The organism is Variovorax sp. Varisp46 (genome assembly GCF_059491885.1).
On record NZ_CP168515.1, the window covers coordinates 676006 to 732052 of the forward strand.

The 56047-nt window shown below is 66.9% G+C and carries 53 protein-coding genes and 3 pseudogenes (1 of these 56 cut by a window edge); 36 read left to right on the forward strand and 20 right to left on the reverse strand.

Going from position 1 to position 56047, the window contains the following annotated elements; genetic code table 11:
• Positions 1 to 189: 189 nt before the first annotated feature.
• The 6 genes and pseudogenes from ACEN9N_RS03090 to ACEN9N_RS03115 all read left to right on the forward strand — a co-directional run.
• Positions 190 to 270 (forward strand): annotated as a pseudogene (locus ACEN9N_RS03090) (ESPR domain-containing protein); the annotation flags it as partial.
• 768 nt (positions 271 to 1038) lie between these two features.
• Positions 1039 to 6807: pseudogene (locus tag ACEN9N_RS03095) on the forward strand (ESPR-type extended signal peptide-containing protein); the annotation flags it as partial.
• Between the two features lie 603 nt (positions 6808 to 7410).
• A complete protein-coding gene (locus ACEN9N_RS03100; protein ID WP_495656443.1) occupies positions 7411 to 8604 on the forward strand; it encodes a YadA-like family protein in 1194 nt (397 codons plus the stop codon).
• Between the two features lie 83 nt (positions 8605 to 8687).
• Positions 8688 to 9839, forward strand: a complete 1152-nt coding sequence (locus ACEN9N_RS03105; RefSeq protein ID WP_495655334.1) for a DUF2827 family protein — start codon at positions 8688 to 8690, stop codon at positions 9837 to 9839.
• The gene (locus tag ACEN9N_RS03110; protein ID WP_495655335.1) at positions 9836 to 10984 is read left to right on the forward strand and encodes a DUF2827 domain-containing protein; all 1149 of its coding nucleotides are present in this window, start codon (positions 9836 to 9838) and stop codon (positions 10982 to 10984) included. The genes ACEN9N_RS03105 and ACEN9N_RS03110 overlap by 4 nt, the downstream gene beginning before the upstream one ends.
• 8 nt (positions 10985 to 10992) lie before the next feature.
• Positions 10993 to 11607, forward strand: a complete 615-nt coding sequence (locus ACEN9N_RS03115) for a hypothetical protein (protein WP_007831373.1) — start codon at positions 10993 to 10995, stop codon at positions 11605 to 11607.
• Between the two features lie 15 nt (positions 11608 to 11622).
• On the opposite strand, the gene ACEN9N_RS03120 is transcribed toward ACEN9N_RS03115, so the two are convergent.
• Positions 11623 to 12468 (reverse strand): helix-turn-helix domain-containing protein, encoded by an 846-nt coding sequence (locus ACEN9N_RS03120; RefSeq protein ID WP_495655336.1) that lies wholly within the window; start codon positions 12466 to 12468, stop codon positions 11623 to 11625.
• A 133-nt stretch (positions 12469 to 12601) separates the two neighbouring features.
• On the opposite strand from ACEN9N_RS03120, the gene ACEN9N_RS03125 reads away from it, so the two are divergent.
• The 7 genes and pseudogenes from ACEN9N_RS03125 to ACEN9N_RS03155 all read left to right on the forward strand — a co-directional run bounded on the left by ACEN9N_RS03125 (position 12602) and on the right by ACEN9N_RS03155 (position 20505).
• Complete coding sequence (locus ACEN9N_RS03125) at positions 12602 to 13036, forward strand: hypothetical protein (protein ID WP_007831369.1); 435 nt, start codon at positions 12602 to 12604, stop codon at positions 13034 to 13036.
• 153 nt (positions 13037 to 13189) lie between these two features.
• A complete protein-coding gene (locus ACEN9N_RS03130; RefSeq protein WP_495655337.1) occupies positions 13190 to 16054 on the forward strand; it encodes an aconitate hydratase in 2865 nt (954 codons plus the stop codon).
• A 36-nt stretch (positions 16055 to 16090) separates the two neighbouring features.
• Positions 16091 to 16552 carry a metallophosphoesterase family protein gene (locus ACEN9N_RS03135; RefSeq protein ID WP_495655338.1) on the forward strand — a complete coding sequence of 154 codons (462 nt, stop codon included), beginning with the start codon at positions 16091 to 16093 and terminating at the stop codon, positions 16550 to 16552.
• A gap of 151 nt (positions 16553 to 16703) precedes the next feature.
• Positions 16704 to 17006, forward strand: a complete 303-nt coding sequence (locus ACEN9N_RS03140; RefSeq protein WP_007831365.1) for a FeoA family protein — start codon at positions 16704 to 16706, stop codon at positions 17004 to 17006.
• A complete protein-coding gene (gene feoB / locus ACEN9N_RS03145; RefSeq protein ID WP_495655339.1) occupies positions 16999 to 18894 on the forward strand; it encodes a ferrous iron transporter B in 1896 nt (631 codons plus the stop codon). The genes ACEN9N_RS03140 and feoB overlap by 8 nt, the downstream gene beginning before the upstream one ends.
• Before the next feature lie 133 nt (positions 18895 to 19027).
• Positions 19028 to 19318, forward strand: a complete 291-nt coding sequence (locus ACEN9N_RS03150; RefSeq protein WP_413313512.1) for a DUF6587 family protein — start codon at positions 19028 to 19030, stop codon at positions 19316 to 19318.
• A gap of 4 nt (positions 19319 to 19322) precedes the next feature.
• Positions 19323 to 20505: pseudogene (locus tag ACEN9N_RS03155) on the forward strand (FAD-dependent monooxygenase).
• A gap of 57 nt (positions 20506 to 20562) precedes the next feature.
• Here ACEN9N_RS03155 and ACEN9N_RS03160 read toward each other — a convergent pair.
• The 8 genes from ACEN9N_RS03160 to ACEN9N_RS03195 all read right to left on the reverse strand — a co-directional run bounded on the left by ACEN9N_RS03160 (position 20563) and on the right by ACEN9N_RS03195 (position 27878).
• Positions 20563 to 21801, reverse strand: coding sequence for an SMI1/KNR4 family protein (locus tag ACEN9N_RS03160; protein WP_413313508.1), 1239 nt, complete (start codon positions 21799 to 21801; stop codon positions 20563 to 20565).
• Positions 21802 to 21900: 99 nt separating this feature from the next.
• On the reverse strand, positions 21901 to 22737 hold the full coding sequence (kynA, locus tag ACEN9N_RS03165) for a tryptophan 2,3-dioxygenase (protein ID WP_007831360.1): 837 nt from the start codon (positions 22735 to 22737) through the stop codon (positions 21901 to 21903).
• Between the two features lie 16 nt (positions 22738 to 22753).
• Entirely contained in the window at positions 22754 to 23239 is a 486-nt protein-coding gene (locus ACEN9N_RS03170; protein WP_413313507.1) for a hypothetical protein, read from the reverse strand.
• 13 nt (positions 23240 to 23252) lie between these two features.
• Entirely contained in the window at positions 23253 to 24530 is a 1278-nt protein-coding gene (gene kynU / locus ACEN9N_RS03175; RefSeq protein WP_495655340.1) for a kynureninase, read from the reverse strand.
• Between the two features lie 10 nt (positions 24531 to 24540).
• A complete protein-coding gene (gene kynB, locus ACEN9N_RS03180) occupies positions 24541 to 25194 on the reverse strand; it encodes an arylformamidase (protein ID WP_413313503.1) in 654 nt (217 codons plus the stop codon).
• Between the two features lie 74 nt (positions 25195 to 25268).
• On the reverse strand, positions 25269 to 25583 hold the full coding sequence (locus ACEN9N_RS03185; RefSeq protein WP_413313502.1) for a YkgJ family cysteine cluster protein: 315 nt from the start codon (positions 25581 to 25583) through the stop codon (positions 25269 to 25271).
• Between the two features lie 124 nt (positions 25584 to 25707).
• Positions 25708 to 26673: an ornithine carbamoyltransferase gene (argF, locus tag ACEN9N_RS03190; protein ID WP_007831352.1), complete on the reverse strand. Its 966-nt coding sequence runs from the start codon at positions 26671 to 26673 to the stop codon at positions 25708 to 25710.
• A complete protein-coding gene (locus tag ACEN9N_RS03195) occupies positions 26670 to 27878 on the reverse strand; it encodes an aspartate aminotransferase family protein (protein WP_007831350.1) in 1209 nt (402 codons plus the stop codon). The genes argF and ACEN9N_RS03195 overlap by 4 nt, the downstream gene beginning before the upstream one ends.
• Positions 27879 to 28039: 161 nt before the next feature.
• On the opposite strand from ACEN9N_RS03195, the gene ACEN9N_RS03200 reads away from it, so the two are divergent.
• Positions 28040 to 28363, forward strand: a complete 324-nt coding sequence (locus tag ACEN9N_RS03200) for a DUF3579 domain-containing protein (protein WP_007831348.1) — start codon at positions 28040 to 28042, stop codon at positions 28361 to 28363.
• A 147-nt stretch (positions 28364 to 28510) separates the two neighbouring features.
• Here the strand turns inward: ACEN9N_RS03200 and rpsT are convergent, their stop codons facing one another.
• Positions 28511 to 28825, reverse strand: a complete 315-nt coding sequence (gene rpsT, locus ACEN9N_RS03205; RefSeq protein ID WP_007831346.1) for a 30S ribosomal protein S20 — start codon at positions 28823 to 28825, stop codon at positions 28511 to 28513.
• A 119-nt stretch (positions 28826 to 28944) separates the two neighbouring features.
• Between rpsT and murJ the strand changes: the two genes are divergently transcribed.
• The 7 genes from murJ (at position 28945) to ACEN9N_RS03240 (ending at position 35851) form a co-directional block, all read left to right on the forward strand.
• Positions 28945 to 30498, forward strand: coding sequence for a murein biosynthesis integral membrane protein MurJ (gene murJ / locus ACEN9N_RS03210; protein WP_495655341.1), 1554 nt, complete (start codon positions 28945 to 28947; stop codon positions 30496 to 30498).
• A 74-nt stretch (positions 30499 to 30572) separates the two neighbouring features.
• A complete protein-coding gene (locus ACEN9N_RS03215) occupies positions 30573 to 31424 on the forward strand; it encodes a SirB1 family protein (RefSeq protein WP_007831342.1) in 852 nt (283 codons plus the stop codon).
• A gap of 1 nt (position 31425) precedes the next feature.
• Positions 31426 to 31854 (forward strand): bleomycin resistance protein, encoded by a 429-nt coding sequence (locus ACEN9N_RS03220; protein ID WP_495655342.1) that lies wholly within the window; start codon positions 31426 to 31428, stop codon positions 31852 to 31854.
• Positions 31855 to 31996: 142 nt separating this feature from the next.
• Positions 31997 to 32428 (forward strand): YciI family protein, encoded by a 432-nt coding sequence (locus ACEN9N_RS03225; protein WP_413313495.1) that lies wholly within the window; start codon positions 31997 to 31999, stop codon positions 32426 to 32428.
• Positions 32429 to 32475: 47 nt separating this feature from the next.
• Positions 32476 to 32901 carry a YciI family protein gene (locus ACEN9N_RS03230; RefSeq protein ID WP_495655343.1) on the forward strand — a complete coding sequence of 142 codons (426 nt, stop codon included), beginning with the start codon at positions 32476 to 32478 and terminating at the stop codon, positions 32899 to 32901.
• Positions 32898 to 34196, forward strand: coding sequence for an RNA polymerase sigma factor (locus tag ACEN9N_RS03235; RefSeq protein ID WP_495655344.1), 1299 nt, complete (start codon positions 32898 to 32900; stop codon positions 34194 to 34196). Before ACEN9N_RS03230 ends, ACEN9N_RS03235 begins: the two co-directional genes overlap by 4 nt.
• Positions 34197 to 34243: 47 nt before the next feature.
• Positions 34244 to 35851, forward strand: a complete 1608-nt coding sequence (locus ACEN9N_RS03240; protein WP_495655345.1) for a M14 family metallopeptidase — start codon at positions 34244 to 34246, stop codon at positions 35849 to 35851.
• Positions 35852 to 35879: 28 nt separating this feature from the next.
• On the opposite strand, the gene ACEN9N_RS03245 is transcribed toward ACEN9N_RS03240, so the two are convergent.
• From ACEN9N_RS03245 to purM, 5 genes are all read right to left on the reverse strand, one after another.
• Positions 35880 to 36881 (reverse strand): GlxA family transcriptional regulator, encoded by a 1002-nt coding sequence (locus ACEN9N_RS03245; RefSeq protein ID WP_007831333.1) that lies wholly within the window; start codon positions 36879 to 36881, stop codon positions 35880 to 35882.
• Entirely contained in the window at positions 36845 to 37465 is a 621-nt protein-coding gene (locus tag ACEN9N_RS03250; protein WP_413313487.1) for a DJ-1/PfpI family protein, read from the reverse strand. The genes ACEN9N_RS03245 and ACEN9N_RS03250 overlap by 37 nt, the downstream gene beginning before the upstream one ends.
• Positions 37462 to 38034, reverse strand: a complete 573-nt coding sequence (locus tag ACEN9N_RS03255; RefSeq protein ID WP_495655346.1) for a cysteine hydrolase family protein — start codon at positions 38032 to 38034, stop codon at positions 37462 to 37464. Before ACEN9N_RS03255 ends, ACEN9N_RS03250 begins: the two co-directional genes overlap by 4 nt.
• 119 nt (positions 38035 to 38153) lie before the next feature.
• Complete coding sequence (locus ACEN9N_RS03260) at positions 38154 to 39236, reverse strand: AI-2E family transporter (RefSeq protein WP_007831328.1); 1083 nt, start codon at positions 39234 to 39236, stop codon at positions 38154 to 38156.
• Between the two features lie 50 nt (positions 39237 to 39286).
• Entirely contained in the window at positions 39287 to 40327 is a 1041-nt protein-coding gene (purM, locus tag ACEN9N_RS03265; RefSeq protein ID WP_007831326.1) for a phosphoribosylformylglycinamidine cyclo-ligase, read from the reverse strand.
• A gap of 140 nt (positions 40328 to 40467) precedes the next feature.
• Here purM and hda point away from each other — a divergent pair, with 140 nt between their 5' ends.
• The 5 genes from hda to ACEN9N_RS03290 all read left to right on the forward strand — a co-directional run bounded on the left by hda (position 40468) and on the right by ACEN9N_RS03290 (position 45183).
• The gene (gene hda / locus ACEN9N_RS03270) at positions 40468 to 41154 is read left to right on the forward strand and encodes a DnaA regulatory inactivator Hda (RefSeq protein ID WP_495655347.1); all 687 of its coding nucleotides are present in this window, start codon (positions 40468 to 40470) and stop codon (positions 41152 to 41154) included.
• 26 nt (positions 41155 to 41180) lie between these two features.
• Positions 41181 to 42779: a polynucleotide adenylyltransferase PcnB gene (gene pcnB, locus ACEN9N_RS03275; RefSeq protein WP_413313482.1), complete on the forward strand. Its 1599-nt coding sequence runs from the start codon at positions 41181 to 41183 to the stop codon at positions 42777 to 42779.
• Positions 42776 to 43387, forward strand: a complete 612-nt coding sequence (gene folK / locus ACEN9N_RS03280; RefSeq protein ID WP_007831320.1) for a 2-amino-4-hydroxy-6-hydroxymethyldihydropteridine diphosphokinase — start codon at positions 42776 to 42778, stop codon at positions 43385 to 43387. Before pcnB ends, folK begins: the two co-directional genes overlap by 4 nt.
• Before the next feature lie 126 nt (positions 43388 to 43513).
• Positions 43514 to 44158: a DUF47 domain-containing protein gene (locus ACEN9N_RS03285; RefSeq protein ID WP_007831315.1), complete on the forward strand. Its 645-nt coding sequence runs from the start codon at positions 43514 to 43516 to the stop codon at positions 44156 to 44158.
• 14 nt (positions 44159 to 44172) lie between these two features.
• Entirely contained in the window at positions 44173 to 45183 is a 1011-nt protein-coding gene (locus ACEN9N_RS03290; RefSeq protein ID WP_007831314.1) for an inorganic phosphate transporter, read from the forward strand.
• A gap of 3 nt (positions 45184 to 45186) precedes the next feature.
• Here the strand turns inward: ACEN9N_RS03290 and ACEN9N_RS03295 are convergent, their stop codons facing one another.
• Together ACEN9N_RS03295 and ACEN9N_RS03300 are read right to left on the reverse strand one after the other, a co-directional pair.
• The gene (locus ACEN9N_RS03295) at positions 45187 to 45633 is read right to left on the reverse strand and encodes a TM2 domain-containing protein (protein WP_007831313.1); all 447 of its coding nucleotides are present in this window, start codon (positions 45631 to 45633) and stop codon (positions 45187 to 45189) included.
• A 7-nt stretch (positions 45634 to 45640) separates the two neighbouring features.
• Positions 45641 to 46165 carry a GNAT family N-acetyltransferase gene (locus ACEN9N_RS03300; protein WP_007831312.1) on the reverse strand — a complete coding sequence of 175 codons (525 nt, stop codon included), beginning with the start codon at positions 46163 to 46165 and terminating at the stop codon, positions 45641 to 45643.
• Between the two features lie 180 nt (positions 46166 to 46345).
• On the opposite strand from ACEN9N_RS03300, the gene rpsP reads away from it, so the two are divergent.
• The 8 genes from rpsP (at position 46346) to ACEN9N_RS03340 (ending at position 52486) form a co-directional block, all read left to right on the forward strand.
• Positions 46346 to 46609: a 30S ribosomal protein S16 gene (gene rpsP, locus ACEN9N_RS03305; protein WP_007831311.1), complete on the forward strand. Its 264-nt coding sequence runs from the start codon at positions 46346 to 46348 to the stop codon at positions 46607 to 46609.
• Between the two features lie 16 nt (positions 46610 to 46625).
• Positions 46626 to 47180, forward strand: a complete 555-nt coding sequence (gene rimM / locus ACEN9N_RS03310; RefSeq protein WP_413313478.1) for a ribosome maturation factor RimM — start codon at positions 46626 to 46628, stop codon at positions 47178 to 47180.
• A gap of 16 nt (positions 47181 to 47196) precedes the next feature.
• On the forward strand, positions 47197 to 47943 hold the full coding sequence (gene trmD / locus ACEN9N_RS03315) for a tRNA (guanosine(37)-N1)-methyltransferase TrmD (protein ID WP_413313476.1): 747 nt from the start codon (positions 47197 to 47199) through the stop codon (positions 47941 to 47943).
• Between the two features lie 110 nt (positions 47944 to 48053).
• Positions 48054 to 48431 (forward strand): 50S ribosomal protein L19, encoded by a 378-nt coding sequence (gene rplS / locus ACEN9N_RS03320; protein WP_007831302.1) that lies wholly within the window; start codon positions 48054 to 48056, stop codon positions 48429 to 48431.
• 124 nt (positions 48432 to 48555) lie between these two features.
• Positions 48556 to 49296 carry a CoA pyrophosphatase gene (locus tag ACEN9N_RS03325; protein ID WP_007831299.1) on the forward strand — a complete coding sequence of 247 codons (741 nt, stop codon included), beginning with the start codon at positions 48556 to 48558 and terminating at the stop codon, positions 49294 to 49296.
• A gap of 41 nt (positions 49297 to 49337) precedes the next feature.
• On the forward strand, positions 49338 to 50339 hold the full coding sequence (locus tag ACEN9N_RS03330) for a CobD/CbiB family protein (protein WP_495655348.1): 1002 nt from the start codon (positions 49338 to 49340) through the stop codon (positions 50337 to 50339).
• Positions 50340 to 50355: 16 nt separating this feature from the next.
• Positions 50356 to 51447, forward strand: a complete 1092-nt coding sequence (gene hisC, locus ACEN9N_RS03335) for a histidinol-phosphate transaminase (protein WP_413313473.1) — start codon at positions 50356 to 50358, stop codon at positions 51445 to 51447.
• A 13-nt stretch (positions 51448 to 51460) separates the two neighbouring features.
• Entirely contained in the window at positions 51461 to 52486 is a 1026-nt protein-coding gene (locus ACEN9N_RS03340; protein WP_413313471.1) for a hypothetical protein, read from the forward strand.
• 12 nt (positions 52487 to 52498) lie between these two features.
• Here the strand turns inward: ACEN9N_RS03340 and rsgA are convergent, their stop codons facing one another.
• The 3 genes from rsgA to ACEN9N_RS03355 are packed head-to-tail and all read right to left on the reverse strand — an operon-like array spanning position 52499 to position 55098.
• Positions 52499 to 53449, reverse strand: coding sequence for a ribosome small subunit-dependent GTPase A (gene rsgA, locus ACEN9N_RS03345; protein ID WP_413313469.1), 951 nt, complete (start codon positions 53447 to 53449; stop codon positions 52499 to 52501).
• A gap of 12 nt (positions 53450 to 53461) precedes the next feature.
• Entirely contained in the window at positions 53462 to 53812 is a 351-nt protein-coding gene (locus ACEN9N_RS03350) for a 4a-hydroxytetrahydrobiopterin dehydratase (RefSeq protein ID WP_007831287.1), read from the reverse strand.
• A gap of 26 nt (positions 53813 to 53838) precedes the next feature.
• Entirely contained in the window at positions 53839 to 55098 is a 1260-nt protein-coding gene (locus ACEN9N_RS03355) for a M48 family metallopeptidase (RefSeq protein ID WP_413313467.1), read from the reverse strand.
• 60 nt (positions 55099 to 55158) lie between these two features.
• Between ACEN9N_RS03355 and orn the strand changes: the two genes are divergently transcribed.
• The gene (gene orn / locus ACEN9N_RS03360; protein WP_042673080.1) at positions 55159 to 55755 is read left to right on the forward strand and encodes an oligoribonuclease; all 597 of its coding nucleotides are present in this window, start codon (positions 55159 to 55161) and stop codon (positions 55753 to 55755) included.
• 253 nt (positions 55756 to 56008) lie between these two features.
• Positions 56009 to 56047, forward strand: partial view of a DEAD/DEAH box helicase gene (locus ACEN9N_RS03365; RefSeq protein WP_495655349.1) — the beginning only. 1875 nt of this gene lie beyond the right edge of the window; the window shows 39 of its 1914 coding nt (coding positions 1-39); it begins with the start codon at positions 56009 to 56011; its stop codon lies beyond the right edge, outside the window.

The window sequence follows — 56047 nt, forward strand, 5'->3', positions numbered from 1 at the left end:
CTAAATCATCAGGATTGGTTTTCCTGGTCCCGGCAATTACTCCTAAATGTAAACAAGTCCGTACATTCCAGCATTCCTGCAATCAAGGCGCCTGCGTGTGCCTTCAGCGATGGAACCTGGCGCAGGGCGCATCGCACTGTTGGTCGATCTCAACCTGCCCGTTTCTCACCGCGAGCCGAATCAAAGCAAATGAACAAGTCCTACAGAAGCATCTGGAACGAAGCACTTGGTGCATGGGTGGCTACGTCCGAAATCACTTCGGCACGGGGTAAACGGAGTAGCGGGACGACAAGATCCATGCCCGTATTGGCCGCGGTCGCTGCCGCATTTGGATTGATGCAGGGGTGGCCGACTGCATCGCTAGCCAATGTTGTCAGAACGAACGAAACGTGCGCCACCTTTTCGAGCGGTGTGGTCGGTCGAATCAATCCCGGCACGACAACTAACGGGCCCGCAGGCGGCGGTTCGCCGGCGCAAGATGGCTCGGGCACGTACTCGGTCGTCGAGGGCTGTAATGCCGTTGGTGGGGGATTTGTTGGCGTTACTGTGTTGGGCGCCTTTGCAACGGCGGGCGGCGACGGTGCTGCGGCGTTCGGTCTTCTCAGCAACGCGAATAAGTGGAGCACTGCCTTTGGCCTGGAGTCCAGCGCAACGGGCATCTCGAGTATCGCGATGGGCTTCGGGAGCAACGCTTCAGCTATCAATGCTGTTGCGATAGGAGGCTCAGGGGGAAATGGGACTACACCGCTGAGCGTTGCCAATTCCACGACCGCCTCGGGCGCTGGAGCTGTTGCCATCGGCAGCAATGCGACCAAGGGAGCGCAGGCAGGTGCATCCGATGCCATCGCCATTGGCGGCGAGTCATCCGTGGTTGCTGCTGCAACATCCGGCATTGCCATCGGCCGCGGCGCCGTCGCGAGCACCGCGCGCAGCGTCGCGCTGGGCGATGGCAGCACGACGGCTGCAGCGACGGCCGTTCCCAGTGCAACCGTCGGAAGCGTCACCTATGGGGGCTTCGCAGGCGCTGCACCGATCGGAGTGGTCAGCGTCGGCGCTGTGGGTTCGGAGCGCCAAGTCACCAATGTGGCCGCGGGCCGCGTGACATCCAGCTCGACGGATGCGATCAACGGCAGCCAGCTGTTTTCCGGATTGAGCACGACCGATAGCAGCATCAGCAGCTTGTCGACGTCGACGTCGACGGGTCTGAGCACAGCGACCAGTGGCATCAGCAGTCTGTCGACCGGCCTGAGCACGACGAACAGCAAGGTCGCCAGCTTGTCCACATCGACCTCCACGGGGTTGAGCACTGCGACGAGCGGTATCACCAGCCTGTCCTCGGGCCTGAGCACCACCAATAGCAATGTGGCGAGCTTGTCGACTTCGACCTCCACAGGCCTGAGCACGGCAACGAGCGGAATCACCAGCCTGTCTTCTGGGTTGAGCACCACCAACAGCAATGTGGCTAGCCTGTCGACCTCGACCTCCACGGGGCTGAGCACCGCAACCGGCGGCATCACAAGTCTGTCGAGTGGCTTGAGCACGACGAACAGCAATGTGGCCAGCCTGTCGACTTCCACTTCGACGGGCCTGAGCACCACCAATAGCAATGTGGCGAGCTTGTCGACTTCGACCTCCACAGGCCTGAGCACGGCAACGAGCGGAATCACCAGCCTGTCTTCTGGGTTGAGCACCACCAACAGCAATGTGGCCAGCCTGTCGACCTCGACGTCGACCGGCCTGAGCACGGCTACGAGCAGCATCGGCAGCTTGTCCACGTCGACTTCGACGGGTTTGAGCACTGCGACGAGCGGCATCACCAGCCTGTCTTCTGGTCTGAGCACCACCAACAGCAATGTGACGAGCTTGTCGACCTCGACCTCCACAGGCCTGAGCACCGCAACCAGCGGCATCACGAGCCTGTCAAGCGGCCTGAGCACGACGAACAGCAATGTCTCCAGCTTGTCGACTTCGACTTCGACGGGTCTTAGCACTGCTACGAGCGGTATCACCAGCCTGTCGAGCGGCCTGAGTACGACCAACAGTGCTGTCGCCAGCCTGTCGACTTCGACCTCCACGGGGCTGAGCACAGCCACCAGCAGCATCAGCAGCCTGTCGACCTCGACCTCCACCGGCTTGAGCACATCGACGAGCGGCATCGGCAGCCTTTCGACGGGCCTCAGCACAACCAACAGCAATGTGAGCAGTCTGTCGACTTCGACTTCGACGGGTCTGAGCACTGCGACCAGCGGTATCGGTAGCTTGTCTACCAGCCTCAGCACAACGGACAGCAACCTGGCCAGCCTGTCTACGTCGACCTCGACGGGCCTGAGCACTGCAACAAGCGGCATCAGCAGCCTGTCGACGGGGCTCAGCACGACGAACAGCAACGTTGCCAGCTTGTCGACTTCAACGTCCACCGGGCTGAGCACCGCGACCAGCGGTATCAGCAGCCTCTCCACCGGCCTGAGCACGACGAACAGCAGTGTGGGTAGCTTGTCGACCTCGACGTCGACGGGCCTGAGCACAGCTACCAGCGGTATCACCAGCCTGTCGAGCGGCCTGAGCACGACCAATAGCAACGTCGCCAGCCTGTCGACCTCGACCTCCACGGGGCTGAGCACCGCGACCAGCGGCATCACAAGTCTGTCGAGTGGCTTGAGCACGACGAACAGCAATGTGGCTAGCCTGTCGACCTCGACGTCGACCGGTCTGAGCACGGCTACGAGCAGCATCGGCAGCTTGTCCACGTCGACTTCGACGGGTTTGAGCACTGCGACCAGCGGCATCACCAGCCTGTCGACGGGCCTCAGCACGACCAACAGCAGCCTCAGCAGCCTCTCAACTTCGACATCCTCGGGCCTGAGCACCTCCTTCAGCGGCATTGGAAGCTTGTCGACGGGGCTGAGCACGACGAACAGCAACCTGAGTACGCTGAGTTCGTCGGTCAGCACGATCTACAACACCGGTACGAAGTATTTCCATACCAACAGTACGGGTGCAGACAGTCAGGCTCTCGGTGCCGACAGCGTGGCCATCGGCCAGAACGCGATATCGAATGGCAACGCCAGCGTGGCGCTGGGCTTGAATGCGCAGACCAACGTGGCCAACAGCGTAGCGCTGGGCGCTGGCTCAGTGGCCAACGTGGGGGCGCTGACCAACTACACCGCCTTCGGCCTAGCCGCGCCGCAAACCTCGTCGGGCGAGGTAAACGTGGGCAATCGCCAGATCACGGGGGTGGCCCCGGGCAGTGCTCCGCAGGATGCCGTCAATGTCAGCCAACTTTCCACGACCGCGGGTTCGTTGTCGACCGGCCTGAGCACGACCAACAGTGCCGTCGCCAGCCTGTCGACCTCGACCTCCACGGGGCTGAGTACGGCCACCAGCGGCATCTCCAGCCTGTCGACCGCTTTGAGCACGGCGGGCAGCGGTCTCGACAGTCTGTCGACCGGCCTGAGCACGACCAACAGTACTGTTGCCAGCTTGTCGACCTCGACGTCAACCGGCCTGAGCACTGCGACGAGCAGTATCGGCAGTCTGTCGACTTCGACTTCCACGGGGCTGAGCACGGCCACCAGCGGTATTTCTAGCCTGTCGAGCGGCTTGAGCACCACCAACAGCAACGTGGCCAGCTTGTCGACTTCGACCTCGACGGGCCTGAGTACTGCGACAAGCGGCATCAGCAGCCTGTCGACGGGTCTCAGCACGACAAACAGCAACGTGGTTAGCCTGTCCACGTCGACCTCGACCGGTTTGAGCACGGCGACCAGCGGTATCGCCAGCCTGTCGACCTCGACGTCTACCGGGCTGAGTACGGCTACCAGCAGCATCGACAGCTTGTCCACGTCGACTTCGACCGGCTTGAGTACCGCGACGAGCGGCATCAGCAGCCTTTCGACGGGCCTCAGCACAACCAACAGCAATGTGAGCAGCCTGTCGACTTCGACCTCGACGGGCCTGAGCACGGCCACCAGCGGCATCACCAGCCTGTCCACCGGCCTGAGCACGACGAACAGCAACGTCGCCAGCCTGTCGACCTCGACCTCCACCGGCTTGAGCACAGCGACGAGCGGCATCAGCAGCCTGTCGACGGGCCTCAGCACGACCAACAGCAACGTCGCCAGCTTGTCGACCTCGACCTCCACGGGTCTGAGCACTGCTACGAGCAGCATCGACAGCCTGTCCACCTCGACCTCCACCGGCTTGAGCACGGCGACCAGCGGCATCAGCAGCCTGTCGAGCGGCCTGAGTACGACCAACAGCAATGTGAGCAGCCTGTCGACCTCGACCTCCACCGGTCTGAGCACCGCAACGAGCGGCATCAGCAGCCTGTCCACCGGCCTGAGCACGACAAACAGCAACGTAACCAGCCTGTCGACGTCGACCTCGACTGGCCTCAGCACGACCAACAGCAACGTGAGCAGCCTGTCGACTTCGACCTCGACGGGTCTGAGCACGGCGACTAGCGGTATCACCAGTCTGTCGAGCGGCCTCAGCACGACGAACAGCAATGTCGCCAGCCTGTCGACCTCGACCTCCACCGGCTTGAGCACAGCGACGAGCGGCATCAACAGCCTTTCGACGGGCCTCAGCACAACCAACAGCAATGTGAGCAGCCTGTCGACTTCGACCTCCACGGGTCTGAGCACGGCCACGAGCAGCATCGACAGCCTGTCCACCTCGACCTCGACTGGCCTGAGCACCGCAACGAGCGGCATCAGCAGCCTGTCCACCGGCCTGAGCACGACCAACAGCAACGTCGCCAGCTTGTCGACCTCGACTTCGACGGGCCTGAGCACTGCAACAAGCGGTATCACCAGTCTGTCGAGCGGCCTGAGCACGACGAACAGCAACGTGGCCAGCTTGTCGACCTCGACTTCGACGGGCCTGAGCACTGCAACAAGCGGCATCAGCAGCCTGTCCACTGGCTTGAGCACTACGAACAGCAGCGTGGCCAGCTTGTCGACGTCGACGTCGACCGGTCTGAGCACCGCCACAAGCAGCATCGACAGCTTGTCCACGTCGACTTCGACGGGCCTGAGCACCGCGACCAGTGGCATCAGCAGCCTGTCCACCGGCCTGAGCACTGCGACAAGCGGTATCACCAGCCTGTCGAGCGGCCTGAGCACGACCAACAGTAACGTGGCCAGCCTGTCGACGTCGACGTCGACCGGTCTGAGCACCGCTACGAGCAGCATCGACAGCCTGTCCACCTCGACCTCGACTGGACTGAGCACCGCGACCAGTGGCATCAGCAGCCTGTCCACCGGCCTGAGCACGACGAACAGCAGCGTGGCCAGCCTGTCGACCTCGACCTCGACGGGTCTCAGTACGGCGACCAGCGGTATCACCAGTCTGTCGAGCGGCTTGAGCACGACCAACAGCAACGTCGCCAGCCTGTCGACCTCGACCTCCACCGGTCTGAGCACAGCGACGAGCAGCATCGACAGCTTGTCCACGTCGACCTCGACGGGTCTGAGCACCGCGACCAGCGGCATCAGCAGCCTTTCGACGGGCCTCAGCACGACCAATAGCAATGTGAGCAGCCTGTCGACCTCCACATCGACAGGGCTGAGTACTGCGACGAGCGGTATCACCAGTCTGTCCTCGGGGCTGAGCACGACGAACAGCAATGTTGCTAGCCTGTCGACTTCAACCTCGACTGGCCTGAGCACCGCAACGAGCAGCATCAGCAGCCTGTCTTCTGGACTGAGCACTACCAACAGCAATGTGGCGAGCCTGTCGACCTCGACTTCGACGGGCCTGAGCACGGCAACCAGCGGCATCAGCAGCCTGTCCACTGGCTTGAGCACGACAAACAGCAACGTCGCCAGCCTGTCGACCTCGACCTCTACGGGTCTGAGTACGGCCACCAGCGGCATCAGCAGCCTGTCCACTGGCCTGAGCACGACGAACAGCAACGTCGCCAGCCTGTCGACCTCGACCTCCACCGGTCTGAGCACGGCCACGAGCAGCATCGACAGTCTGTCCACGTCGACCTCGACGGGTTTGAGCACCGCGACCAGTGGCATCAGCAGCCTGTCCACCGGCCTGAGCACGACCAACAGCAACGTAACCAGCCTGTCGACCTCGACCTCGACCGGTCTGAGCACTGCGACCAGCGGCATCAGCAGCCTCTCGACCGGCCTCAGCACGACCAACAGCAACGTAACCAGCCTGTCGACCTCGACCTCGACGGGTCTGAGCACTGCGACCAGCGGTATCACCAGTCTGTCGAGCGGCCTGAGCACGACCAACAGCAACGTGGCCAGCCTGTCGACGTCGACCTCGACTGGCCTGAGCACCGCAACGAGCGGCATCAGCAGCCTGTCCAGCGGCCTGAGCACCGCGACCAGCAGCATCGGCAGCTTGTCGACCGGCCTTGCCAATTCGGTCCAGTACGACGATGCAAGCCACTCCAGGGTCACGCTGGGAGGCGTGGGTGCAACCTCGCCGGTCATCCTCACGAACGTCGCCGCGGGTGTGAATCCCACCGATGCAGTGAACTTCGGTCAGCTGACGTCGCTGTCGACCTCGCTTGGTGGCGGTATCGGCAGCCTGTCGACCAGCCTGAGCACGACAAACAGCAACGTGGCCAGCCTGTCGACCTCGACCTCCACGGGCCTGAGCACGGCCACGAGCAGCATCGACAGCTTGTCCACGTCGACTTCGACGGGTCTGAGCACCGCCACCAGCAGCATCAGCAGCCTGTCGACGGGGCTCAGCACGACGAACAGCAACGTTGCGAGCCTGTCCACGTCGACCTCCACCGGGCTGAGCACGGCTACAAGCAGCATCGACAGCTTGTCCACGTCGACTTCGACGGGCTTGAGCACCGCGACCAGCGGCATCAGCAGCCTGTCCACCGGCTTGAGCACGACCAACAGCAACGTTGCCAGCCTCTCGACTTCGACTTCCACCGGCCTGAGCACTGCCACGAGCAGCATCGACAGCCTGTCCACGTCGACCTCGACGGGTCTGAGCACCGCGACCAGCAGCATCAGCAGCCTGTCGACGGGCCTGAGCACGACCAACAGCAACGTGGCCAGCCTGTCGGCATCGGTCTCGACCGGCCTGAGCACGACCACGAGCAGCATCGGCAGCTTGTCCACGGGCTTGAGCACGACGAACAGCAACGTGACCAGCCTGTCGACCTCGACTTCCACAGGTCTGAGCACCGCGACCAGCAGCATCGGCAGCCTCTCCACCGGCCTGAGCACGGTGTCGAGCACGGTCGACAGCCTGTCCACCGGCCTGAGCACCACGACGAGCGGCATCGGCAGCCTGTCGACGGGCTTGAGCACGACGAACAGCAGCGTGGCCAGCCTGTCGACCTCGACTTCGACCGGCCTGAGCACGGCGACGAGCAGCATCGGCAGCCTGTCCACCGGCCTGAGCACGACGAACAGCAGCGTGGCAAGCCTGTCGACTTCGACCTCGTCGGGCCTGAGCACCGCGACCAGCGGCATCGCCAGTCTGTCGACCGGTGTCGGCAGCCTGTCGAGCAGCCTGAGCACGACCAACGTCAACGTCAACAGCCTGAGCACGTCGGTCAACAACATCTACAACACCGGCACCAAGTACTTCCACGCCAACTCGACGGCGGCGGATGCCCAAGCCTCTGGCCAGGAAGCCGTGGCGATCGGCCCGCAATCGATGGCCAGCGGCGCCAACTCGTTTGCAGCCGGCAACGGCGCCCGGGCCACGGCCGACGGCGCGGTGGCGGTGGGCTTCGGCGCCCAGGCGACGGGTGCGAACGCGATCGCCATCGGTACCGGGGCGCTGGCCACGGGCTCGCAGGCCATTGGTGTGAACTCCCGCGCAGGCGGCGGTGGCGTGGCGCTGGGCGACAACGCCGACGCAGGCGGTACGGCGCTGAGCCAGGCGCAGAACATTTCCAAGGGCACGGCCATCGGCTTCGGCGCCATCGTGCAGCAAAGCGGCGGCGTGGCGCTGGGCTCGGGCTCGGTGGCTTCCACCGCGGCGGGTGTGGCCGGCTACGTGCCGGGCAGCGCGACGGCGCAGCAGGCGGCGGCCATCAGGGCAACCACCAGCACGCAGGCCGCGGTGTCGGTGGGCGATGCGGCCTCCGGCCAGTATCGCCAGATCACCGGCGTGGCGGCAGGTACGGCCGACAGCGACGCCACCAACGTGGCGCAATTGAGGGCCACGGCCAATGCGGTTGCGGCCGGCGGCGTGCAGTACGCGACCAACCCGGACGGCTCGGTCAACTACAACCAGGTCACGCTGGGCGGCGGGCAGGCACCGGGCGGCACGCGCATCAGCAACGTGGCGCCGGGCGTGCTGCCGACGGACGCCGTGAACCTGAACCAGCTGAACCAGGTGAAGGGACAGGTCGGCGACGTGGCGCGCATCGCCTACTCGGGCACGGCCATGGCCTTCGCGATGTCGGGCACGTACCTGCCGACGTTGTACCCCGGCGAAAAGACCGTGGGCGTGGGTCTCGGCAGCTACAAGGGCTACAGCGCCGTGGCGCTGACATTCAAGGCGCTGTCCGATGACGGCAAGATGTCCTGGGGCGCGGGCCTGACGACCACGGGCAAGGAGTGGGGCATCAACGCCGGCATCGGCTGGAAGTGGAAGTAAGCAAGCCGCTGAATCGCCCCTGACCGGGCGGCTCCCGCGCTGACGGTGCGGGAGCCGTTTTTTTTGGTACACACTTCGCCCCCATGCGCATTGGTATTTCAGTCCTCACCCACGCGGGGCAGAACATCTGGGAAAACGGAATGGGGCAGAACGTCCTGTTTCTCGCCCGGCTGCTGCAACGCATCGAGTTCGTCGAATCCGTGACCCTGGTCGACGCCGGCGACCAGCCGAGCATGCCGCCACAGGTCGACCTGACCGCCATGGGCCTGGCTTTCGGGCGGGCCCGCGACCTGACCGATGCGCTGGACGTGGTCATCGAGATGGCCGGCGCGCTCGACGTGCAATGGCTCTCCTACTTCCGCGCATGCGGCGGCCGCGTGGTGTTCCATTGCGTGGGCCAGCCCTTCGCGGCGCTGGCCGAGCCGATCGTGTTCACCGACAAGGGCCACTTCAGCAAGCCCGACCGCTGCGACGAGGTGTGGCTGCTGCCCAAGGACGCGGTGTTCGCGCCGATGATGCGCACCATGCACCGCTGCCCGGTGTTCGAGGTGCCGTATCTCTGGTCGCCGCAGTTCCTGGCCCAGCGCGTCGCGGAGGTCGAGACCGCGGGCCACCGTTTCGGCTACACGCCGCGCACGGCCGAGCAGCCGGGGTTTCGGGTGGCGATCTTCGAGCCCAATATCTCGGTGGTGAAGTCCAGCAGCGTGCCCATGCTGATCTGCGACGGGGCCTATCGCGCCGACCCAACCGCCGTGGCCTCGATGCAGGTGCTCAACACCCTGCACGTCAAGGACCACCCGACGATGCTGTACCTGGCGAACTCGCTCGACATCGTGCGCCAGCACAAGGCGATCTTCCACGGCCGGCACGACTTCGCGGGCTTCATGGTGCAGTTCGCCGATGCGGTGGTTTCGCACCAGTGGCAGAACGACCAGAACTACAGCTACCTCGATGCGCTCTACGGCAACTACCCGCTGGTGCACAACTCGCCCTGGCTGCGCGATGCCGGCTATTTCTACCCCGACTTCGACATCGCCGCCGGCGCGGCGCAACTGCTGCAGGCGGTGCGCAGCCACGACAGGCAACTGCACGACTACCGCGCGCGCTCCCTGCGGGTCTTCGAGACGCTCGATCCGCTCCACCGGGCGAACGTCGACGGCTATGCGCAGCGCCTGCTGCACCTGGTGGGCGGCAATGCCGCATTCCGTGCCGACGGCGTGAGGAGCGCCGCATGAGCGAAGCGCAGAAAAAGGCCACCATGCCGGCCAAGCTGAAGGTCGGCGTTTCCATCTTCATCCGCAAGGGCGAGCAGAGCCTGTGGGAGAACGGCGTCTACCAGAACTGCCTGTTCCTCGTGATGCTGCTGCTGCGTTCGCCGCGCGTGGAAAGCGCCGTGCTGGTGGCCGGCGGCGGCGACGGCGGTCCTGCGGATGCAACCAATTTCCTGGCCGACTCGCCGGTGCCCATCGTCGACATGGCCACGGCCGCACAAGAACTCGATCTCATGATCGAGATGAGTGCCCAGCTGGCCATGTCGTGGTCCGTGGCGTTTCGCGAACGCGGCGGCAAGATCGTCTCGATGCGTGTGGGCAACGACTACGTGATCGACATCGAGCGGATGATCTTCGACAAGCCGCACGGCCTGCTGGTCTCTGGCGCACCATACGACGAGGTCTGGACGATCCCCGAGTACGAGGTGTCGTGCAAGCCTTACTTCGAGAGCACCTTCCGCGCGCCGGTGCGGCTGATGCCTCACCTCTGGAGCCCGATGGTGCTGGAGCGCGCCATGACCCGCGCGCCGCAGAGTCCGCCGTTTGCCTACGAACCCGGCCGCAAGCAGTGGCGCGTGGCCATCTTCGAGCCCAACATCTGCATGGTGAAGACGAGCTTCATCCCGATGCTCGGCTGCGAGGCGGCGCACCGCGCGCAGCCGCGGCTGATCGAGAAGATGTGGGTCTACAACAGCTTCCATCTGAAGGACAAGCCGCTGTTCATCGGCTTCGCGCAAAGCCTGGACATCGTGCAGCACGGGCTGGCCACCTTCGAGGGGCGCTTCCCGGTCTACCAGGTGATGCCGGGCAAGATCGACGCCGTGTTCGCGCACCACTGGGAGAACGCGCAGAACTACCTCTACTACGAGGCCCTGTACGGCGGCTATCCGCTGATCCACAACTCGCACCTCATCGGCGACTGCGGCTACCGCTATCACGGCTTCGACTGCGAGGAGGGCGGTCGCGCCCTGCAGCGCGCCTTCGCCGAACACGACGCCGATCTGCCGGCCTACCGCGAACGCGCGCGCCGCTTCATCGCGACGCTCGACCCCGAGGGCGAGGACAACGTGCGAACGTACACCGCCGCCATCGAGAACCTTTACGCATGAGGACCGGGATGACGCCGAACCAACGATTCCCCCGCCTGCTGCTTGCCGCCCTGTCGTGGGGCGCTGCCGGTGTTGCACTCGCACAGGGCGTGCTGGTGCCCCAGGCGCCACCGGCGGCGCCGCAGGACACGCTCACGCGCGCAGCAACCAGCGTGGGTATCAAGCGCTGCCTGCCCGCCATCACGCGGCTTTCCACGCTCACCGTGCAGGGCAGCCGCAGCCACGACGTGCTGCTCGACTGGGACCGCAAGCGCCCCGACGCGGGGCCGATGTTCTCGCTGATCGGCATGGAGTTTCCGAACGCCGGCGTGGCCGCGTCGATCACCGCCATTCCCGACGACAGCGGCGCCTGCACCGTGTCGGCCGAGCGCATCTCGGTCGCGCCTTTCACCTGCGCGAGCGTCGGGCAGCAGGAGCTGGCGAGCTACAAGATGACGCGGCTGCTGCCCAACTACGCGGTCTACACCGACGAGAAGGAGCCCACCTCCTCGGTCTCGCTGATCGATTCGCCGCCGGGCTGCCTGATCATCCGCCGCTACGTTGAATACGGCTGGCGGGACCCGGCCGCAGTTACTGGCGCAGCCCCGGCCGGTGCCGCGGGCCAGCCTCCGAAGAAGCGCTGAGCCAGTCGCAGGCTTTCAAGTCGTCGCCTGCGCCGCCAACGCCGTCAGCGCAGCAGCGGTCTGCTCATCGGCCGGGAAGAACGATTCCACCGCCAGTTCCTGCAGCGTGACGTCCACCGGCGTGCCGAAGATGGTGGTGGTGCTGATGAAGCTCAGCACCCCGTTCGGCGTGACGAACTGGATCGGCACCGCAATGGCCGACAGTGCCGTGTCGATGGCGGGCAGGTCGTGGCTGACCGCGGGTGGAGGGTAGGCCTCGAGTTCGTCATGCAATTCCTGCAGCACCGCGTCGCCGGTGGCGGCGATCTGCTGCTGCAGCCGTTCGAGCAGATGGGTGCGCCATTGCGCGAGATTGGCAATGCGCGGAGCCACGCCGTCGGGATGCAGGCTCAGCCGCATCACGTTGATGGGCGCCTGCATCAACTCGGGCGCGGCGCCTTCCATCAGCATCGGCACCAGCGCGTTGTGCGCCACCAGGTTCCAGTGGCGGTCCACGGCCAGCGCGGGAAAGGGCTCGTGCCCCTTCAGCACCAGGTCGACCGCGCGGCGAGCTGCGGCCATCGCCGGATCGTCGAGCGAGCGCTGCCGGTACATCGGCGCAAAGCCCGCGGCCACCAGCAGCGCATTGCGTTCGCGCAGCGGCACCTCGAGACGCTCGGCCAGGCGCAGCACCATCTCGCGGCTGGGCGCGGCGCGGCCGGTTTCCACGTAGCTCAGGTGCCGGGTCGAGACCTCGGCCTCCTGCGCCAGGTCGAGCTGGCTCAGGCGGCGGTGGGTGCGCCAGTGCCGCAGGTGGGCGCCGAACGGGTCGCGCGCGCCGGGCTGGCTGGCCTTGGACAGGTGGGAGCGGGTGGTGTTCATGGGGCTGCATTCTGGCGCGCCGGCGGCGCAGCGCCATGACCTCCCAGGTCATCGACGCGATCCACGCCGGCCGGAATCATGGGCTCCAACGCGGCAGGGCTGGCTTGCGGCGTAACCACCCAAGGAGATTCACATGTCCGTCTTCGCATCCCCCCGTTTCCTGCCCAACGTGATGTGGGCCGATGCCGCTTCCTGCGCCGCGACGGGCGCGCTGCAAGTGGCGTTCACCGGCGCACTGGCCAGGTTGACCGGCCTGCCGGCGCCGCTGCTCACGGGTACGGGCGTTTTTCTGCTGGCCTATGCGGCTGCCGCTGCTTTCATGGCCAGCCGCCGCGCGCCGCCGCGTACCCTCATCGGCCTGGTCGTCGCCGGCAACTTCGGCTGGGCCGTGGCCAGCGTCGCGCTGCTGGTGAGCGGCATCTTCCCGGTCACTGCGCTGGGCATGGCCTGGGTGCTGGCGCAGGTGGCCTGCGTGGTCGTGCTGGCCGAGCTGCAGTGGACCGGGCTGCGCCGCACCCGCGGCGGTGCCCGCGTGGTTTCCGGCCTGGAGCCGGCTGGCCGCTGGTGAGATCGCGGAATGCCGGCGACACCCCTGTCCCCGGCATTTTTCGCCATGAGGAACATGGCCCGGCAAGGCGTCAGCAGGGAAGACCGACTACAGCCGTTGACATCGAACCCTGATATCTTTGAGAGGCTTCCACGAACAAACAGGAGTTCCCCCATGGCCAAAGCGCCGGCGCATGCCTTTGCGTCCACCCTCAAGACCTTCAAGACCGCATCGGGCAAGTCCGGCAAATACTGGTCCCTGAAGGAACTGGCCAAGCAGTACCCGACCATCGACCGCCTGCCGGTTTCCATCCGTATCGTGCTCGAATCGGTGCTGCGCAATTGCGACGGGCAGAAGGTCTCGGCCAAGCATGTCGAAGAGCTGGCCCACTGGGCGCCGAACGCCGAGCGCACCGACGAGATTCCTTTCGTCGTCACCCGCGTGGTGCTGCAGGACTTCACCGGGGTGCCGCTGCTGGCCGACCTGGCCGCCATGCGCAGCGTGGCCGCCAAGCTCGGCAAGTCGCCCAAGACCATCGAGCCGCTGGTGCCCGTCGACCTGGTGGTCGACCACTCGGTCATGGTCGACTACTACGGCACGCCCAAGGCGCTCGACCTGAACATGAAGCTGGAGTTCCAGCGCAATAACGAGCGCTACCAGTTCATGAAGTGGGGCATGCAGGCCTTCGACACCTTCCGCGTCGTGCCGCCGGGATTCGGCATCGTGCACCAGGTCAACCTCGAATACTTCGCCCGCGGCGTCTACAAGAGCCCGGGCGACGCGAACGACGTGCCCACCTACTATCCCGACTCGCTGGTCGGCACCGACAGCCACACGACCATGATCAACGGCATCGGCGTGGTCGGCTGGGGCGTGGGCGGCATCGAGGCCGAGGCGGCCATGCTGGGCCAGCCGGTCTACATGCTCACGCCCGACGTGGTGGGCTTCGAGCTCACCGGCAAGCTGCGCGAGGGCGTCACGGCGACCGACCTGGTGCTGTACGTCACCGCAATCCTGCGGGCCGAGAAAGTGGTGGGCAAGTTCGTCGAGTTCTTCGGCCCCGGCGCGGCTTCCATCGCCGTGCCCGACCGCGCGACCATCGGCAACATGGCGCCCGAATACGGCGCGACCATGGGCTTCTTCCCGGTCGACGACATGACCGTGGCGTACTTCGAAGGCACCGGCCGCACCAAGGAAGAGGTCGAGCGCTTCGCCGCCTACTACAAGGCGCAGGGCCTGTACGGCATGCCCAACCCGGGCGACATCGACTACACGAAAATCGTCAGGCTCGACCTCGGCACGGTGTCCCCGAGCCTGGCCGGCCCGAAGCGCCCGCAGGACCGCATCGACCTTGGCCACCTGGCCACCAAGTTCTCCGAGCTCTACAGCAAGCCCAACGAAGCCAACGGCTTCAACCAGCCGGCCGACAAGCTCAAGCTGCGCTATCCGCTGAGCGTGAACGGCGTGCGCGGCCACGACGAAGCCGCGGCGCCGCCGCCCGGTGCGCCGCGCGACGTGATCGAGATGGTGGCCAACCGTTCGACCCACGCCGCGGCACACACCAGCGCCACCGCACCGCCGGCGCCCAAGGGCGAAGTCACCATCGGCAACGGCGACGTGCTGATCGCGGCCATCACCTCGTGCACCAACACCTCGAACCCGAGCGTGATGCTGGCTGCCGGCCTGCTCGCGAAGAAGGCTGTGGAGGCGGGGCTCACGGTCAAGCCGCACGTCAAGACCTCTCTGGCACCCGGCTCGCGCATCGTCACCGAATACCTGGAGAAGGCCGGCCTGCTGCCGTACCTCGAAAAGCTCGGCTTCTACCTCGCGGGCTACGGCTGCACCACCTGCATCGGCAACGCCGGCGACCTGACGCCCGAGATCAACGAGGCCATCACCAAGAACGACCTGATCGGCGCGGCCGTGCTGTCGGGCAACCGCAACTTCGAGGCGCGCATCCATCCGAACCTGAAGGCCAACTTCCTCGCCTCGCCGCCGCTGGTGGTGGCCTTCGCCATCGCCGGCAACGTGATGACCGACCTCATGACCGAGCCCGTGGGCAAGGGCCGGAACGGCAAGGACGTGTACCTGGGCGACATCTGGCCCACGCCGAAGGAAATCGACGAGAACCTGCGCTACGCGATGAATGCGAAATCGTTCCGCGAGAACTACGACAAGGTCAAGACCGACCCGGGCAAGTTCTGGAGCAGCATCGAGGGCACCAACGGCCAGGTGTACGACTGGCCGAAGTCGACCTACATCGCCGAGCCGCCGTTCTTCGAGGGCTTCAGGATGACGCCGCACGCGTCGGACGCGGGCTTCAAGGGCGCACGCGTCATGGCGCTGTTCGGCGACTCGATCACCACCGACCACATCTCGCCGGCCGGCTCCATCAAGGAAAGCTCGCCCGCGGGCATCTGGCTCAAGGCGCATGGCGTGGCCAAGGCCGACTTCAACAGCTACGGTTCGCGCCGCGGCAACCACGACGTGATGATGCGCGGCACCTTCGCCAACGTGCGCATCAAGAACCTGATGATTCCGCCGGACGCCAACGGCACGCAGGAAGAGGGCGGCGTCACGCTGTTCCAGCCCGGCAACGAGAAGATGTTCATCTACGACGCCGCCATGAAGTACATGGCGCAGGGCGTGCCGACGGTGGTGTTCGGCGGCGAGGAGTACGGTACCGGCTCCTCGCGCGACTGGGCGGCCAAGGGCACGCAGCTGCTGGGCATCAAGGCCGTGGTGGCGCGCAGCTTCGAGCGCATCCATCGCGCCAACCTGGTCGGCATGGGCGTGCTGCCGCTGCAGTTCCGCGGCGCCGATTCGTGGCAGACGCTGGGCCTCACCGGCGACGAGAAGATCGACGTGGTGATTGGCAGCGAGCTGAAGCCGCAGATGGACGTGAAGCTGGTCGTGCACCGCGCCGACGACACGCATCAGGAGGTGACGGTGCGCCTGCGCATCGACACGCCGATCGAGGTCGACTACTACAAGCACGGCGGCATCCTGCCCTTCGTGCTGCGGCAACTGCTGGAATAGCACGGGCTTGTTTTCCCGAGAGGCCTTTCTTCTTCCATGCTCCGCATCGGCCTCATTTCCGACACCCACGGGCTCCTGCGGCCCGAGGCCGTCGCTTTCCTGAAAGGCAGCGACTTCATCGTGCATGGCGGCGACATCGGCAGCGCCGGCATCCTCGAGGCGCTCGCAGCCATCGCGCCGCTGACGGCCGTGCGCGGCAACAACGACCGCGAGCCCTGGGCCGAGACGATCGCTGAAACCGAACTGCTGGAATTCGGCGATGTGCGCCTCCATGCCATCCACGACCTCGCGCAACTCGGGATCGACCCGTCCGCGGCCGGCGTGCGCGTGGTCGTCTCGGGCCATTCGCATCAGCCGAAGATCGCGGAGCGCGGCGGCGTGCTGTACGTCAATCCGGGCAGCGCGGGCCCGCGCCGGTTCAAGCTGCCCATCGCCGTGGCCGAACTGCTGATCGACGGCGATGCCGTCACCGCACGCGTCGTCGAACTGGCCGTTTGAGCCCGGTACGGGCGGCCGAACCGAGCGAAAACCCCCCGATTTGCCGGGCTTCCATGCTTTTGAGGGGGTTGGTCAGGTTTTTGTGAGTGAGAATTGCTAGCATCTAGCCTTTGCTTACCGGCGCGCCCGATATTCCGGGCGTCATCTCACCGTGCGAACCATCGATTTCGGCGCAGCACCGACCACCGCCGTCGCCCTGCGCCTCGACCAGCTTCCGAACAACCAGTGGGCGACCGTGCTCGACGTGGCGCGCCCCGAGGATGCGGACGGCCGCGAACTGGTCCTGCGCCTGACGGAAATCGGCTTCGTGCCCGGCGAGGCCGTGCGCATCGTCGCCAGCGGCATCCCGGGCCGCGAACCGCTGGCGGTCCGCCTCGGCCACACCACCTTCGCACTGCGCCGCCACGAGGCCGCGCTGATCCACGTCACGCCGGGAGCCGCCAACCATGGTTGAAGCCGTCATCCAGGGTCCCGGGCGCCTCGCGCCTACCGCTCAGCCCGGCCGTATCGCCTTGCTGGGCAACCCCAACTGCGGCAAGACCGCGCTGTTCAACCTGCTCACCGGCAGCCGCCAGAAGGTGGCCAACTACGCCGGCGTGACGGTCGAGCGCAAGGAAGGCACGCTGCGCACGCCATCGGGCCGCCGCGTGTTCGTGCTCGACCTGCCGGGTGCCTACAGCCTGAACGCGCTGAGCGCCGACGAGGCCGTCACCCGCGACGTCGTCACCGGCCGGAGCAAGGAAGCCTTGCCCGACCTGCTGGTGTGCGTCACCGACGCCACCAACCTGCGCCTGAACCTGCGGCTGGTGCTCGAGGCCAGGCGGCTGGGCCTGCCGATGGTGGTGGCGCTCAACATGACCGACATGGCCAGGAAGCAGGGCATCGCGGTCGACACGGCGGTGCTCTCTCGCGAACTGGGCGTGCCGGTCATCGAGACGGTCGGCGTGCACAGCGGTGGCGCGCAGGGCCTGCTCGAAGCGCTCGACACGCCCGTGGCCGCCGCTGCGCCCCAGCCCTGGCGGGCACCGGGGCTCGACGACGTGCTGGCCACGCAGCGCGAGGTGCGCCGCATCCTCGGCCTGGCGGTGAAGGAGCCGGCGGGCAGCCTCGCCACCAGCGACCGCATCGACCGCGTGGTGATGCATCCGCTGTGGGGCATGCTGGTGCTCGCCGCCACCATGTTCCTGATGTTCCAGGCCGTGTTCAGCTGGGCCAATGTGCCGATGGACGCCATCAAGGCCGGCACCGAGGGGCTGGGCAGCCTGCTCAAGGCGCACATGCCGGAGGGCATGCTGCAGAGCCTGCTGGTCGACGGGGTCATCGCCGGCGTGGGCGGCGTGATCGTCTTCCTGCCGCAGATCCTGATTCTTTTCCTCTTCATCCTCGCTCTGGAAGACTCGGGCTACCTGCCGCGTGCGGCCTTCCTGCTCGATCGCGTGATGGGCACCGTGGGCCTCTCGGGCCGCTCGTTCATTCCGCTGCTGTCGAGCTTCGCCTGTGCCATTCCCGGCGTGATGGCCACGCGCACCATCAGCAACTGGCGCGACCGCATCACGACCATCATGATCGCGCCGCTCATGACCTGCTCGGCGCGGCTGCCGGTGTATGCGCTGCTGATTGCGGCCTTCATTCCGGCGCGCACGGTGGGCGGCGTGTTCAACCTGCAGGGCGTGGTGCTGTTCGCGCTTTACGTGTTCGGCATCGTCTCGGCGATGGCCGTGGCCTGGATGATGAAGCGCTTTCGCGACAGCACCTCGCATTCGCCGCTGCTGATGGAGCTGCCCGCCTACCGCTGGCCGAACCCGCGCAACCTGGCGCTGGGCCTGTACGAACGGGCTTGGATCTTCATCCAGCGCGTGGGCACGATCATCCTCACGCTGACCATCCTGCTGTGGTTCCTGTCGACCTTCCCCTCGCCGCCGGAAGGCGCGACCGGGCCGGCCATCCAGTACAGCCTGGCCGGCATGATCGGCCGCGGGCTGGAGCACATCTTCGCGCCCATCGGCTTCAACTGGCAGATATCGATTGCGCTGGTGCCGGGCATGGCGGCGCGCGAGGTGGCCGTGGGAGCGCTCGGCACGGTGTATGCGCTGTCGGCCACGGGCGACGACGTGGCGGGGCAGCTGGAGCCGCTGATCGCGGGCAGCTGGTCGCTGGCTACCGCGCTGTCGCTGCTGGTCTGGTACGTGTTCGCGCCGCAGTGCATCTCGACGCTCGCGGCCGTGAAGCGCGAGACAGGCTCGTGGAAGTACGTCTGGATCATGGCCGGCTATCTTTTTGCGCTGGCCTACATGGCGTGCTTCATCACCTACCGCGTTGCACTGGCACTCGGAGCGGGGTAAAAAAGCAAACCCCCAGGCTTGCCCACTTCGTGTGGCTGCCCACCCTCCTGCAGGGGGCAATACCGGCGGCCCGGCGAAGCCGGTTCCGCGGTATTCCCCGCGGTATAGGCTTCGGGATTGGAGTATTTGAGATATGACGCAACAACTGATCGTCGGATTGATCGTCGCGGCAGCCGCGCTCTATGCGGTCTGGCGCTGGATGCCCGCGGGCTGGCGCCGCGGCGCGGCGCAGAAGCTCGCGGCCGGTACGCACCGCGCGGGCTGGGTCGACGAAGCCCGCGCGAAGGAGCTGGCCGCCTCGCTGGCAAAGACCTCGGGCTGCGGCTCTTGCGACAGCTGTGGAAGCTGCGCTCCCAAGACTACCCTTAAGCAACCCGAAGCCGACCAGGGCACCATCGCGCCGTCGTCCACGCACAGCCGCTGAGCCGATGCCCGCGCACATCCTCGTCGCCGGGGGCGGCATCGGAGGGCTGGCCGTTGCGCTGGCGCTGTCCCGCCGACGGCACCGGGCCGACGTCTTCGAACAGGCCGCGGCCTTCGGCGAAATCGGCGCCGGCGTGCAGCTCGGCCCCAACGCCACGCGGCGCCTTCAGCAACTCGACCTGGGCTCCGGGCTCGCGGCCATTGCGGCGCGGCCCGATGCGCTCGCGGTGCACAGCGCCGGAAGCGGTTCGGAGCTGGCTCGCATGCCGCTCGGAGACGCCATGCAGCAGCGCTACGGCGCTCCCTATTTCTGCGTGCACCGCGCCGATCTGCACGGCCTGCTGCTCGATGCCGTACGCGCACGCGGCACCGGCACGCTCGTCACCGCGGCGCACATCACGCAGGTGGAAACCAGCGACGACCTCGTGTGCCTGTCGAGCACCGATGCGCGTGCCTGGGAAGGCGAAGCCGTCGTCGGAGCCGATGGCCTATGGAGCATGGTGCGGCAGCAGCTCGACTCCGCGTCTGCCGCGCAACCGCCGCGCGTCACCGGCCACACGGCCTGGCGCGCCATGGCCGAGCAGGCGAGGCTGCCCGCCGCAATGCGGCGGGCAGGTCGACGTCTGGCTCGGCCCGCGCCTGCATGCGGTGGCGTACCCGGTGCGCGGCGGCGATTGGCTCAACGTGGTTGTCATCGCCGAGTCCGTCCCCGCAGGGGATGCGCGCGACTGGGACCAGGCCGGCAGCATCGCCGCGCTGAAGCAGGCCATGGGCCGCAGCTGCGCAGGCCTGCAGGCGCTGCTCGACGCCATGCCCGGCTGGCGCGCGTGGTCGCTCGGTGACCGTGCACCCCTGAGCGGCGCAGCCGACATGGCGCACGAGCGCATCGCGCTGGTAGGCGATGCGGCGCATCCGATGGTGCCGTACCTCGCGCAGGGCGCGGGCATGGCCATCGAAGACGCGGTGGCGCTGGCCGATGCGCTGGGCGACGGCAGCGCCGCCGACGTGCCCGCCGCGTTCGCGCGCTATGCCGAGGCGCGCTGGGCACGCAATGCGCAGGTGCAGGCGCGCGCGCGCCGCAACGGCGAGATCTTCCACGCCACGGGCGCAATGCGGTTGGGGCGCGACATGGCGATGCGCTTGTTGGGAGCAAAGCTGCTCGACCAGCCGTGGCTGTACGGCGGTTGATGCTTGTGTCCCCTGGGGTGCGTGCACAGGCCACGCATCACGCAAGGAGAGTTCGTTTCACAGCTGAAAAGTCTGCAGGTGCTCGATGCGCTCTGCAAGCCCTTCCTGCCCCAGGTAGTGGCCGTGCTTGTCGGCGAGCGTGGTCTTCAGTTCGAGCAGCATCGCATCGCGGTCCGCGGTGAAGGCCGGCTGCACGTCGATGCCCGCCCGCGCACAGGCATCCGCGATCAGGTGCGCGCTCGCGGGCGCACCGCAGGCCGCGCACTTGACGATCGCAGCCACGTTGGGCTCCGCGCCGTTGGCCAGCAGCGCGCTCGTGAGTTCGGGCGCGATCTGTCCATCGATGTTGCGCAGTGCATCGGCCGCCACCGGCGCACCCGCACGCACCAGTGCCGCGGCCGCGGCGAAAGCGCCGTGCCCCACAGCGACGTCGGTCGCGAGCGCGCTACCTTGCAGCGGGCCGTCGAAGCCCACGCCCGCGGCAGCGAGCTCGGCGACCAGCTCGGCATCGTCGGTCGCGATGGCATGGCGCAGCGCTACGCGTGCAAGCGAGGGCTGGTGGCGCAGCGTGCCCGCGGCCAGTGGCGAGCGCCAGTCGGCCACGGCACGGGAATAGAAGGCCACCAGCTTGTCCATCAGGTCAAGGTCGAGTCCGTGCTCCTCGTGGCGGTCGTCGAGGTATTCGAGCAGCGTCTGCCCCGAGAAGTAGTCGCCCGTGGGGGCCAGCGGGTCTTCTTCCAGGTGCAGAGCCGCGAAGGCACCCATGAGGTCGGGCGCGATGGTGTTCACGCTGTCTTCGTGCAGCGCATGCGTCCATGCCGGCGGCAGGCCCTTCTTCCAGGCGATGACCTGCCCGTGCCCGGCGCCGGGCTCCACCACCGCGTAGATGCGGTCGGTGTATTCGAAGCCGCCGAAAGGCAGGTGCGTGAGCTTGCCGCTCCACGCCGTGCCGCCTTCCTGCGCGGCTTCCTCGGCCAGTTCGAGTTCGTGCGCGATCCAGCCCTGCAGGTCGTGGTAGCCGTCGCTGCCGTTCCAGAACAGCTCGTTCCAGCTGATGGCTTCGAGATTGCCGTTCATCTCGAGCGACAGGTCGTAGTCGAGCCGCCCGCCCGCGGTCTGCAGCCACAGCGCGAGCAGCGCTTCGGGGACCGGGCCCGCGCACTGGGCTTGCACGGCATCGATCTGCTGCCGCGGCATCGGCGGCTGTGCGTCGAAGATCACGCGGTCGGCGAACAGCACGACGCCATGTTCGCGCAAGGTGGAAAGCTCGTCGGGTGTGAACCGGATGTCGTTCATGGCGGGGGCCTCCGTTGTTTCCAAAAATGTAGCGCTTTGCGCCAGCGGAGCAATCCGGACCACCCCAGCTTTATTAGGGCGTTTGCGTGGCTTGTGCGCCTACAGATCGGTGCGCAGCTTCCAGATCTCGGGAAACAGCACCACGTCGAGCATCTTGCGCAGGTAGCTCACGCCGCCCGTGCCGCCGGTGCCGCGCTTGAAGCCGATCACACGCTCCACCGTCGTCACGTGGCGGAAGCGCCAGAGGCGGAATGCATCTTCGAGGTCGGTGAGCTTTTCGCCGAGCTGGTACAGGTCCCAGTGATCGTGCGGGTTCCGGTAGACCGTGAGCCACGCGGCTTCGACGCCGTCGCTCGCCTCGTAGGGCTGGGTCCAGTCGCGTTCCAGCCGGTCGGCGGGCACAGGAAGGCCGCGGCGCGCCAGCAGGCGAAGCGACTCGTCGTACAGGGAGGGGGCGCGATAGGCCGCCTCGACCTGCGCGAGCAGGTCGGCACGGTGCGCGTGCGGCTTGAGCATGGCGGCGTTCTTGTTGCCGAGCGCGAACTCGATGCAGCGGTACTGCGCGCTCTGGAAGCCGCTGGAGTTGGCGAGGTAGGGGCGCATCGCCGTGTACTCGGGCGGCGTCATGGTCGAGAGCACGGTCCATGCGCTCACCAGCTGTTCCATGATGCGGCTCACGCGCGCGAGCATCTTGAAGGCGTCGGCCAGCTTCTCGTCGGCGATGCAGCCGATGGCCGCGCGCAACTCGTGCAGCATGAGCTTCATCCAGAGTTCGCTGGTCTGGTGCTGCACGATGAACAGCATCTCGTCGTGCGCGGGCGATAGCGGGTGCTGGGCGTTGAGGATCTCGTCGAGGTGCAGGTAGTCGCCGTAGCTCATGGACTTGCTGAAGTCCAGTTGCGCCTTTTCTTCGTGTACGATTTTTTCGGTGCTCATGATGTTTGCTGGTTGGTCATCGCCAGACCACGGCGGTGTAGGAGGGGAGGCCCATGCCGGACTCTTTCCTGGGGTAGACGAAGCGCACGGCTTCGTCCTTGCGCTTGAACTGCTGGTAGGTTTCGCCGCCCGGGATGCGGCCTTTCTCGGCCGGGGCGTAGCCGGCGTCGCGCACTTCCTTCACGAGGCGATCGAAGGCGGCCTTGTCGGTCAGCGAGAGCTGGATGCTGTTCTCGCTGCCGCGGCTTTCCACATAGGTGGACTTCATGAGATGCGTGGTCTGGCCGTCGACGAACTTCTCGTACTCGATCATGCTGACCTCGTCGGTCACGGTCTTGTCGGCATACGAGAAGCCCTGGCGCTTGATCTCCTGGCGGAAGGCGTCGGGCGACAGGACGACGAAGGCCTTCAGTTGCGGCAGCGTGAAGTTCGGCTGCTGTGCAAGGGCGGGGGCTGCCGCCATCAGCAGCGTGGCGGAAAGAGCGAGCAATGCGTGTTTCATGATGCGGCGCCGCTCAGGTGACGGCGTTCTTGCGGTTGAACTCTTCGCGCTTCCACTCGCCCGTCTCGAGCACCTGCACGAGGTGTTCGACCGAATTCCACACGTCCTCGAAGCCGATGTACAGCGGCGTGAAGCCGAAGCGCAGGATGTCGGGCATCTGCGAGTCGCCGGCGCGGTAGTCGCCGATGACGCCGCGCGCGATCAGCGCCTGCACGATGGCGTAGGCGCCTTCTTCACGGCTCAGGCAGACCTGCGAGCCGCGTTGGGCGTGATCGCGTGGGGTGATGAGCGAGAGGCCCTGGCCGGCGCAGCGTTCTTCCACCAGCTTGATGAAGAGATCGGTCAGCGCGAGCGACTTCGTGCGCAGCGCTGCCATCGCGCCGTGATCGCCGTTGAAGGCTTCGGCCGCGAGCACGGTGTCGAGACCGCATTCCAGGCCCGCGAGCGCGATGATCGGCTGCGTGCCGCAGAGGTACCGCCCGACGCCTGGGGCCGGGCGATAGTGCGGCGTGAACTCGAAGGGCGCCGCGTGGCCCCACCAGCCCGACAGCGGCTGCTCGAACTGGCCCGCATGCTTCGTGTGCACCCATGCGAAGGCCGGTGCGCCGGGGCCGCCGTTGAGGTACTTGTAGCCGCAGCCGATCGCGTAGTCGGCGTTGCTCTCGTTGAGCGCGACCGGCACCGCGCCCGCGCTGTGAGCGAGGTCCCACACCGTGAGCGCGCCCGCGGCGTGCGCGGCGGCGGTGACGGCTTTCATATCGTGCATGGCGCCGGTGCGGTAGTTCACGTGCGTCAGCATCAGCACGGCCACTTCGTCGGTCAGAACGTCCGGCAGTTCGCTCGCATCGATCAGCTTGAGCGTGAAGCCGCGTTCGCGGCACAGCGACTCGGCGATGTAGAGGTCGGTCGGAAAGTTGCTGCGTTCGCTCACCACCAGCTTTCGGCCACTGTCCTTGTGCTGCGACAGCGCAGCGAACAGCACCTTGTAGAGATTGACCGAGGTGCTGTCGGTGCACACCACTTCGCCGGGCGCGGCGCCGATCAGTCGGGCTACCTTGTCACCCAGGCGTTGCGGCAGGTCGAACCAGCTTGCGGTGTTCCACGAGCGGATCAGGCCTTCGCCCCATTCCTTCGTCACGACTTCGGCGATGCGCGCCGCGGCGGCCTTGGGCATCACGCCAAGCGAGTTGCCGTCGAGGTAGAGCACGTCCTCGGGAATGGTGAATTGGTCGCGCAAGGCGCGCAGCGGGTCTTGCGCGTCTAGCGCGCGGCAGTCTGCAAGGGTCGTCATGTTGGAGGTTTCAGCGGGGGAGTTCGCGCAGGACCGCGCGAACGGGAGATGCATCGGCGCTGACCAGCTTGAGCGGCAGCGCGATGAGTTCGTAGTCGCCCTCGGGAACGTCGTCGAGCACGAGGTTCTCGAGCACGCGCAGGTCGAGGCGGCGGATGCGTTGGTGGCTTTCCAGCGTCTTGCTGTCGGCCGGGTCGATGCTGGCGGTGTCGATGCCGATGAGCTTCACGCCCATGGCCGCGAGGCGCTCGACGGTGGCGGGGGCGTAGGCGGCAAGCCGAGGGTCCCATCGGTCCACCGGCATGGCGGTGTAGGTGCGCACCAGCACGCGCTGCGGCAGGTTGCTGTCGACGGCGTGGGAGATGTGCTCCCATTCGATCAGCGGGCCCTTGTCGATCGCATGGATCACGCGGCAGGGGCCGAGGAAGGGCGTGAGGTCGACGTTGCCGATGGTCTGGCCTGCGGGGTCGTAGTGCAGCGGCGCATCGGCGTGCGCGCCGACGTGGGGCGAGAGCTTGATCTCGCTGACGTTCACCGGGCAGTCCGGCGAGATGGTCGCTGCCCAGCGCTGCTGGTAGGGCGTATCGCCGGGAAACACCGGCGTGCCTTCATGCACGGGCGGCGAAATGTCCCAGATTCGGGGGCGGGGTTGCTTTGAACGCATGGCGCGAAGTTAGCGCCCGGCGAGCGGTCGTGGTGTCGGTTATTTCCAACACCTTATGTGACGAGTTGAAGCTGTCAATGAAGCGGCGACAGCGCGGGCAGTCCGTGCCGGGCGCGCGCCCGCTCGCAGGCGTCGCTGCCGGCCTGCAGCTCGTGGCACGGATTGGGGCGCCATTCGTAGATGCCGCAACCCACGGCTTGGCCGATCTTGCCGGTGAGCGCTGCGCAGCGCATGGGCGTGTGGTCGGTGCCGCGCATGCGGCAGATGGCGTCGTTCACCTCGACGGCGAGGCCGGAAGGCACCTTGCCGCCGTTGCCGTCGAGCTCATGGACGCTGAAGTCGACGCGGTAGCTGGCGCAGCAGGCGCCGCATTGCTGGCAGTCATTCATGGCAAGGCCCAGTTGACGATCTGTCTCAGGAACACCGCGGAACCGGCTTTGCGGGGCCGCAGGTGTTGCCCCCGGCGAGGGGGATGGCGAAGCGGCACGAAGTGCGCGGAACCTGGGGGAGTGCCTATAACTTGCCGAGGAGCAGGAACTCCATCAGCGCCTTCTGCGCATGCAGCCGGTTCTCGGCCTCGTCCCACACCACCGACTGCGGCCCGTCGATTACTTCGGCCTGCACTTCCTCGCCGCGGTGCGCGGGCAGGCAGTGCATGAAGAGGGCGTCGGGCTGCGCGATGCGCATCATGTCCTCGTCGACGCACCAGTCGGCAAAGGCCTTGCGGCGCGCCTCGTTCTCGGCCTCGTAGCCCATGCTGGTCCAGACGTCGGTGGTGACGAGGTCGGCGCCGCGGCAGGCCTCCATCGGGTCCTGGAAGACCTTGTAGCTGTCGCCCGAGCGAATGCCCGCGATCGACTGGTCGACCTCGTAGCCGCTGGGCGTGCTCACGTGCACCGTGAAGCCCAGGATCTCGGCCGCCTGCAGCCAGGTGTTGGCCATGTTGTTGCCGTCGCCGACCCAGGCCACGGTCTTGCCCTTGAGGCACGAAAGGGCATCGCCTCCCGCGTCGCGCGAACCGCGGTGCTCGATGTAGGTGAAGATGTCCGCGAGGATCTGGCAGGGGTGGAATTCGTTGGTAAGGCCGTTGATGACCGGAACGCGCGAGTGCGCGGCGAAGGCGTCGATCTTGGTCTGCTCGTACGTGCGGATCATCACGAGGTCGACCATGCGGCTGATGACCTTGGCGCTGTCCTCGATGGGCTCGGCGCGGCCCAGCTGGCTGTCGCCGGTGGTCAGGTGCACCACGCTGCCGCCGAGCTGGTACATGCCGGCCTCGAAGCTCACGCGGGTGCGCGTGCTGGCCTTCTCGAAGATCATGGCCAGCGTGCGGTCGACCAGCGGCTGGTGCTTCTCGTAGGTCTTGAACTTCTTCTTGATGATCGCCATGCGATCGAAGAGGTAGGCATATTCGTCGGCCGTGAAGTCCGAGAACTGCAGGTAGTGGCGGATGGCGTTGGGCGTGGCGGCGGTCGTCATTGCGCTGCAGGCTCCGACAGGAAGGTTTTCACGATCGGCGCGAGGATGGCGACGATCTCGTCGGCTTCGGCCGTGGTCAGGATGAGCGGCGGCACGAGGCGGATCACCTTGTCGGCCGTCACGCTCAGCAGGAGGCCCGCGTCGCAGGCGCGGTTCAGGATCACGCCGCAGGGGCGGTCGAGCTCGATGCCGAGCATCAGGCCCTGTCCGCGGATTTCCTTCACGCCCGGCAGGCCGCCGATTTCGCGCTCCAGCGCGGCCTTCAGGTGGGCGCCCACGGTGGCAGCGTTCTCGAGCAGCTGGTGCTCTTCCATGATGCGGATGGTCTCGATGCCGGCGCGCATCGCGAGCGGGTTGCCCCCGAATGTGGTGCCGTGGTTGCCGGGCCCGAAGATGTTGGCGGCCTTGGGGCCGGCCACCACGGCGCCGATCGGCACGCCCGAGCCCAGGCCCTTGGCCAGCGGCATGACGTCGGGCTTGATGCCCGCCCACTGGTGGGCGAACCATTTGCCGGTGCGGCCCATGCCGCACTGCACCTCGTCGATCATCATGAGCCAGTCGCGCTCGTCGCACAGGGCGCGCACCTGCTTCAGGTATTCCCAGCGCATCGGGTTGATGCCGCCTTCGCCCTGGATGGTTTCGAAGAACACGGCCACAACATTGGGGTTGCCTTCGGTGGCCTTCTTCAGTGCCTCGATGTCGTTCAGCGGCACGCGGATGAAGCCCTCGACCAGCGGGCCGAAGCCGGCCTGCACCTTGGGATTGCCGGTGGCCGAGAGGGTGGCGATGCTGCGGCCGTGGAAGGCGGCTTCGTAGACGACGATCTCGGGGCGCTCGATGCCCTTGTCATGGCCGAACTTGCGGGCCAGCTTCAATGCGGCTTCGTTGGCTTCGAGACCCGTGCAGCAGAAGAACGCGTTGGTGAGCCCCGAGATTTCGGTCAGCTTGGTGGCGAGCTGCTCCTGGCCGGTCACGTGGTAGTAGTTGGAACTGTGGATCAGCTTGGTCAGCTGGTCCTGCAGGGCGGGCACCAGCTCGGGGTGGTTGTGGCCCAGGGTGTTCACTGCGATACCGCCGAGGCCGTCGATATAGGCCTTGCCCGTGGTGTCCCAGACTCGGCAGCCCTGGCCGTGCGACAGCGCGATCGGCAGGCGACCGTAGGTGTTCATGACGTGGGGCGAGGTGGGCTGGGCGGTAGCGCTCATTCGGGTTCTCCAGATAGGGAACGCGGATTCTAGGCGTGCGGTTTGACGGCTTCGTTGAGGATTGCGCATTACAGCAATGCCCCGTGTTCAGGATGCAAAAAGTGCCGCGGATAGAATCGCTTGCTGCACCGCAGCACCTGCTCCGGTCGCCTCATTCAACGATGATTTCCTCCACTGCCAAAGAAATCTTCATCCAGGGAATTACCAAGGATGGCCGGACCTTTCGCCCGAGCGATTGGGCCGAGCGCCTGGCCGGCGTCATGAGCTCTTTTCGCCCCGGCGGCGCCTTTCCGGGCAGCTACCTGAGCTATTCGCCCTGGTGCGTGCCGACGACCATCAATGGCGTGAAGTGCGTGGTCGTGAACCGAGCGCTGCGCGACGCCGAGCCCATGGCTTGGGACTTCTGTGTGAATTTCGCCAAGGACAACGATCTGCAGGTCGCCGAAGCCTGTCTGGTTCCCGACACCCCACCCCCAAAGGCCTGACCGGCCTTTTTTCTTGTCCATCCCCTGGTTTCATGAACCAGCCGGGCATGAAAAAACCGCCCGAAGGCGGTTTTTTACACTTTGCTGCAGCGCACCCCGATCAAACGGCGGACCGGAGGATTCCGATCCGGGCTTGCCTGACAGGTGTCAGGCGGCGGCCTTTTCAGGCGCCAGGGCGAGGGCCTTGACCTTGGCCGACAGGCGGCTCTTGTCGCGGGCGGCCTTGTTCTTGTGGAAGATGCCCTTGTCGGCGACGGTGTCGACGATGCTCTGGGCCTTCGCGAACAGTTCGCTTGCCTTGGTCTTGTCGCCAGCCAGAACAGCCTTTTCGACGTTCTTGACAGCGGTACGGTATTTGGAGCGCAGCGAGGTGTTCGCAGCGTTGAGCTTGGTGTCCTGGCGGACGCGCTTACGGCCGGAGGCGAGGCGCGGGTTCTTCTTCTTGGGCTTGGCGGATGCCATATTTAATGTTCCTTAGGTGTCTGAGGATGATGCAGCAAAGCCCTCGATTATAGGCCGGGTTGCCTTTTCCGCCGAATCGGCCCGTTTCAGGGGTTTGGCGGGCCCTACACTCGGCCCCCGTGTCCCTGCTCAAATCCGCCTCCACCGTCTCCCTGCTGACCCTCGCCTCGCGGATCACGGGCCTCGTGCGCGACGTGCTGTTTGCCTCGGTTTTCGGCGTCAGCGCGCTGACCGACGCGTTCAACGTCGCATTCCGCATCCCCAACCTGTTCCGGCGGGTCTTCGGCGAAGGCGCCTTCAGCCAGGCCTTCGTGCCGGTGCTGGCCGCGCGCAAGGCCGAAGCCGGGGAGGAGGGCGCCAGGCAGCTCATCGACCACGTTGCCACGCTGTTGACCTGGACGCTGCTGATCGTCTGCGTGGCAGGCGTGGCCGGCGCGCCCCTGCTGGTCTGGGCCATGGCCAGCGGGCTGCCCGGCTTCGACGCCGCCATCGTCATGACGCGTTGGATGTTCCCGTACATCGGCTTCATGTCGCTGGTGGCGCTGGCGGGCGGCATTCTCAACACCTGGCGCAAGTTCGCGGTGCCGGCGGCCTCGCCGGTGCTGCTCAACGTGGCGCTGATCCTGTCGATTCTGGTCGGGGCGCCGCTTTTCCGGCACTGGGGCATCGAGCCGATCTATGCACAGTGCGTGGGCGTGATGGTGGGCGGCGTGCTGCAGCTTGCGCTGCAGATGCCGGCACTGCGCAAGCTGGGGCTGATGCCGCGCGTGGGAACCAGCCTTCGGTCGCTGCGCACCGCCTGGACCGACCCGAACACGCGCAAGGTGCTCAGGCTGATGCTGCCCGCGCTGCTGGGTGTGAGCGTGGCGCAGATATCGCTGCTCATCAACACGCAGATCGCCTCCCACCTGGCGGTGGGCAGCGTCACCTGGATCACCAACGCCGACCGGCTGATGGAGTTTCCCACCGCGATGCTCGGCGTCGCCCTCGGCGTGGTGCTGATGCCGCAGCTGGCCGGCGCCCGCGCCGCCAAGGACGACGCGCGCTATTCCTCGCTGCTCGACTGGGGCCTGCGCCTCGTGGTGCTGCTGTCGGCGCCGTGCGCCGTCGCCTTGCTGCTGTTCGCAAAACCGCTGGTGGCGGTGCTCTTCCACAACGGCGCCTACTCGGGAGAGGACGTGGGCCGCACCACCCTGGCGCTGATGGGCTACGGCGTCGGGCTGGTCGGCATCGTGGCCGTGAAGGTGCTGGCACCCGGCTACTACGCCAAGCACGACACGCGCACGCCGATGCTCATCGCCGTGGGCGTGCTGGTGCTGACGCAGATCCTCAACATCTTCCTGGTGCCGGTGCTGCAGCACGCGGCGCTGACCCTGACCATCGCCATCGGCGCGCTGGTCAACTCGACGTGGCTGCTGGTCGGCCTGGTGCGCCGCGGCAGCTACAGGCCCGAGCCGGGCTGGGGCAGGTTCGCGCTGCAGGTGCTGGCCGGCACGCTGGTGCTGGCGGGCCTGTTGGTCTGGGGCTCGGCGCATTTCGACTGGATCGCTCTGCGCGACCAGCGCCTGCTGCGCATCGGCCTGCTCGCCGCGCTGATCGCCGGCGCCGCGCTGCTCTATTTCGCCGTGCTGGCGGCGGTGGGTGTGCGGCTGCGCAGCTTCGTTCGCCGCTGAACCCTCGCGCGCAGGCGCCGCAATCCGCACGTGTCCCGCCTTGACGCACCTGGCGGGCTCCTCTACAAAGACACATGACGTTCAGCTTTCAGGTTCCCACCGCACTGGAGTATTTCGAATCGCTGGTCTGCAGCGACGATCACTTTCCGCTGCTCGAAGCGGCCGCCAGCCTGGCGCAGGACGAATACCCCGAACTCGATGTGCAGCAGGTGCTGGGCGATGTCGACCAACTCCTCGCCCGCCTCAAGCGCCGCCTGCCGGCCGACGCCGCGCCACTGGCCCGCCTGCGCGCCCTGAACCAGTTCTTCTTCAACGACCTGAGCTTCGGCGGCAACGTCAACGACTACTACGACCCCGACAACAGCTACCTGAACGCCGTGCTGCGCACCCGCCGCGGCATTCCGATCTCGCTGGCCGTGCTGTGGATGGAGCTGGCGCAGGGCCTGGGCCTGCAGGCGCGCGGCATCGGCTTTCCGGGGCATTTCATGCTCAAGGTGACGCTGCCCAAGGGGCAGGTGGTGATCGATCCCTTCACCGGCAAGTCGCTGTCGCGCGAGGAACTGGGCGAGCGGCTCGAGCCCTACAAGCGCAGCAACGGCCTCGTCGGCGATTTCGACGTGCCGCTGGGCCTGTACCTGCAGCCTGCCAGTCCGCGCGAAATCATCGCCCGCATGCTGCGCAACCTGAAGGAAGTGCATCACGCGCAGGAAGACTGGCAGCGCGTCATCGCCGTGCAGGACCGCCTGATCGCGCTGCTGCCCAGCGCCTGGGGCGAGTACCGCGACCGCGGCGTCGCGCACGCCGAACAGGGCAACACGACGCAGGCCGTGCGCGACCTGGAAACCTACCTGGCGAAGGCCGAGGACGCCCTCGACATCGACGCGATTGCCGAGCGCGTCGCAACCCTTCGCCGCACGGCCAATTGAAATGGACGCGAAGGCCGGTGTGAGCCCGGCGCCCGATCTGGGCACCCTGCATGAATTCCATGGCGTTCAGCCGGTGCTGCCGGTGTCGGATGTCTCGCGCGCCGCGCGCTGGTTTCGCGACGTGCTGGGCTTCGAGCTCGATTTCATCGCGGGAGAGCCGCCCAGCTACGCCCGCGTGAAGAAGGGCGACCGCAGCTACGGCGACCCGGTCTACCTGCGGCTGTGGCAGTGCAACGCGCGCGAGGCCAAACCTTGGCGCGGCGAAATCGTGATCCACGTGGGCAAGGACATTGACGGGCTGCATGCCGCTTACATGAAGCGCGGCGTGACGATCATCGAGCCGCCGGTCTCCCAGCCTTGGGGCCTGCGCGAATTCGCGATCCGCGAGCCCGACGGGCATGTGTTGCGCTTCTGCGGCTACCTGCCCTGAAGCCTCGAGTTTCTGAAGCACAAAATTACAAATAGATCGACGCGAGCGTGTCGATCCGTCTTCCGCTCGTCCGACGTGTGAACAGGAGCAGGCAAATTCCATCGAGCCGCTCCCAAGCTCATCAACCTTCAGGAGAAACGACATGCGATTCATGATTCTGGTCAAGGCCAACGCCGATTCCGAAGCCGGCGTGATGCCCAGCACCGAAATCCTCACCGCCATGGGCAAGTTCAACGAGGAACTGGTCAAGGCCGGCGTGCTGCTGGCTGGCGAAGGCCTGCACCCCAGCTCCAAGGGGGTGCGCGTGCGCTGCGAGGGTCCGGCCAAGCGCACCGTCATCGACGGCCCCTTCGCCGAGACCAAGGAGCTGCTGGCCGGCTTCTGGTTGTTCCAGTGCAAGTCCAAGGAAGAAGCCATCGAATGGATCAAGCGCAGCCCGTTCCAGGAAGGCGAGATCGAGATCCGCCAGGTGTTCGAGGCGGCCGACTTCGGCGACTCGATGACGCCCGAGCTGCTCGCCCAGGAAGACCGCCTGCGGGCCGAGACCGAGGCCCGCGCCAAGGCCGGCGGCTGAAGCGGCCGCCAGCACAACGCAACCGGACCTACCCAAGGAGACGCACCATGCGATTCATGCTGCTGATGATTCCCCACGGCTACGAAACCGCCGCGCCCGGCACCATGCCCGACGACGTCGAGGCGGTGTCGGCCATGATGGCCTACAACCAGTCGCTGCAGAAAGCCGGCGTGCTGATCAGCTGCGACGGCCTGCATCCCCCCTCGATGGGCGCGCGCGTGAGCTTCAAGGACCGCAAGCCCACCGTGGTCGACGGCCCCTTTGCCGAGGCGAAGGAAGTGCTCGGCGGCTTCTGGATCATCGACGTGCCCTCGCGCGCCGCCGCCATCGAATGGGCCAGCCGCTGCCCGGGCGGCGACAACGAGGTCATCGAGGTGCGCCAGATCCAGGAGATCGGCGACTTCCCGGCCGACGTGCAGGCCGTGGCCACCGAATTCACGTCGATGCAGACGGTGAAGAAGACCGGCGCATGAGCCACGGCGAGGGCCGCGCGGACACCGCCGCCATCCGCCGCACCATCGAGGCGGTATGGCGCATCGAGTCCGCGAAGATCATCGCCACTGTCGCGCGCATGGTGCGCGACGTGGGGCTGGCCGAAGAGCTGGCCCAGGACGCGCTGGTCTCCGCCCTCGAGCAATGGAGCGAATCGGGCGTGCCCGACAACCCGGCGGCCTGGCTCACGGCAGTGGCCAAGCGCCGCGCCCTCGACCGCCTGCGCCACCTGCAACTGGCCGAATGCAAGGCCGGCGAGATCGGCCGCGAACTCGACGCCCGGCACGACATGGCGCAGCACGATTTCGCCGAGGCGGTCGATGCCGCGCTCGACGACGACATCGGCGACGACCTGCTGCGCCTGGTGTTCACCGCCTGTCACCCGGTGCTGTCGACCGAGGCGCGCGTGGCGCTCACGCTGCGGCTGATGGGCGGCCTCACCACCGGCGAGATCGCTCGCGCCTTCCTCGTGCCCGAAGCCACCGTGGCGCAGCGCATCGTGCGCGCCAAGCGCACGCTGGCCGAGGCGCGCGTGCCTTTCGAGGTGCCGCGCCGGCACGAGCTCGAGGCACGGCTCGCCTCGGTGCTCGAAGTGCTCTATCTGATCTTCAACGAAGGCTATTCGGCCACCGCCGGCGACGACTGGATGCGTCCGGCGCTGTGCGACGAAGCGATGCGCCTGGGCCGCATCGTGGCCGAGCTGGTGCCCGGCGAATCCGAAGTGCACGGCCTCGTGGCGCTGATGGAAATCCAGGCCTCCCGCACCGCCGCGCGTGTGGGTGCCTCGGGCGAACCGGTGCTGCTGCTCGAACAGAACCGGGCGCGCTGGGACCAGATGCTGATCCGCCGCGGCCTCGCGGCGCTCACGCGCGCCGAGTCGCTCGGCGGCGCGCTCGGCCCCTATGCGCTGCAGGCGGCCATCGCCGCCTGCCACGGCCGCGCGCGCACCGCCGACGAGACCGACTGGGGCCGCATCGCCGCGCTCTACGACGCGCTGGCCGAGCTCACGCCGTCGCCCATCGTCGAACTCAACCGTGCGGTGGCGCTGTCGATGGCGTTCGGGCCGGCCGCGGGGCTGGAGGTTGTGGACGCGCTCACGGGCGAGCCGGCACTGCAGGGCTACCACCTGCTGCCGACCGTGCGCGGCGACCTGCTCTTCAAGCTCGGCCGCCGCGACGAGGCGCGCAAGGAATTCGATCGCGCGGCTTCGCTCACCCGCAACACGCGCGAACGGGCGCTCCTGCTGGCACGTGCGCGGGCGTGCACCCTGAACTGAGCGCCTGCCGAAGCTGCGGCAGCCTGGGCGAGAGGAAAATGCGCGCCATGCGCCGCACCCCTGCCTTCCGTTTCCTGTGCATCCTTGGCCTGACCTTGCTGTCGGCCGCATCGGCCTGTGCCCAGTTCGATCCTGCCAAGGTGTGGGTCGAACCGCCGGCCATCGCGGCGCGCTTTCCCGATCCGCCCGTGAGCTACGCCACGCCGGGCTTTCGCGCCGGCCGCACCGATTTCGCTTCGCACGCCGAGGTGCTGGCCTTTCTCGATGACCTGGCGCGCCAGTCGCCGAACGTGCGCGTCGAACGCCTGGGCGTGTCGCAACAGGGGCGCGAGATGCCGCTGGTGCTGCTTGCCGACCAGGGCCGCGTCGATCCTGCGCGGCCCACCGTCATGGTGATCGGCCAGCAACACGGCAACGAGCCAGCCGGCGGCGAAGCGGTGCTGGCCCTGGCGCAGCAGTTCGCCAGCGGGCCGGGCGCGGCGCTGCTGCAGAAGGTGAACCTCGTCCTGCTGCCGCGCGGCAACCCTGACGGCGCGGAGCACTTCACCCGCGTCACCGCCAACGGCATCGACGTGAACCGCGACCACCTGTTGCTGCGTACGCCCGAGGCCCGCTCGATCGCGGCCGCCACCCTGCGCTTTCGGCCGCAGGTGGTGCTCGACCTGCACGAGTTCACCGTCGGCGGCCGCTGGATCGACAAGTTCGGCGCGGTCATGAAGTACGACGGCCTGCTGCAGCCCGCCACCGTGGGCAACCTCGACGCCGCCATTGCCGTGAGCGCGCAGCGCGACTACATCGACGCCGTCCAGGCCGCGTTCACGCAGGCGGGGCTGCAGGGCTTCAAGTACCACACCACTTCTGGCGGCAAGAGCGCCGACCGCACCGTCTCGATGGGCGGTGTGCAGCCCGACACCGGCCGCAATGTGAGCGGCCTGCATCAGGCCGTGAGCCTGCTGCTGGAAGTGCGGGGCGTGGGGCTGGGCCGCGCGCATTTCGCCCGTCGCGTGTACACGCAGGTGCTGGCCGCCACCACCGTCATCGAGACGGCGGCGCGCCAGGGCCCGGCGCTGATGCAGCTCACCGCGCAGGCCGGCCAGCGCGCCAAGGCCGACGCCTGCCACGGAGACCTCGTGGTCGAGGCCTGGCAGACGACGACGCGCCAGCGCCTGGACTTTCTCGACGAGAAGAGCGGGGAAGAAAAGGCGGTCGACGTCGAGTGGCGCGCGGCCGAGCCGCTGAAGGTCGCCAATGCGCGCCCGCGCCCGTGCGGCTATCTGCTGGCGGCCAGTGAAACGGTGGCCGTGCAGCGCCTGCAGATGCTGGGCGTGCGCGTCGAGCGCATCGACAGCGCCGCGCCGTGGCAGGTCGAGCGCTACGAGATCCTGTCGCAGAGCGACGGCCAGCGCCAGGACGCGCGCGGCGCCATCGAGGACGGCGAGGCGATCCGCACCTTCCGCGTGCGGCCAAGGATGGGGCGTGCCGTGATGCCGCCGGGCAGCTTCTATGTGTCGCTGGCGCAGCCGCTGTCGCCCTTGGTCAGCGCCGCGCTGGAGCCCGATTCGCAGAACAGCTATGCGGCCAACCGCCTGCTGGAGATCGGCGACGACAAGCTGCTGCGCGTGACCGGCCCCGCGCCTGCGGGCGTCTGGCACTGAGCGCCCCGGGGCGCAGCCCGAACACCCGTCAGGTTTTCAGCGGCGTATTCGCCTCGGACGGCGAACCCGGCAAGCCGAACTGGTGCCACGCGCGACGCAACTGCGTATCGGAGCCGAAGCCCGACAGTTCCGCCGCTCGCGTGACGTTCGCACCCGAGGCCAGCGCCAGTTGCGCGGCCGCCAGCCGCAGCCGGCGCAGGTACGCCAGCGGCGCCACGCCCGCATGCTCGACGAACAGGCGCGTGAGATGCCGCGCCGAGGTGTGCGCCACCTCCGCCATGCGCGGCACGCTCCACTCGGCCTGAGGCTGTTCGCTGACCGCGTCCTGCACCCGGTGCAGCGCGGCATGCAGATGGTTGCGGTAGGCGAGAAAGGGCGACAGCTCCGGATCGTTCGGGCCGCGCCGCAGCGCCACCACCATGGTCTGCGCCACCTGGGCCGCGAGGGCTTCGCCGCAAATCTCGCCGATGCGGTGCAGCACGAGGTCGATGCCGGTCGTGACGCCCGCGCTGCTGTAGAGCGGCGGGTCGATCACGAAGACGCGGTTGGCCACCACGTCGCAGCGTGGCTCCACCGTGCGCAGTTCGTCCAGGTGATGGTGGTGTGTGGTGGCGCGTCGGCCCGCGAGCGCGCCGGCATGCGCCGCAAGCACGGCGCCGGCGCAGATCGTCACCAGCTCCAGCCGGCTGCGCTCGAAGCGCAGGCCGCGCAGCCAGTGCAACAGGTCTTGCGCCTCGGGATTGTCGATGGCGATGCTGTTCCCGGGCAGGCCGACCAGCACTACCCAGGCCGGGCCGTCCCACCGCGTGGGCAGCGACGCCAGCCCGGTGAGCGCAACGCCGACCGAGCTGAGGGAATCGGGCCGGGGGCTCGCGAACTCGAGCGTGAAGCGCTCAGGCTGGCCCGTTGCGCGCAGCCGCTGGTTGGCGATGCGCAGGGCCTCGGCCGGCCCGGCCCAGTCGAGCACCAGGCTGCCGGGCAGGAGCGCGAAGACTACGCGGATGGGCTGTTGCTGCTGTTGTGGGTCCATGCGTAGTCCATCTGGCGCGCGGTGCGCTCGGCCAGTTCGCGTCCGGCCAGGCGTTCGACCAGGTGCAGGCTCATGTCTATGCCCGCGCTGATGCCGGCCGAGCTGACGATGCGGCCGCTGTCGACCCAGCGCACGCCTTCGCGCACATCGAGTCGCGGAAACTGCGCGCGCAGGTCGGCGATGTCTTCCCAGTGCGTGGTGACCGCTTGGTGCGTGGCCACGCCGCTCTTCGCGAGCAGGAAGGCGCCGGTGCAGACCGATGCCACGAGCTGCGCGTCGGCTGCGCTTTTCGCGATCCAGCGCAAGGTGTCGGGGCTGGCCATCGGCACATCGACCACGCCGCCGGGAACGATCAATACGTCGGCTTTCGGGCTGCCTTCGAGCGTTTGGTCGGCCAGCAGGCGAAGGCCCGCGCGCGCCTGCACGGGCGATGCCTGTGCGACCGGGGCCACCTCGAACGGCGCGGCCGTGCCGGGCTGCATCCGTTGGCTGACGCGGCTGGCGGTGGTGAACACCTCGAAGGGACCGGCAAAGTCGAGTGCTTCGACGCCGTCGTAGGCCAGGATCAGCACGCGCAGGCTCATGCGCTTGCCTCCGCGCCGGCGCGTTCCAGCGCCTGCGCCACGCTGCAGACCGTCGCGAACCGGCCGTGCAGCACGGTGGCGGTGCGCGCCTTGATGTCGGCGGCGGCCAGCGGCCGGCCGTCGGGCTGGGTCATGTCGAAGGTGAGGGTGGCGTCGGTCACGTAGTCGACTTTCCAGCCCAGGTCCGAGGCGTGGCGTGTGGTGGTTTCACAGCATTGCTCGGTGCGGATGCCGCTCACGATGAGCCGGCCGATGCCGTTCTGCGTGAGCCAGATGTCCAGTCCGCTGTTGACCAGCGCGCTGTGGCGGTGCTTGGTGAAGGTGGCCGCGGCCTCGAAATCAGCCAGGCCTTCTATGGGCCGGATGTGGCCCGATTCGACCGCGAAGGGATTGCTCGCGTCGGCCGGTTCGTCGACGTGGAAGATCCGCACGATCGGCGTGCCGGCAGCGGCGCAGCCTGCGATGAGCGTGTTCTGCGCGGCGAGGTAGGGAGCGGCCTGGCGTTCGTCCCAGTAGGGGCGCTGGCGAAACGACGCCTGGGCGTCAATCACAATCAGACAGGTTTTCATGGCGGTGGCTCGCAAGGGCGGAATGAATGATGCGCCTATTCTTGTGTGTTGCCAGCCCAGGGTCCGTTCGGGAGCGGACCAGAATCGATCAGATCAGGACATCGCTGGGTACCGTCTTTTCAGACCAGCGCCGCCGCCTGCAGCTCTTTCTTCAGGTACGCGTAGTACAGCGGCGCCGCCACCAGCCCGGCCGGCCCGAACACCGCCTCGGCCACGAACATCACGGCCAGCAGCTCCCACACGCTCATCTGCGTGCGCGCGCCGACCACCTTGGCGTTGATGACGTACTCGGCCTTGTGGATCACGATCAGGAAGATCAGGCAGGCCAGCGCCGTGACCGGCGACACCGAGAGGCCCACCAGCGTGATCACCGAGTTGCAGACCAGGTTGCCCACGATCGGCACCAGTCCGGCCAGGAAGGTGAGGGTGATGAGCGCCGGCGTGTACGGCAGGTGCGCGCCCCACAGCGGCATGACGAACAGCAGGAAGATGGCGGTCAGCAGCGTGTTGAAGGCCGCAATCCAGAACTGGGCCGCCACGATCTGGCCGAAGGCCTCGCCGAAGGTCTGCACGCGCTGGTGCAGCTGCTCGGCCAGCGGCATCCGGCGCAGCGGCGCGTGCGACACGGCGGCCAGGCTGCCCACGATCAGGCCCACGTACGAAAACAGGATGCCGTGCAGCCAGGCCCGCCCGGCCACGGCGAGCGAACCGGCCTGCGCGCGCAGGTAGTTGGCGATCACGCGCTGGATTTCGGCGGCGCCCTCGGGCAGGTAGACCGCGATCTCGACCGGCAGCTTGGAGCGCAGCTCGAGCACCGTGCGCGCCGTGTAGTCGAGCAGCTCGCGGTACTGATCGGGCGCGTCGACGATGTATTCGCGGGCCTGCGACAGCAGCAGCGTGATCAGCGCAATCGGCCCCACCAGCACGACGACGACGGCCAGCACGCGGGCCCAGCCGTCGGTGCGCTGGCTGGGGGCCGGATTGCGCCGCGTGTCGCCAGCCAGCAGCCGCGCGAACCACCGCGTGGCCAGGAAGCCGATGCATACGCAGAGCAATCCTGGCAGCAGGTGCTCCCACATCACCAGCATCAGCGTTCCCAGCATCAGCAGGTAGCTTGCGATCGTCACGCCGCGCGAGGCCGTGGCGCGGTGGATGGGGACCGTCGGAACGGCGGTGGTGACGGGTTGCGGCTTCTTGGCCATCCGGGGGTGTCAGGCGCTCTGTTCGGAAAAGTGGAAGGTGCGGCCGCCGCTCAGCCGACGACCACCGCGGCGCCTTCGCCGCGCGCGGCGATCACGCCGATCTCGTGCACCGATTCGCCAGCGGCGCGCAGCGTGGCCGCGCAGGCGGCGGCTTCTGCCGCATCGATCACCACGACCATGCCGATGCCGTTATTGAAGGTGCGGTTCATCTCGATGTCGTCGATGCCGGCCACCTTCTGCAGCCAGGCGAACAGCTCCGTCTGCGGCCAGCTGCCCTTCTTGAGGTGGGCGGCTGTGCCTTCGGGCAGCACGCGCGGGATGTTCTCGAGCAGGCCGCCGCCGGTGATGTGGGCCAGCGCCTTGATCGGATGCTTGGCCAGCGCCTCGAGCACCGGCTTCACGTAGAGGTGGGTGGGTTCCATCACGGCTTGGCGGAAGGGCTTGCCGTCGAGCGTGGCGGGCAAATCGGCGCCGGCACGCTCGATCACCTTGCGCACGAGGCTGAAACCATTGGAATGCACGCCGGCCGAGGCCAGGCCCAGCACCACGTCGCCGGGCTTGACGTTCTGGCCCGTGAGGATCTTCGACTTCTCGACCGCGCCGACCGCGAAGCCCGCGAGGTCGTATTCGCCGGCCGGGTACATGCCGGGCATTTCAGCGGTTTCGCCGCCGATGAGGGCGCAGCCCGACAGCTCGCAGCCGCGCGCGATGCCGCCGATGACGGCCGCGGCCGTGTCGACTTCGAGCTTGCCGCAGGCGAAGTAGTCGAGGAAGAACAGGGGCTCGGCGCCCTGCACCAGCACGTCGTTGACGCTCATGGCCACGAGGTCGATGCCGACCGTGTCGTGCATGTTCCATTCGAAAGCCAGCTTGAGCTTGGTGCCCACGCCGTCGGTGCCGCTCACCAGCACTGGCTCCTTGTAGCGCTTGGGCACCTCGAACAGGGCGCCGAAGCCGCCGATGCCGGCCAGCACGCCCTCGCGCAGGGTTTTCTTGGCCAGCGGCTTGATGCGATCGACCAGCGCGTCGCCGGCATCGATGTCGACACCGGCGTCCTTGTAGCTGAGCGGGGTGGGCGTGGAGGAGGTCATGGGTGGTCGAGGTCGGGAGGGACGCGAAAGGATGCGGAGAGTAGGAGCGGAAGGCGGCTCCGGTAACCATGTTGGCCGGGCCGATAGAATTCCTCACGATTTTAAGGGCCCTCGCGGCCCCCTCCATGAACCTTCCCGGGATGAAACAGCTCGCGCTCGATATCGGCATTGCGACGGGCCCCAGCTTCGAGGCCTTTTTTGCCGGCCCCAACGAGGCGGCGCTGCGGCACCTGCAAGTGTGGGTGGGCGGCGCCGGCAGCCCTGCGCTGCACTCGCCGGTGCCTACCTACTTGTGGGGCGAAGGCGGCAGCGGCAAGACCCATCTGCTCGAATCGGTGCGTGTCGCACTGCGCGAGCAGGGCGCCAGCGTGGGCTGGCTGCACGCCGGCCTGCTGGAGCCGCCCGAGTTCGACGAGCGCTGGGGCGCCGTGCTGCTCGACGACGTCCACCTCTATACCGCCGTGCAGCAGCACGCGGCCTTCAACTGGTTCGTCAACGCCCAGACCCTGCAGCGCGGCGTGGTCGCCGCCGGCGCCCTGCCGCCGGCCGACCTGCCGCTGCGCGAAGACCTGCGCACCCGCCTCGGCTGGGGCCACGTGTTCCACTTGCAGGTGCTGAGCGAAAGCGAACGCCGCGCGGTGCTGCGCCAAGCCGCCGATGCGCGCGGCGTGATGCTGTCCGACGAAGTGCTCGACTACATGCTGCACCGCTTCAGCCGCGACCTCGGCAGCCTGATGGAGCTGCTCACGCAGCTCGACGGCTATGCCCTGCAGACGCAACGCGCGATCACCATTCCGCTGATCCGCTCCATGCTCGAGAACGAATAAAGAGCGAACAAGGCTTCCAACCAACAATGATCAAGAAATTCATCGACAAGCTGCTCGGCAAGAACGCCGGCGGCGCACAGGGCAAGAGCCGCTTCGGCAAGCGCCAGGAGGTGCCGGCAGAGGTTCACAAGATCGATCCGGCCCTGGTCGACGAACGCGCGAAGAACGTGGTCACCACGTTGCAGCAGGCCGGCTACGAGGCCTACGTGGTGGGCGGCGCGGTGCGCGACCTGCTGCTGGGGCTGCGACCGAAAGACTTCGACGTGGCAACCAACGCCACGCCCGAGCAGGTCAAGTCGCTGTTTCGTCGCGCCTTCATCATCGGGCGGCGCTTTCGCATCGTGCACGTGGTGTACGGCCGTGGGCGCGAGCACGAGGTGATCGAGGTTTCGACTTTCCGCGCCTACATGGACAACGCCGCCGCCGAGCAGGTTGCAGGCAACGAGCGCACCAGCAAGGGCGAGCTCGCGAGCATGAAACACGCCGTGGACGCCAGCGGCCGGGTGCTGCGCGACAACGTCTGGGGTCCGCAGGAAGAAGACGCGGCGCGCCGCGACTTCACCGTCAACGCGATGTACTACGACCCGGCCAACCAGGTCGTGGTCGACTATCACAACGGCATCAAGGACGCCCAGAAGCTCACGCTGCGGATGATCGGCGACCCGGCCACGCGGTACCGCGAAGACCCGGTGCGCATCATTCGCGCCATCCGCTTCTCGGCCAAGCTCGCCGCGCTGGGCTTCAAGATGGAAGCCAAGACGGCGGCTCCACTGGTCGAATCGAGCAGGCTGCTGGCCGACGTGCCGCAGAGCCGCCTGTTCGACGAGATGCTCAAGCTGCTGCAGACCGGCCACGCCGTCGCGACGGTCGAGCAACTGAACAAGCTCGGCCTGGCCCGTGGCATCTACCCGCTGCTCGACGTGGTGGTCGAGCGCGCTGACCAGCCCTTCGTGAAGGCGGCCCTGCAGGACACCGACCGCCGCGTCGGCGAAGGCAAGCCCGTGGCGCCCAGCTTCCTGCTGGCCTGCGTGCTGTGGGCCGACGTGCGCGACGGCTGGGCCCAGCGCCAGGAGGGCCGGCACGGCCAGCGCGCGCAACCGCCGTTCCCGGCGTTGCAGGACGCCATCGACGACGTGTTCAACGCCCGTATCGGCGATGTCTCGGGCCGCGGCAAGCTGGCCGCCGACATGCGCGAGATCTGGATGATGCAGCCGCGCTTCGACAAGCGCACCGGCTCCACGCCCTACAGCCTGGTCGAGCAGGCGCGCTTCCGCGCCGCCTTCGACTTCATGCGCCTGCGCGCCGACGTGGGTGAAGTCGGCGAGGCGATTGCCGAGTGGTGGCAGGAGTTCAGCATCGCCGACGACGTGCGCCGGCAGGACCTGCTGGAGCAGGTGCGCGAAGAGCAGAAAGTGCGCCAGCGCGTGCGGGTGCGCGAAACCCCGCCGCCGAAGCCGCGCAGCGTGCCGGTGGCGCGCCAGGACGCCGATTCGGACGCCGAGGACGAGGTCGAAGTCGAAGCCGGCGCCGTGCCGCCCGATGGCGAGGCCGTGCCGCGCAAACGCCGGCGTCGCCGCAAGCCGCGTTCCGCGGGTGGAGGCGGCGAGAGCGCCGCAGGCGCATGAGCGCGTCCGGCAAGCCGAAGGACGGCAAGAAAAGCGGCGCCCCCACGGGCAAGCCGGCAGGGGCCAGGCCCGCGGGTGCCAAGGGCGCGCCCGCGGCTCGGCGAGCGCCCACGCGTTCCCCGGGCCGCGTGCGGGAGGACTATCCGACCGTGCAGGCTTTCGTCGCCATCGGCGCCAACCTCGGCGATGCCCAGGCGGCCGTCAAGGCGGCCATGGATGCTCTGGGCGCATTGCAGCGAACCCAGGTGACGGCCCGCTCGTCGCTCTATCGCAGCGCGCCGGTCGATGCCACGGGCCCCGATTTCATCAACGCCGTGGTGGCCTTGCGCACCGGGCTCGACGCCGAGCAGCTGCTCGTCGCCCTGCAGCGTCTCGAGACGCAGGCCGGGCGCGAGCGGGCTTTTCCCAACGCGCCGCGCACGCTCGATCTCGACCTGCTGATGCACGGCAATTCGGTGATGGACACGCCCGAGCTGACCCTGCCGCACCCCCGCATGCGTGACCGCGCCTTCGTGCTGAAGCCGCTGGCCGAGATCGCGCCCGACAAGGTGCCGCGCGCTGCGCTGGCCCGTGTGTCGGGCCAGGTGATCGAACGCATCCGGAACTGACCGGGCAACTGGCCTGGAACCCCGGCGCAGCGGTCCGGTTCCGGGCTCCCATTACACTTGCGCGGTTTTTCACGACTCCGTCACACGTTTGTGGCTGGGCGAGACCCGAGATCCCAGGAGAGCGCCATGTTCGGCAAGCTGCTGCCCCGCGAGGGGAATTTTTTTGAGATGTTCAACCAGCACGCCGAGCGCATCGTCGAGGCAGCGCGCGCGTTCGAGCAACTGGTCGCCAACTACAACGACGTGCACCTGCGCGAGCAGTACAACCGCGACGTCGACAACGCCGAGCGAGCCGCCGACCGCGTGACGCACGACGTCAACCGGCTGATCCACAAGACCTTCATCACACCCATCGACCGCGAGCAGATCCACAAGCTCATCAACACGATGGACGACGTGGCCGACCTGATCCAGGACTCCGCCGAGACCATGGCGCTGTACGACGTGCGCCACATGACCGAAGAGATCGTGCGCCTCACGGCCCTGAGCGTGAAGTGCTGCGACCGCCTGAAGGACGCCGTCAAGTTCCTCGGCAAGATCGCCGACCCGGCCGTGGCCGAGGCCACGCTGAAGACCTGCGAGGAAATCGACCGCCTCGAGTCGGACGCCGACCGCGTGATGCGCAGCGCCATGAGCAAGTTGTTCCGCGAGGAGCCCGACGTGCGCGAAGTGATCAAGCTCAAGGCGATCTACGAGCTGCTGGAAACGATCACCGACAAGTGCGAGGACGTGGCCAATGTGATCGAGGGCATCGTCCTCGAGAATTCCTGAGCGGGTAGCGACCGATGGCAACGGTTCAGGTCGCCCTCTGGGTGGTGATAGTGCTGGTCGTGCTCGCGATCCTGTTCGACTTCATGAACGGGTTCCACGATGCCGCCAATTCGATCGCGACGGTGGTGTCCACCGGGGTGCTCAAGCCGGGGCAGGCCGTGGTGTTCGCGGCCTTCTTCAACCTGATCGCGATCTTCATCTTCCACCTGAGCGTGGCGGCCACCGTGGGCAAGGGCATTGCCCAGCCGGGAGTGGTCGACGTGCACGTGGTGTTCGGCGCGCTCGTCGGCGCCATCAGCTGGAACCTCGTGACCTGGTACTACGGCATCCCGAGCAGCTCGTCGCACGCACTGATCGGCGGCATCGTGGGCGCGGTGATCTCCAAGACCGGCACCAGCGGGCTGGTCGCCGCGGGCATCTGGAAGACAGTCGCTTTCATCTTCGTTTCGCCGCTGCTCGGCTTCGTGCTGGGCTCGATGATGATGGTGCTGGTCGCCTGGGGCTTCCGGCGTGCCACGCCTTCGCGGGTGGACCGCTGGTTCCGGCGGCTGCAGCTGGTTTCGGCCGGCGCCTACAGCCTGGGCCACGGCGGCAACGATGCGCAGAAGACCATCGGCATCATCTGGATGCTGCTGATCGCTACCGGCTATGCCAACGCCGGGGACGCGAACCCGCCGACCTGGACCATCGTGAGCTGCTATACCGCGATCGCACTGGGCACCATGTTCGGCGGCTGGCGCATCGTGAAGACGATGGGCCAGAAGATCACCAAGCTCAAGCCGGTCGGCGGCTTCTGCGCCGAGACGGGCGGGGCGCTGACGCTGTTCCTGGCGACGGCGCTGGGCATCCCGGTGTCGACCACGCACACGATCACCGGCGCCATCGTCGGCGTGGGTTCCGCACAGCGCGCCAGCGCGGTGCGCTGGGGCGTGGCGGGCAACATCGTGTGGGCGTGGATCTTCACGATCCCCGCTTCGGCCTTCGTCGCCGCAATCGCCTACTGGATCAGCCTGCAGGTGTTCTGACGGCTACTGGGAGATTTTCCGGCCCTCTTCGATCTGGTGTTCGAAGTAGCGTTGGAAGCTGAACACGATGCTGGCCATCAGGATCGTGCTGCCGAAGAAAAGGGCCAGCACCACTGCACCGATGGTGAACCAGTTCGTGCGGCCAGGTTCGGCGTCGGCAGAGGCGCCGGCGTTGTAGCGGGTGTTCCATTTCTCGGGCGTCATCAGGCCATAGACGATGGCCGTCAGCGCGCAGCCTGCGATGGTGAAACCCAGCAGCGGGATCAGCGCCCAGCTCAGCCCGTCGTCCACGCCGTACATGCGCACGCGCTCTATGCCGTAGATGCCCAGTGCCGTGGGAATGGGCAGCAGCCAGCCGAGCCAGTCGCCCATGCCGCGCAGGTAGAAGCGGTGCAGACCCAGCGGGCCGCCGAGGAAAGAGAGCCAGGCGGCGGTGGTCTTGTTTTTCATTCGGGTGTCACTCGGGGCGGGTTGTGCTGCCCTCGCCAAGCACTTTCTCCATCAATACGACGTCGCGCCATTCGCCGAACTTCCAGCCGCAGTCTTTCAGCACGCCCACGTGCGTGAAACCCTGGCTGCGGTGCACGCCGACCGAGCCCGCATTGGCCGAGTCGCCGATCACCGCGATCAGCTTGCGCACGCCGGCCGCTTCGGCGGCCTGCGACAGCGCTGCGAGCAGCTTGGCGCCCAGACCCTTGCCGCGTGCTGACTCCGACATGTAGATCGAGTCTTCGGCCGAAAAACGGTAGGCCGGGCGCGGCTTGAACCAGTTGCAGTAGGCAAAACCCAACACTTCGCCATTTTCTTCAGCCACGAGGTAGGGCAGGTTCTTGCCCAGCACGTCGGCACGGCGGGCGCTCATGTCGGCAGGGGAGGGCGGCTCCGTTTCGAAGGTGCCGGTGCCGTGCAGCACGTGATGGGCGTAGATGGAGGTGATGGCTGCGATGTCTTCTTCGCGGCTGGGGCGGATGGTGAGGGGCATGCGTGTGGAAGCGGGTGGCGCAAGGCCGGAATTCGAAGAAAACGCGGGACGGGCTATAATCGCAGGCTTTTCAGCGTGTCGCTGGCCGGGTGGCCATGTCGCGTGTCTCGACGCTGGAAGAACATTGTGAGCGGGCCTTTTCTTCATCCACAAGGCCTGCTGACCACCCAAGGATAAATCATGGTCGTCATTCGACTCTCCCGCGGCGGCTCCAAAGGCCGTCCGTTCTTCAACATCGTCGTGTCGGACAAGCGCGTTCGCCGCGATGGCCGTTTCATCGAGCGCCTGGGTTTCTACAACCCGACCGCCAAGGAAAACGAAGAAAGCATCCGTATCGCCCAGGACCGCCTGGCGTACTGGAAGAGCGTCGGCGCACAAGCTTCGCCCACCGTTCTGCGCCTGATCAAGCAAGCCGCTGCCGCGGCTCCCAAGGCGGCGGCCTAAGCCGTCCCGCACGGCGATGCTGCCCGCACTCGAAACCGCCGAATTGCCGGCGGATGCGATTGAAGTAGGGCGCATCGCCGATGCATGGGGCATCAAGGGCTGGTTCAAGGTCCTGCCCCACAGCGCCCAGCCCGAGGCGCTTTTTTCTTCCAAGCGCTGGTTCCTGCAAGCTCCCGGAGCTGCTGCGAACGCCGCTTTCCGGCTCGCGATCCGCGAAGCCAAAGAACATTCCGACTGCATCGTCGCCACGTCCGACGATGTGCCAGACCGCAACGCAGCCGAGGCGCTGCGCGGTGCGCGCGTGTTCGTGCCGCGTTCGAGCTTTCCAACGGCGGGCGACGACGAGTACTACTGGGTAGACCTGATCGGCCTGTCGGTGGTCAATCGCGAAGGCGTCGTGCTTGGCGCGGTGCGCGAACTGCTCGCCACCGGTCCGCAGACCACGCTGGTGCTGGCCGCCGAAGAAGACGGCAAGGCCATCGAACGGATGGTGCCTTTCGTCTCGGTCTTCGTCGACAAGGTCGACTTGGCCGGCCGGCTCATCACGGTCGACTGGCAACCCGATTTCTGATTCGAGGCCTGCGCGCATGCGCTTCGACGTCCTCACGCTCTTCCCCGAACTGTTCGCTCCCTTCATGGCCAGCGGCGTGACGCGCCGTGCCTACGAGTCGAAGCAGGTCGAAGTCGTTCTGTGGAATCCGCGCGACTTCGCGCAGGGCAACTACAAGCGCGTGGACGACCGCCCCTTCGGCGGCGGCCCCGGCATGGTGATGATGGCCGAGCCGCTTGCGGCCTGCCTCGATGCGGCGCTGGCGGCGCGCGGCGCGGAAGCTCCCGTGGTGTTGTTCTCGCCCATCGGCGAGGCATTGCGCCATGAATCGGTCGAGCGCTGGTCGGCAAGCGAGGGGGCGGTACTGATCTGCGGGCGCTACGAAGGCATCGACCAGCGCTTCATTGACGCACGCGTCACCCATCAGGTCAGCCTTGGCGACTTCGTGCTTTCGGGCGGCGAGATCGCCGCCATGGCGCTGCTGGATGCCGTCGCGCGGTTGCAGCCCGGGGTGCTCGGCGACGAGGCCAGCCACGTGCAGGACAGCTTCAATCCGGCGCTCGACGGCCTGCTCGACTGCCCGCACTACACGCGGCCCGAGCAGTGGAACGGGCAGGGCGTGCCGGCGCCGCTGCTCTCGGGCCATCATGCCCAGATCGAGCGCTGGCGGCGCGACCAGCGACTGGCCATCACGGCTGCGCGCCGCCCCGAACTGATCGATGCGGCCCGGGCGGCGGGGCGTCTTGGCAAGGCCGATGAGGCCGCGCTGAAAAAAAAGCTATAATTCCCGGTTCCCCGATCCTCTGCCCGGCCGCGCCCGGCCTTCTTGCGGTTGTCCCGCGAAAGTCCAAGGCGCCTTTTGTGTAGCCCGGCACGATCGAACATCAGGAAATCATGAACCTCATCCAGACCCTCGAGCAGGAAGAAATCGCCCGTCTCGGCAAGACCATCCCCGACTTCATGCCCGGCGACACGGTCATCGTCAGCGTGAACGTCGTCGAAGGCACCCGCAAGCGTGTGCAGGCCTACGAAGGCGTCGTGATCGCCAAGCGCAACCGTGGCCTCAACAGCGGCTTCACCGTGCGCAAGATCTCCAGCGGCGAAGGCGTGGAGCGTACGTTCCAGACCTACAGCCCGCTGATCGCCGGCATCGAAGTCAAGCGCCGCGGCGATGTGCGCCGCGCCAAGCTGTACTACCTGCGCGACCGCAGCGGCCGTTCGGCACGTATCAAGGAAAAGCTGCCGAGCAAGTCGACGGCTGCTGCCAAGTAAGCAGTTCGCCTTCGTGCAAGAAAGCCGCCGCTCTGGCGGCTTTTTGCATTGTTGCTCCCGCTCAAAGACAACTTTCCATTTTTCCGCTCTACTTCTTCCATCCGGCTCCGGTACCTTTCATCTCTTGACCAACTCATCCGCCCCCCTGCAGGCCACCTCCGTCGAACCCGTCAATGCCGTGGTGCCGCCCGCACTGCTGCAGTTCGACCCGCGCCAGGTGCCTTTCGTGGCCGGACCCGAGGGATTGCCGGCAGTGCCGCCTGCGCAACTGACTGCGCAGGCACTGCGGACGCGTTTCGCCACGCCGCCCGCCTGGACACCCGAACTGCGCCACGAACCGCGAATGACAGATCGCATTCCCGCGCAGGCCGCGGTGCTGGTGCCGATCGTGCAGCGACCGCAGGGCGCGGCCGTGCTGCTGACAGAGCGCACCTCGAACCTGTCGACCCACTCGGGGCAGGTTGCGTTTCCCGGTGGCCGTGTCGATCCGGAGGACGCCAACATCGCGGCCGCCGCGTTGCGCGAGGCCTGGGAAGAGGTTGGCCTTTCTGCGCAATACATCGAAGTGCTCGGCAACCTGCCGACCTACACGACGGTGACCTCGTTCATCGTGACGCCCGTGGTCGCGCTGGTGCAACCCGACTTCGAGCTCACCATCAATCCTTACGAAGTGGCGGAGGCTTTCGAGGTGCCGCTCGCGTGGCTGATGGACCCCGCCAATCACCGCCACCACACCGTGCCCGCCCCCGATGGCACCCGGCGCCAGTGGTATTCGATGCCCTACCAGGACGGCGCCGACGAGCGCTTCGTCTGGGGTGCGACCGCCGGCATGCTGCGCAATCTTTACCGTTTCCTGAGCGCCTGAATCCCGCCTGAATCTCCAGGCGCCCTCGCTATCATCGAAGGATGAGCTTTTTTGCCATCCTGTGCGCGCTGCTGATCGAGCAGGTGCGGCCTCTGGGCCCGCACAACCCCGTGTATGGCGCGGTGCTGGCGTGGACACGCTGGACCAGCCGCAACTTCGACGCGGGCAAGCCGCATCACGGATGGATCGCCTGGGGGCTCGCGGTGTTCGTGCCCACGCTGGGCGCGCTGGGCGTGCACTGGCTGCTCGTGCTCACGCTGGGGTTGCCTTTCGCGGTGCTCTGGAGTATCGCGGTGCTCTACGTCACGCTGGGTTTCCGGCAGTTCAGCCACCATTTCACCGACATCCGCGATGCGCTCGACGAAGGCGACGAGCCGCTCGCGCGCTCGCTGCTCGCGCACTGGCAGGGCGTCGACGCGGCCGACCTGCCGCGCAGCGAGATCGTGCGCCACGTCATCGAGCATTCGGTGATCGCCGCGCATCGCCATGTGTTCGGCGTGCTCGCGTGGTTCTCGATCGTCGCGGCCATTGGCCTCGGACCGGCGGGCGCGGTGTTCTATCGCATGAGCGAGTTCGTCTCGCGCTACTGGGCGCACAAGAACGGCGCCGCAGTGCAGCCGTCGAGCGTCTCGGTGCAGGAGGCCGCGGATCGCGCCTGGCATGCGATCGACTGGCTGCCCGCACGCATCACGGCGCTGGGCTTCGCGGTGGTCGGCAGCTTCGAGGAAGCGATCGATTGCTGGCGCAATGACGCGCAGCGCTTTCCCAACGAGAACGACGGCGTGATCCTTGCGGCCACATCGGGTGCGGTCAACGTGCGCCTGGGCGGCGGCTCGCTGAGCCCGATCCCGGTTGCCGATCCGCTGCCCCGCGCACAGGCCGGTGAATCGCTGGCCGATGGCCGTCGCGTCGACAGCGGCAGCACGCCGGGGCGCGAGCCCGAGCCTGGCCATCTGCGCAGCGTGGTGGGCCTGGTCTGGCGCTCGGTCGTGATGTGGATGGTGCTGCTGGCCTTGCTCACATTGGCTCGCCTGCTGGGCTGAGCAAAAAAGAACCCCAATGGCAAAACCCGTTCCGGCTTTCTGGAGCCCGCGCATCGGCGCGCTCGAACCCTATGTGCCCGGCGAGCAGCCGCGCATCGCGAATCTCGTCAAGCTCAACACCAACGAGAACCCGTACCCGCCGTCGCCGCTTGCCATCGAGGCCATCCGGCGTGCGGCCGAGAACGGCCTGGAGCTGTATCCCGATCCCACCTCGCTCGCGCTGCGCGAAGCAGTGGCGCGGCGGCACGGCCTGCAAGCCGATCAGGTGTTCGCGGGCAATGGCTCGGACGAGGTGCTCGCGCACGCCTTCTTCGCATTCTTCCAGCAGGCCGAACCGCTGTTGATGCCCGATGTGAGCTACAGCTTCTACAAGGTCTATGCGCAACTCTATGGCATCGCGTGCGAGCTGCAGCCGGTCGACGACGGCCTGCGCATCGACGTCGACGCCCTCGTGGCGCGCGCCCGCAAGGGTTGTGCGGGCGTCGTGATCGCGAACCCGAATGCGCCGAGCGGCATCGGCCTGCCGCTCGCGCGCATCGAGCAACTGCTCGAAGCCTGCACCGATCGCGTGGTGCTGGTCGATGAGGCGTATGTCGATTTCGGCGGCGAGAGTGCGCTGCCGCTGATTGGCAAGTACCCGAACCTGCTGGTGGTGCAGACCCTTTCCAAGTCCCGCTCGCTGGCCGGCCTGCGGGTCGGCTTCGCCTGCGGCCAGGCGCACCTGATCGACGCGCTGGTGCGCGTGAAGGACAGCTTCAACTCGTACCCGCTCGACCGCCTGGCCTCGGCCGGTGCCGTGGCCGCGCTGGAAGACGAAGACTGGTTTCGCAGCAGCCGCGACAAGGTCGTTGACACCCGCGAGGGCCTCGCCCTCCAGCTCGAAGACCTGGGCTTCGAGGTGCTGCCGTCGCAGGCCAATTTCATCTTCGTACGCCATCCGCAGCGCGATGCGGCCGAGCTGGCGGCGCTGCTGCGCGAGCGTGCGGTGCTGGTGCGGCATTTCAGGCTGCCGCGCATCGCACAGTACCTGCGCATCAGCATCGGCACACGCGAGCAATGCAGCCTGCTTGTGCAGCGCCTGCAGGACATTCTTGACCTGACTCCCTGAAGGAACCCTGGCGATGCCGACCCACGACACCGACCCGCGCGCGGCGGCCTGCGCAGGCTTCTGGCAGGCAGTGAGCGATCAACTCGAGAGCCTTCGCGCCCTGCCTGCCCGCGAACTGATGGAGGGGCTCAACGAACTGCTGGAGCCTTTCTTTCCTCGGCTGTCGGCCGAGGTGGCGGGCGAACCGCCCGCGTTCAAGCTCGTGCTGACGGCGCACGGTTCGGTGGACGACTTCGAGGACCTGATGGCGCTGGTGCAAAGCAGCCCCAGGCTGCCGCAGGTGGAGGTGGAAGCTTTCCGCCAGCGTTCGAGCGACGGTTTCGGCATGCGCATGAACGACTTCGAACTGGCGAGCTCCGAAGTCCTCGTGAAGCATGAACCCTATCGGGGCCGGGTGGCGCTGGAGATCGGCTTCGCCAAGCCCATTCCGATGGACATGCAGGACCACGCGCGCCACATGAGCCTCATCATGCTCGACCACATCCTGGGCGAGTACGACTTTGCGGTGAAGGTCGGGGCGGTCGACCACGTCGAGGTCGATGCGCAGGCGGATTTCGATGGCGTGCCGCTCGACGATTTCGTGCCACTGTTCGACACCTGCTGGCGCGACGAACTCGGCCACACCGGTGTGTTTCCTCCGGGCGAGCACGCGTGGTCGGGCGTGAGCGCGACGCGCGAGGCCGAAGACGGCCGCGAGGTCGAGGTGATCGTCATGCGCAACGATGCGGCCACCGCACTGGTGGGGCGCGCCGACCTGTGCCACCGCCTGTCGGTCGCCACGCCGATCGAATCGGGCGAGGAGCTGGAAGAAGCGCGCACCTATGAAGACCGGCTGACAGCGCGGCTGCAGACGCACGAAGCGGGCTGCTGCACGCACGTCGTGCTGGAGGAGGGCGTTCGCACCGTGCACTTCCAGGTGGCCGATCCCGAGACGGCGATCTCGCATGCGCAATCGTTGCAGGATGACATGGACCTGCCGGCGACGCTGGACCTTGCCTTCGATCCGGCCTGGAAGTCATACCGGATCTGGGTCGGCTGAGGCAGCCGTTGGTCAGTACCGCTTCTGGCTCAGCTCGGCGAACAGCTCGCCGTAGATCCTGTAGCGGCTCGCGCTGATGGCGCCCGGCCCGTTCGCCGTCTCCACGTTCGCGATCACGCCGCAGCCCGGTTCGTGCAGGTGCGTGCAGTTGTAGAACTTGCAGTCGTTCGCATGCTCGGCGATGTCGGGCATGAGCCCCGCGAGCTGCATCGGCGCGATGTGGTTCAGGCCGAATTCCTGGAAGCCCGGCGAGTCGATCAGACCGGTGGTGCGGGCCTCGTCGATCCAGTACCAGGTGGTGCTTGTGGTCGTGTGCTTGCCCGAGTTCAGCGCCTGCGAAATCTCCTGCGTCAACACCGTAGCGCCCGGCACCAGCAAGTTGGTCAAGGTGCTTTTGCCCGATCCGGACGGACCGAGCACGAGGGTGGATTTGCCGGCCAGGAGTTTCATCAGCGACGCGTAGTCCGCCTCTCCCGATGCCTTGAGCGACAGCGGCAGCACGCCGTGGTGCATGCGGCGGTAGGGCGCCAGCTTGTTCCACGCGCGCTCGAAGGGCTCGACCAGGTCGCTCTTGTTGAGCGCGATGATCGGCGCGATGCGCTCGGCCTGCGCCGCGATCAGCGCGCGCGCCAGTTGATGTTCGGAGAATTCCGGCTCGGCCGCTATCAGGATCAGCACGTGGTCGAGGTTGGCCGCGAACGACTTGGTGCGGATCTCGTCCTGCCGGTAGAACAGGTTGCGCCGCGGCAGCACCTGCTCGATGGTGCCTTCGTCCTCGCTGGCCTGCCAATGCACACGGTCGCCGACCACGGCTTGGCTCTTCTTGCCGCGCGGATGGCAGATCAGCCGTTCGCCCGTGGGTGTTTCGACCAGGCAGTGGCGTCCATGGCTGGCAACGACAAGGCCCTCGTGGAGTGCCTTCGCAGCGGTTGCCGTGGGCGCGGCGCGGCCGGGCTTAGCCAAGGGCGTGGTCCGTCATGCGGCGGGGCTGGCGACCAGCGCGTCGGCCTGGCGAGCGCAGTCGAAGTCGGTGACCGACAGGCCGCCCACGTCGTGCGTGTTGAAGCGCACCACGCAGCGGTTGTAGTGCACCGACAGGTCGGGGTGGTGGTCCTGCGTGTGCGCCACGAAGGCCAGCGCGTTCACGAAGGCGATGGTCTCGAAGTAGTTGGCGAAGGTGAAGGTCTTCTCGATGGCGACATTGGCGCCGTCGCCGGTGAGCTTCCAGCCGTCGAGCTTTGCGAGGCCCGAAACGATCTCGGTAGCGCTCAGCGACTTGCGGGGAGGAAGGTTCTTCCAGTCTTTGGGCTTGAACATGCTGCTCATGGTGGGCTTCGTCGAAGGGGAATGGGTCAGGCCGCCGTCATGCGCGCAAGGCGTTCGGAAGCCGGCGGATGCGAATAGTAGAACTTGACGAACACCGGGTCGGGCGTGAGCGTCGAAGCGTTGTCCTGGTAGAGCTTGAGCAGTGCGGCCGACAGGTCGGCCCCGCTGGTCTGCGCCACCGCATAGGCATCGGCTTCGAACTCGTGCTTGCGCGACAGCCGTGCGGGCAGTGGGGCAACGAAGAAGCCGAACACCGGCACGGCGGCCATGAACAGCAGCAGCGCCAGCGCGCTGTTGGGCGCCGTCATGTTGGGCTGCACGCCCAGGCCCGTGTAGAACCAGACCTGCGTCGACACCCAGCCCAGCAGCGCGAAGCCGGCCAGGCTCAGGGCGAACATCGCGACCAGCCGCTTCACGATGTGGCGATGCTTGAAGTGGCCCAACTCGTGCGCGAGCACGGCTTCTACCTCGCCCGCGTTGAGCTGGCGCAGCAGCGTGTCGTAGAACACCACGCGCTTGCTGGCGCCGAAGCCCGTGAAGTAGGCATTGGCGTGCGCGCTGCGCGTGCTGCCGTCCATCACGAAAAGGCCCTTGGCTGCGAAGCCGCAGCGCTTCATGAGAGCCGTCACGCGCTCCTTGAGCGTGGGGTCGTCGAGCGGCTTGAACTTGTTGAACAGGGGTGCGATGAAGGTCGGGTAGATCAGCATCAGCAGCAGGTTGAAGCCCATCCACGCGCCCCAGGCCCAGAGCCACCACAGCTGGCCGGCCGCGCCCATGAGCCAGAGGATCAGCGCCGCGATGGGCAGGCCGATCACCGCGCCCAGCAGCGTCGACTTGAGCGTGTCGGCGAGCCAGAGCTTCCAGGTCATCTTGTTGAAGCCGAAGCGCTCTTCGAGCCTGAAGGTCTGCCAGAGAGTGAAGGGCAGTTCGAGCAGTCCGCCGATGATTGCGAAGGCAGCCAACAGCGCCAGCTGCTGCACCATGCCGCCGCCGATCCACGCCAGCAGCAGCCTGTTGAGCGCGTCGAGTCCTCCGAGCAGGGTCCAGCCGAGCAGCAGCGTCGCGCTCCAGGCCATCTCGACCAGGCCGAAGCGGGCCTTTGCGATGGTGTAGTCGGCTGCCTTCTGGTGGGCGGCGAGGGTGATGGTCTGCGCGAAAGCGGCTGGCACGGCGCCGCGGTGAAGCGCCACATGGCGCACCTGCCGCGAGGCGAGCCAGAACTTCACGAGCAGGCCTGCAACCAGTGCGGCCGCAAAGGCCAGGGTGAAGATGAGCGAATAGGACATGAAGCAGTGAGTTTAGTCCTCGGTATCTGGCGCCGCGGGGCCTTCGACGACAATCCTGCGATGCCCGAATTCCTTGACCCGACGCCTCCCGCCGCAGTGCCCACCCTGAAGAAGAGCGACCAGAACCTGGTTTGGCTCGACTGCGAAATGAGCGGCCTCGACCCCGAGAAAGAGTTCCTGCTCGAAATCGCCGTGGTCGTCACCGGCCCCGACCTCACGCCCCGCATCGACGGCCCTGTTCTTGTCATCCACCAGAGCGACGCCGTGCTCGACGCCATGGATGCCTGGAACAAGGGCACCCATGGCCGCAGCGGCCTGATCGACAAAGTGAAGGCCTCGACCCTCGACGAAGCCGCCGCCGAGCAGCAACTGCTGGAATTCATCGCCAAGTACATTCCGCGCAGCGGCTCGCCCATGTGCGGCAACACCATCGGGCAGGACCGCCGCTTCCTGGTCAAGTACATGCCCAAGCTCGAGGCGTATTTCCACTACCGCAACCTCGACGTCAGCACGCTGAAAGAGCTGGCCAAGCGCTGGAAACCCACGGCCTACAACAGTTTCAAGAAGCAGCAGGCGCATACCGCGCTGGCGGACGTGCATGAATCCATTGAGGAACTGGCACACTACCGCGAGACCTTCCTGCGCCTCACGGATTGAGAAACCCGGGAATTAGGTAAAAACCCGAGTTCATGTCATAATCGCAGGCTTCGCTGATCGGGCGGGTATTTCAAGCCCGGCCAGCGTCTCTTGCATCTCCCTATCTTGCACACCGCGCCCGATCGCATTCGCTGATCAAAAAGGGCCGCAGCCTTGGGCACCAGCCCGAAGTTGAATGTCGTTGGATGGTTGATGTTTTTAACCACCAACGGGGCGCCGCCTACGGCAGCGCTCGCGTTTGAGATTGATATTCATGACCGACGCTTTTGAAGCGCAGGGCGAGTTCGCGCCT

Excerpts from the sequence above, each read along its gene's own strand:
- ACEN9N_RS03105 (WP_495655334.1), top strand. The coding sequence starts at position 8,688 with ATGCGCATTGGTATTTCAGTCCTCACCCACGCGGGGCAGAACATCTGG.
- ACEN9N_RS03110 (WP_495655335.1), top strand. The coding sequence starts at position 9,836 with ATGAGCGAAGCGCAGAAAAAGGCCACCATGCCGGCCAAGCTGAAGGTC.
- ACEN9N_RS03115 (WP_007831373.1), top strand. The coding sequence starts at position 10,993 with ATGACGCCGAACCAACGATTCCCCCGCCTGCTGCTTGCCGCCCTGTCG.
- ACEN9N_RS03120 (WP_495655336.1), bottom strand. The coding sequence starts at position 12,468 with ATGAACACCACCCGCTCCCACCTGTCCAAGGCCAGCCAGCCCGGCGCG.
- ACEN9N_RS03125 (WP_007831369.1), top strand. The coding sequence starts at position 12,602 with ATGTCCGTCTTCGCATCCCCCCGTTTCCTGCCCAACGTGATGTGGGCC.
- ACEN9N_RS03130 (WP_495655337.1), top strand. The coding sequence starts at position 13,190 with ATGGCCAAAGCGCCGGCGCATGCCTTTGCGTCCACCCTCAAGACCTTC.
- ACEN9N_RS03135 (WP_495655338.1), top strand. The coding sequence starts at position 16,091 with ATGCTCCGCATCGGCCTCATTTCCGACACCCACGGGCTCCTGCGGCCC.
- feoB (WP_495655339.1), top strand. The coding sequence starts at position 16,999 with ATGGTTGAAGCCGTCATCCAGGGTCCCGGGCGCCTCGCGCCTACCGCT.
- ACEN9N_RS03150 (WP_413313512.1), top strand. The coding sequence starts at position 19,028 with ATGACGCAACAACTGATCGTCGGATTGATCGTCGCGGCAGCCGCGCTC.
- ACEN9N_RS03160 (WP_413313508.1), bottom strand. The coding sequence starts at position 21,801 with ATGAACGACATCCGGTTCACACCCGACGAGCTTTCCACCTTGCGCGAA.
- kynA (WP_007831360.1), bottom strand. The coding sequence starts at position 22,737 with ATGAGCACCGAAAAAATCGTACACGAAGAAAAGGCGCAACTGGACTTC.
- ACEN9N_RS03170 (WP_413313507.1), bottom strand. The coding sequence starts at position 23,239 with ATGAAACACGCATTGCTCGCTCTTTCCGCCACGCTGCTGATGGCGGCA.
- kynU (WP_495655340.1), bottom strand. The coding sequence starts at position 24,530 with ATGACGACCCTTGCAGACTGCCGCGCGCTAGACGCGCAAGACCCGCTG.
- kynB (WP_413313503.1), bottom strand. The coding sequence starts at position 25,194 with ATGCGTTCAAAGCAACCCCGCCCCCGAATCTGGGACATTTCGCCGCCC.
- ACEN9N_RS03185 (WP_413313502.1), bottom strand. The coding sequence starts at position 25,583 with ATGAATGACTGCCAGCAATGCGGCGCCTGCTGCGCCAGCTACCGCGTC.
- argF (WP_007831352.1), bottom strand. The coding sequence starts at position 26,673 with ATGACGACCGCCGCCACGCCCAACGCCATCCGCCACTACCTGCAGTTC.
- ACEN9N_RS03195 (WP_007831350.1), bottom strand. The coding sequence starts at position 27,878 with ATGAGCGCTACCGCCCAGCCCACCTCGCCCCACGTCATGAACACCTAC.
- ACEN9N_RS03200 (WP_007831348.1), top strand. The coding sequence starts at position 28,040 with ATGATTTCCTCCACTGCCAAAGAAATCTTCATCCAGGGAATTACCAAG.
- rpsT (WP_007831346.1), bottom strand. The coding sequence starts at position 28,825 with ATGGCATCCGCCAAGCCCAAGAAGAAGAACCCGCGCCTCGCCTCCGGC.
- ACEN9N_RS03215 (WP_007831342.1), top strand. The coding sequence starts at position 30,573 with ATGACGTTCAGCTTTCAGGTTCCCACCGCACTGGAGTATTTCGAATCG.
- ACEN9N_RS03220 (WP_495655342.1), top strand. The coding sequence starts at position 31,426 with ATGGACGCGAAGGCCGGTGTGAGCCCGGCGCCCGATCTGGGCACCCTG.
- ACEN9N_RS03225 (WP_413313495.1), top strand. The coding sequence starts at position 31,997 with ATGCGATTCATGATTCTGGTCAAGGCCAACGCCGATTCCGAAGCCGGC.
- ACEN9N_RS03230 (WP_495655343.1), top strand. The coding sequence starts at position 32,476 with ATGCGATTCATGCTGCTGATGATTCCCCACGGCTACGAAACCGCCGCG.
- ACEN9N_RS03235 (WP_495655344.1), top strand. The coding sequence starts at position 32,898 with ATGAGCCACGGCGAGGGCCGCGCGGACACCGCCGCCATCCGCCGCACC.
- ACEN9N_RS03240 (WP_495655345.1), top strand. The coding sequence starts at position 34,244 with ATGCGCCGCACCCCTGCCTTCCGTTTCCTGTGCATCCTTGGCCTGACC.
- ACEN9N_RS03245 (WP_007831333.1), bottom strand. The coding sequence starts at position 36,881 with ATGGACCCACAACAGCAGCAACAGCCCATCCGCGTAGTCTTCGCGCTC.
- ACEN9N_RS03250 (WP_413313487.1), bottom strand. The coding sequence starts at position 37,465 with ATGAGCCTGCGCGTGCTGATCCTGGCCTACGACGGCGTCGAAGCACTC.
- ACEN9N_RS03255 (WP_495655346.1), bottom strand. The coding sequence starts at position 38,034 with ATGAAAACCTGTCTGATTGTGATTGACGCCCAGGCGTCGTTTCGCCAG.
- ACEN9N_RS03260 (WP_007831328.1), bottom strand. The coding sequence starts at position 39,236 with ATGGCCAAGAAGCCGCAACCCGTCACCACCGCCGTTCCGACGGTCCCC.
- purM (WP_007831326.1), bottom strand. The coding sequence starts at position 40,327 with ATGACCTCCTCCACGCCCACCCCGCTCAGCTACAAGGACGCCGGTGTC.
- hda (WP_495655347.1), top strand. The coding sequence starts at position 40,468 with ATGAAACAGCTCGCGCTCGATATCGGCATTGCGACGGGCCCCAGCTTC.
- pcnB (WP_413313482.1), top strand. The coding sequence starts at position 41,181 with ATGATCAAGAAATTCATCGACAAGCTGCTCGGCAAGAACGCCGGCGGC.
- folK (WP_007831320.1), top strand. The coding sequence starts at position 42,776 with ATGAGCGCGTCCGGCAAGCCGAAGGACGGCAAGAAAAGCGGCGCCCCC.
- ACEN9N_RS03285 (WP_007831315.1), top strand. The coding sequence starts at position 43,514 with ATGTTCGGCAAGCTGCTGCCCCGCGAGGGGAATTTTTTTGAGATGTTC.
- ACEN9N_RS03290 (WP_007831314.1), top strand. The coding sequence starts at position 44,173 with ATGGCAACGGTTCAGGTCGCCCTCTGGGTGGTGATAGTGCTGGTCGTG.
- ACEN9N_RS03295 (WP_007831313.1), bottom strand. The coding sequence starts at position 45,633 with ATGAAAAACAAGACCACCGCCGCCTGGCTCTCTTTCCTCGGCGGCCCG.
- ACEN9N_RS03300 (WP_007831312.1), bottom strand. The coding sequence starts at position 46,165 with ATGCCCCTCACCATCCGCCCCAGCCGCGAAGAAGACATCGCAGCCATC.
- rpsP (WP_007831311.1), top strand. The coding sequence starts at position 46,346 with ATGGTCGTCATTCGACTCTCCCGCGGCGGCTCCAAAGGCCGTCCGTTC.
- rimM (WP_413313478.1), top strand. The coding sequence starts at position 46,626 with ATGCTGCCCGCACTCGAAACCGCCGAATTGCCGGCGGATGCGATTGAA.
- trmD (WP_413313476.1), top strand. The coding sequence starts at position 47,197 with ATGCGCTTCGACGTCCTCACGCTCTTCCCCGAACTGTTCGCTCCCTTC.
- rplS (WP_007831302.1), top strand. The coding sequence starts at position 48,054 with ATGAACCTCATCCAGACCCTCGAGCAGGAAGAAATCGCCCGTCTCGGC.
- ACEN9N_RS03330 (WP_495655348.1), top strand. The coding sequence starts at position 49,338 with ATGAGCTTTTTTGCCATCCTGTGCGCGCTGCTGATCGAGCAGGTGCGG.
- hisC (WP_413313473.1), top strand. The coding sequence starts at position 50,356 with ATGGCAAAACCCGTTCCGGCTTTCTGGAGCCCGCGCATCGGCGCGCTC.
- ACEN9N_RS03340 (WP_413313471.1), top strand. The coding sequence starts at position 51,461 with ATGCCGACCCACGACACCGACCCGCGCGCGGCGGCCTGCGCAGGCTTC.
- ACEN9N_RS03350 (WP_007831287.1), bottom strand. The coding sequence starts at position 53,812 with ATGAGCAGCATGTTCAAGCCCAAAGACTGGAAGAACCTTCCTCCCCGC.
- ACEN9N_RS03355 (WP_413313467.1), bottom strand. The coding sequence starts at position 55,098 with ATGTCCTATTCGCTCATCTTCACCCTGGCCTTTGCGGCCGCACTGGTT.
- orn (WP_042673080.1), top strand. The coding sequence starts at position 55,159 with ATGCCCGAATTCCTTGACCCGACGCCTCCCGCCGCAGTGCCCACCCTG.